At 73.3% G+C, this 50,300-nt stretch carries 34 protein-coding genes, 6 tRNA genes, 1 pseudogene and 1 riboswitch; of the genes and pseudogenes, 23 read left to right on the forward strand and 18 right to left on the reverse strand.

All coding sequences use genetic code 11. The annotated features are described in order from the left end of the window. Positions 1 to 97 precede the first annotated feature (97 nt). On the reverse strand, positions 98 to 415 hold the full coding sequence (locus ACI2LW_RS12445) for an Lsr2 family protein (RefSeq protein ID WP_404731139.1): 318 nt from the start codon (positions 413 to 415) through the stop codon (positions 98 to 100). A gap of 365 nt (positions 416 to 780) precedes the next feature. Between ACI2LW_RS12445 and purS the strand changes: the two genes are divergently transcribed. From purS to purM, 6 genes are all read left to right on the forward strand, one after another. Then, on the forward strand, positions 781 to 1,053 hold the full coding sequence (purS, locus tag ACI2LW_RS12450) for a phosphoribosylformylglycinamidine synthase subunit PurS (RefSeq protein ID WP_404731140.1): 273 nt from the start codon (positions 781 to 783) through the stop codon (positions 1,051 to 1,053). Then, positions 1,050 to 1,730, forward strand: coding sequence for a phosphoribosylformylglycinamidine synthase subunit PurQ (purQ, locus tag ACI2LW_RS12455; RefSeq protein WP_404731141.1), 681 nt, complete (start codon positions 1,050 to 1,052; stop codon positions 1,728 to 1,730). The genes purS and purQ overlap by 4 nt, the downstream gene beginning before the upstream one ends. Beyond that, positions 1,727 to 3,985 (forward strand): phosphoribosylformylglycinamidine synthase subunit PurL, encoded by a 2,259-nt coding sequence (gene purL, locus ACI2LW_RS12460; RefSeq protein WP_404731142.1) that lies wholly within the window; start codon positions 1,727 to 1,729, stop codon positions 3,983 to 3,985. Before purQ ends, purL begins: the two co-directional genes overlap by 4 nt. 266 nt (positions 3,986 to 4,251) lie before the next feature. Then, positions 4,252 to 5,049: a sterol carrier family protein gene (locus ACI2LW_RS12465; RefSeq protein ID WP_404731143.1), complete on the forward strand. Its 798-nt coding sequence runs from the start codon at positions 4,252 to 4,254 to the stop codon at positions 5,047 to 5,049. 242 nt (positions 5,050 to 5,291) lie between these two features. Then, complete coding sequence (purF, locus tag ACI2LW_RS12470) at positions 5,292 to 6,827, forward strand: amidophosphoribosyltransferase (RefSeq protein ID WP_404731144.1); 1,536 nt, start codon at positions 5,292 to 5,294, stop codon at positions 6,825 to 6,827. A gap of 41 nt (positions 6,828 to 6,868) precedes the next feature. Beyond that, complete coding sequence (gene purM / locus ACI2LW_RS12475) at positions 6,869 to 7,948, forward strand: phosphoribosylformylglycinamidine cyclo-ligase (RefSeq protein WP_404731145.1); 1,080 nt, start codon at positions 6,869 to 6,871, stop codon at positions 7,946 to 7,948. 107 nt (positions 7,949 to 8,055) lie between these two features. On the opposite strand, the gene ACI2LW_RS12480 is transcribed toward purM, so the two are convergent. Next, entirely contained in the window at positions 8,056 to 8,307 is a 252-nt protein-coding gene (locus ACI2LW_RS12480) for a DUF3073 domain-containing protein (RefSeq protein WP_404731146.1), read from the reverse strand. A 316-nt stretch (positions 8,308 to 8,623) separates the two neighbouring features. Next, positions 8,624 to 9,748 carry a Leu/Phe/Val dehydrogenase gene (locus ACI2LW_RS12485; RefSeq protein ID WP_404731147.1) on the reverse strand — a complete coding sequence of 375 codons (1,125 nt, stop codon included), beginning with the start codon at positions 9,746 to 9,748 and terminating at the stop codon, positions 8,624 to 8,626. Positions 9,749 to 9,979: 231 nt separating this feature from the next. Between ACI2LW_RS12485 and ACI2LW_RS12490 the strand changes: the two genes are divergently transcribed. Then, positions 9,980 to 10,852 (forward strand): hypothetical protein, encoded by an 873-nt coding sequence (locus ACI2LW_RS12490; RefSeq protein WP_404731148.1) that lies wholly within the window; start codon positions 9,980 to 9,982, stop codon positions 10,850 to 10,852. Positions 10,853 to 11,384: 532 nt separating this feature from the next. Continuing rightward, positions 11,385 to 11,591, forward strand: a complete 207-nt coding sequence (gene bldC, locus ACI2LW_RS12495; protein ID WP_003949541.1) for a developmental transcriptional regulator BldC — start codon at positions 11,385 to 11,387, stop codon at positions 11,589 to 11,591. Positions 11,592 to 12,108: 517 nt separating this feature from the next. On the opposite strand, the gene ACI2LW_RS12500 is transcribed toward bldC, so the two are convergent. The 7 genes from ACI2LW_RS12500 to ACI2LW_RS12530 form a co-directional block, all read right to left on the reverse strand. Further along, positions 12,109 to 12,402, reverse strand: a complete 294-nt coding sequence (locus ACI2LW_RS12500; RefSeq protein ID WP_404731149.1) for a DUF6274 family protein — start codon at positions 12,400 to 12,402, stop codon at positions 12,109 to 12,111. Positions 12,403 to 12,778: 376 nt separating this feature from the next. Then, positions 12,779 to 12,853 (reverse strand) — tRNA-Asp (locus ACI2LW_RS12505). A 94-nt stretch (positions 12,854 to 12,947) separates the two neighbouring features. Beyond that, on the reverse strand, positions 12,948 to 16,922 hold the full coding sequence (gene hrpA, locus ACI2LW_RS12510) for an ATP-dependent RNA helicase HrpA (protein WP_404731150.1): 3,975 nt from the start codon (positions 16,920 to 16,922) through the stop codon (positions 12,948 to 12,950). Positions 16,923 to 17,081: 159 nt separating this feature from the next. After that, positions 17,082 to 17,155: transfer RNA gene (locus ACI2LW_RS12515), tRNA-Phe, on the reverse strand. Between the two features lie 24 nt (positions 17,156 to 17,179). Next, positions 17,180 to 17,254, reverse strand: a tRNA-Asp gene (locus tag ACI2LW_RS12520). 52 nt (positions 17,255 to 17,306) lie between these two features. Continuing rightward, positions 17,307 to 17,379, reverse strand: a tRNA-Glu gene (locus tag ACI2LW_RS12525). Between the two features lie 80 nt (positions 17,380 to 17,459). After that, positions 17,460 to 19,097, reverse strand: coding sequence for a metallophosphoesterase (locus tag ACI2LW_RS12530; protein ID WP_404731151.1), 1,638 nt, complete (start codon positions 19,095 to 19,097; stop codon positions 17,460 to 17,462). 78 nt (positions 19,098 to 19,175) lie between these two features. Here ACI2LW_RS12530 and ACI2LW_RS12535 point away from each other — a divergent pair, with 78 nt between their 5' ends. The 5 genes from ACI2LW_RS12535 (at position 19,176) to ACI2LW_RS12555 (ending at position 24,862) form a co-directional block, all read left to right on the forward strand. Beyond that, positions 19,176 to 19,526 (forward strand): metallopeptidase family protein, encoded by a 351-nt coding sequence (locus ACI2LW_RS12535; protein WP_110629035.1) that lies wholly within the window; start codon positions 19,176 to 19,178, stop codon positions 19,524 to 19,526. A 415-nt stretch (positions 19,527 to 19,941) separates the two neighbouring features. Continuing rightward, positions 19,942 to 20,490: a hypothetical protein gene (locus ACI2LW_RS12540; protein ID WP_404731152.1), complete on the forward strand. Its 549-nt coding sequence runs from the start codon at positions 19,942 to 19,944 to the stop codon at positions 20,488 to 20,490. A gap of 207 nt (positions 20,491 to 20,697) precedes the next feature. Continuing rightward, the gene (locus tag ACI2LW_RS12545; RefSeq protein WP_404731153.1) at positions 20,698 to 22,908 is read left to right on the forward strand and encodes a DEAD/DEAH box helicase; all 2,211 of its coding nucleotides are present in this window, start codon (positions 20,698 to 20,700) and stop codon (positions 22,906 to 22,908) included. Positions 22,909 to 23,030: 122 nt separating this feature from the next. Beyond that, entirely contained in the window at positions 23,031 to 24,596 is a 1,566-nt protein-coding gene (locus tag ACI2LW_RS12550) for an amino acid permease (RefSeq protein ID WP_404731154.1), read from the forward strand. Positions 24,597 to 24,789: 193 nt separating this feature from the next. Next, positions 24,790 to 24,862, forward strand: a tRNA-Lys gene (locus tag ACI2LW_RS12555). A gap of 103 nt (positions 24,863 to 24,965) precedes the next feature. Here ACI2LW_RS12555 and ACI2LW_RS12560 read toward each other — a convergent pair. Then, positions 24,966 to 25,151: pseudogene (locus ACI2LW_RS12560) on the reverse strand (MarR family transcriptional regulator); the annotation flags it as partial. 73 nt (positions 25,152 to 25,224) lie between these two features. Between ACI2LW_RS12560 and ACI2LW_RS12565 the strand changes: the two are divergent. From ACI2LW_RS12565 to ACI2LW_RS12585, 5 genes are all read left to right on the forward strand, one after another. Next, positions 25,225 to 26,355: a dihydrofolate reductase family protein gene (locus ACI2LW_RS12565; RefSeq protein ID WP_404731155.1), complete on the forward strand. Its 1,131-nt coding sequence runs from the start codon at positions 25,225 to 25,227 to the stop codon at positions 26,353 to 26,355. Positions 26,356 to 26,467: 112 nt separating this feature from the next. Continuing rightward, positions 26,468 to 26,541 (forward strand) — tRNA-Met (locus tag ACI2LW_RS12570). A 577-nt stretch (positions 26,542 to 27,118) separates the two neighbouring features. Beyond that, on the forward strand, positions 27,119 to 28,300 hold the full coding sequence (locus ACI2LW_RS12575; protein ID WP_404731181.1) for a PP2C family protein-serine/threonine phosphatase: 1,182 nt from the start codon (positions 27,119 to 27,121) through the stop codon (positions 28,298 to 28,300). Positions 28,301 to 28,564: 264 nt separating this feature from the next. Further along, a riboswitch (cyclic di-AMP (ydaO/yuaA leader) is annotated at positions 28,565 to 28,722 on the forward strand. A gap of 11 nt (positions 28,723 to 28,733) precedes the next feature. After that, positions 28,734 to 29,768: a M23 family metallopeptidase gene (locus ACI2LW_RS12580; RefSeq protein WP_404731156.1), complete on the forward strand. Its 1,035-nt coding sequence runs from the start codon at positions 28,734 to 28,736 to the stop codon at positions 29,766 to 29,768. Positions 29,769 to 29,912: 144 nt separating this feature from the next. Next, the gene (locus ACI2LW_RS12585) at positions 29,913 to 30,857 is read left to right on the forward strand and encodes an aldo/keto reductase (protein ID WP_404731157.1); all 945 of its coding nucleotides are present in this window, start codon (positions 29,913 to 29,915) and stop codon (positions 30,855 to 30,857) included. A gap of 8 nt (positions 30,858 to 30,865) precedes the next feature. Here the strand turns inward: ACI2LW_RS12585 and ACI2LW_RS12590 are convergent, their stop codons facing one another. The 4 genes from ACI2LW_RS12590 to ACI2LW_RS12605 all read right to left on the reverse strand — a co-directional run bounded on the left by ACI2LW_RS12590 (position 30,866) and on the right by ACI2LW_RS12605 (position 36,364). Continuing rightward, entirely contained in the window at positions 30,866 to 32,368 is a 1,503-nt protein-coding gene (locus ACI2LW_RS12590; RefSeq protein WP_404731158.1) for a PrsW family intramembrane metalloprotease, read from the reverse strand. A gap of 76 nt (positions 32,369 to 32,444) precedes the next feature. Continuing rightward, the gene (gene trmB / locus ACI2LW_RS12595) at positions 32,445 to 33,323 is read right to left on the reverse strand and encodes a tRNA (guanosine(46)-N7)-methyltransferase TrmB (protein ID WP_404731159.1); all 879 of its coding nucleotides are present in this window, start codon (positions 33,321 to 33,323) and stop codon (positions 32,445 to 32,447) included. A 101-nt stretch (positions 33,324 to 33,424) separates the two neighbouring features. Then, positions 33,425 to 34,648: an L-2-hydroxyglutarate oxidase gene (gene lhgO, locus ACI2LW_RS12600; RefSeq protein WP_404731160.1), complete on the reverse strand. Its 1,224-nt coding sequence runs from the start codon at positions 34,646 to 34,648 to the stop codon at positions 33,425 to 33,427. Positions 34,649 to 34,939: 291 nt separating this feature from the next. Continuing rightward, positions 34,940 to 36,364: an MFS transporter gene (locus tag ACI2LW_RS12605; RefSeq protein ID WP_404731161.1), complete on the reverse strand. Its 1,425-nt coding sequence runs from the start codon at positions 36,362 to 36,364 to the stop codon at positions 34,940 to 34,942. 684 nt (positions 36,365 to 37,048) lie between these two features. Here ACI2LW_RS12605 and ACI2LW_RS12610 point away from each other — a divergent pair. Beyond that, positions 37,049 to 39,130, forward strand: a complete 2,082-nt coding sequence (locus ACI2LW_RS12610; RefSeq protein WP_404731162.1) for an asparagine synthase-related protein — start codon at positions 37,049 to 37,051, stop codon at positions 39,128 to 39,130. Between the two features lie 437 nt (positions 39,131 to 39,567). Here the strand turns inward: ACI2LW_RS12610 and ACI2LW_RS12615 are convergent, their stop codons facing one another. Both ACI2LW_RS12615 and ACI2LW_RS12620 read right to left on the reverse strand, forming a co-directional pair. Continuing rightward, positions 39,568 to 41,952, reverse strand: coding sequence for a sigma-70 family RNA polymerase sigma factor (locus tag ACI2LW_RS12615; RefSeq protein ID WP_404731163.1), 2,385 nt, complete (start codon positions 41,950 to 41,952; stop codon positions 39,568 to 39,570). Between the two features lie 152 nt (positions 41,953 to 42,104). Then, positions 42,105 to 42,887 (reverse strand): TetR/AcrR family transcriptional regulator, encoded by a 783-nt coding sequence (locus ACI2LW_RS12620; RefSeq protein ID WP_404731164.1) that lies wholly within the window; start codon positions 42,885 to 42,887, stop codon positions 42,105 to 42,107. Between the two features lie 397 nt (positions 42,888 to 43,284). Between ACI2LW_RS12620 and ACI2LW_RS12625 the strand changes: the two genes are divergently transcribed. From ACI2LW_RS12625 to ACI2LW_RS12635, 3 genes are all read left to right on the forward strand, one after another. Beyond that, complete coding sequence (locus tag ACI2LW_RS12625) at positions 43,285 to 44,661, forward strand: NAD(P)/FAD-dependent oxidoreductase (protein WP_404731165.1); 1,377 nt, start codon at positions 43,285 to 43,287, stop codon at positions 44,659 to 44,661. Between the two features lie 238 nt (positions 44,662 to 44,899). Further along, positions 44,900 to 46,711, forward strand: a complete 1,812-nt coding sequence (locus ACI2LW_RS12630) for a SpoIIE family protein phosphatase (RefSeq protein WP_404731166.1) — start codon at positions 44,900 to 44,902, stop codon at positions 46,709 to 46,711. A gap of 139 nt (positions 46,712 to 46,850) precedes the next feature. Further along, a complete protein-coding gene (locus ACI2LW_RS12635) occupies positions 46,851 to 47,666 on the forward strand; it encodes a class I SAM-dependent methyltransferase (protein ID WP_404731167.1) in 816 nt (271 codons plus the stop codon). A gap of 140 nt (positions 47,667 to 47,806) precedes the next feature. Here the strand turns inward: ACI2LW_RS12635 and ACI2LW_RS12640 are convergent, their stop codons facing one another. Continuing rightward, positions 47,807 to 49,078, reverse strand: coding sequence for an MFS transporter (locus tag ACI2LW_RS12640; RefSeq protein ID WP_404731182.1), 1,272 nt, complete (start codon positions 49,076 to 49,078; stop codon positions 47,807 to 47,809). Between the two features lie 134 nt (positions 49,079 to 49,212). Between ACI2LW_RS12640 and ACI2LW_RS12645 the strand changes: the two genes are divergently transcribed. Beyond that, positions 49,213 to 49,761, forward strand: coding sequence for a MarR family winged helix-turn-helix transcriptional regulator (locus ACI2LW_RS12645; RefSeq protein WP_404731168.1), 549 nt, complete (start codon positions 49,213 to 49,215; stop codon positions 49,759 to 49,761). Positions 49,762 to 50,300: the final 539 nt, after the last annotated feature.

The raw sequence follows: 50,300 nt of genomic DNA on the forward strand, positions 1-50,300 counted from the left end.
GGGGGGTCGCGCAAGTCGGTTCCGCCCGGGGCCCGCCGACGGGCCCCGGGACCGCTCACGGCTCCCCCGCGCGGCCGGGCGGCCGGACGGCCGCCGGTCACTGGGCCGCGCTGAACGCCTCGTAGACCCTCTTGGGGATACGGCCGCGGGCCGGCACCTCCATCCGGTTGGCCTGCGCCCAGGCGCGGACGGCCGCGGGGTCGGGGGCGACCTCGGTCTGCCGGTAGGCCTTGCCCGACCTGGACCGCTTGCGGCCCGCCTCCACGTAGGGCTCGAGCGCCTTACGCAGTTTCTTGGCATTGGCTTGGTTCAGGTCGATCTCGTAGAACTTGCCGTCGAGTCCGAAGGCGATCGTCTCCGCCGCTTCCGAGCCGTCGATGTCGTCAAAGAGAGTGACCACGACACGCTGCGCCACGAATATCGGTCCCTTCGTGCGACACCTCTGCGACCACCTGCTTCCCGCCATGACCTGCGGGGGGTGCGGAGATGTTCGGAGTTGTCGGCTGTTCGCCTGTTGTCGGAAAAAGTATCGGCTCTCGCCAATTCATTTGTACAGTGCCGGGCATTGCGAAGTGAAGCCCGGCTAAATCCCTCCGCGTGTCCCGGCGCAATACCGGATCCGCGGCGGAACACCGAACTTTCCCAGAACTTTTCGCCGAGTGGCCCCGCCGATGCCGGATCGTGATGACGGTCACGTGGTTTCCTACGACTCTACTCGCGTAGAAATTTCGTACGGGTAGTCTGAAGGGACCTGCTCAGCACCACACACCGGGAGTGCCAGTGGCACGCGTCGTAGTCGACGTCATGCTCAAGCCGGAGATCCTCGACCCCCAGGGCCAGGCGGTGCAGCGCGCACTGCCGCGCCTGGGTTTCGAAGGCATCTCCGACGTCCGTCAGGGAAAGCGATTCGAACTGGAAGTGGACGGACCGGTCGACGAGGCCGCGCTCGCCCGCATTCACGATCTTGCCGAATCCTTCCTCGCCAACACCGTCATCGAGGACTTCACCGTCAAGGTCGAGTCCGGCGACGCGGTCGCGGGGGCCGAGAAGTGACCGCTCGTATTGGCGTCGTCACTTTCCCGGGCAGTCTCGACGACCAGGACACCCGGCGCGCGATCCGTCTGGCCGGCGCCGAACCCGTGGCGCTGTGGCACAAGGACAAGGACCTCAAGCAGGTCGACGCGGTCGTCCTGTGCGGCGGTTTCTCCTACGGCGACTATCTGCGGGCCGGCGCCATCGCCCGCTTCTCGCCGGTGATGGAACCCCTCATCGAGCAGGCGAAGGCCGGGCTGCCCGTGCTGGGCATCTGCAACGGCTTCCAGATCCTCACCGAGGCCCACCTCCTCCCGGGCGCGATGCTCGGCAACGACCACCTCCACTTCATCTGCCGCGACCAGAAACTGCGGGTGGAGAACGCGGGGACGGCCTGGACCGGCGACTTCACCACCGGCCAGGAGATCAGCATCCCGCTGAAGAACATGGACGGGCGGTACGTCGCCGACACGTACACGCTGGACAAGCTGGAGGCCGAGGGCCGGGTCGCGTTCCGGTACCTCGACTTCAACCCGAACGGCTCTCTGCGGGACATCGCCGGCATCACCAACGAGGCCGGCAACGTCGTGGGCCTCATGCCGCACCCCGAGCACGCCGTCGAGCCGCTGATCGGTACCGGCCGTACCGACGGGCTGCCGTTCTTCACCTCGATCCTCAAGAAGCTGGTCACCGCATGAGCAGGACGCCTCTGGACACGGTCGAGCACGCGGCCGCGACCCCCGACGTCGAGCTGCCCTGGGCCGAACTCGGCCTGAAGAAGGACGAGTACGAGCGGATCGTGGAGATCCTGGGCCGCCGCCCCACGGGCGCCGAGCTCGCCATGTACTCCGTGATGTGGTCCGAGCACTGCTCGTACAAGTCCTCCAAGGTCCACCTCCGCCAGTTCGGCGAGAAGGCCCCCCGGTCCGACGCCCTGCTCGTCGGCATCGGCGAGAACGCCGGCGTCGTGGACGTCGGCCAGGGCTACGCCGTCACCTTCAAGGTGGAGTCCCACAACCACCCCTCCTACGTGGAGCCCTACCAGGGCGCCGCCACGGGCGTCGGCGGCATCGTGCGCGACATCATCGCGATGGGCGCCCGCCCGGTCGCGGTCGTCGACCCGCTGCGCTTCGGCGCCGCGGACCACCCCGACACCAAGCGCGTGCTGCCGGGCGTGGTCGCGGGCATCGGCGGCTACGGCAACTGCCTGGGCCTGCCCAACATCGGCGGCGAGGTCGTCTTCGACGCCTGCTACCAGGGCAACCCGCTGGTCAACGCCGGCGCCGTCGGCGTCATGCGGCACGAGGACATCCACCTCGCCAAGGCCTCCGGCGCGGGCAACAAGGTCATCCTCTACGGCGCCCGGACCGGCGGCGACGGCATCGGCGGCGCGTCCATCCTGGCGAGCGAGACCTTCGACGACGCCAAGCCGTCCAAGCGCCCCGCCGTCCAGGTCGGCGACCCCTTCCAGGAGAAGCTCCTCATCGAGTGCACCCTGGAGGCCTTCGCCGAGAAGCTGGTCGTCGGCATCCAGGACCTCGGCGCGGCCGGCCTGTCCTGCGCCACCAGCGAGCTGGCCTCCAACGGCTCCGGCGGCATGCGCGTCACCCTCGACGACGTACCGCTGCGCGACTCGACCCTGTCTCCCGAGGAAATCCTCATGAGCGAGTCGCAGGAGCGCATGTGCGCGGTCGTCGAGCCCGACAAGGTCGACCGCTTCCTGCGGATCTGCGAGAAGTGGGACGTCATCGCCACCGTCATCGGCGAGGTGACCGACGGCGACCGCCTGGAGATCTACTGGCACGGCGGCAAGATCGTCGACGTCGACCCGCGCACGGTCGCCCACGAGGGCCCGGTCTACGAGCGCCCGTACGCGCGCCCGGACTGGCAGGACGCCCTCCAGGCCGACGTCCCGGACCGGCTGCCCCGGCCGGAGTCGCCCGAGGAGCTGAAGGCGCAGATCCTGAAGCTGGTCGCGTCCCCGAACCAGGCCTCCAAGAAGTGGATCACCCAGCAGTACGACCACTTCGTGCAGGGCAACACCGTGCTGGCCATGCCGGAGGACTCCGGCATGATCCGCATCGACGAGGAGACCGGCCTCGGCGTCGCCCTCGCCACCGACGGCAACGGCCGCTACGCCAAGCTCGACCCGTACACGGGCGCGCAGCTGGCGCTGGCGGAGGCGTACCGCAACGTGGCCACCACGGGCGCCAAGCCGCTGGCGGTCTCCGACTGCCTGAACTTCGGCTCGCCCGAGGACCCGGCGGTCATGTGGCAGTTCGCGGAGGCCGTGCGCGGTCTGGCGGACGGCTGCCTGCAGCTCGGCACCCCGGTGACCGGCGGCAACGTCTCGCTGTACAACCAGACGGGCGAGGCCGCCATCCACCCGACGCCGGTCGTCGCCGTCCTCGGCGTGATCGACGACGTGGCCCGGCGCACCCCGGTCGCCTTCCAGGAGGACGGCCAGCTGCTGTACCTCCTCGGCGACACCCGTGACGAGTTCGGCGGCTCGGCCTGGTCCCAGGTGATCCACGACCACCTCGGCGGGCTGCCCCCGAAGGTCGACCTGGAGCGCGAGCGGCTGCTGGCCGAGATCCTGATCTCCGCCTCCCGCGACGGCATGATCGACTCCGCGCACGACCTGTCCGACGGCGGTCTGATCCAGGCGGTCGTGGAGTCGGCGCTGCAGGGCGGCAGGGGCGCGCGTCTGGTCGTACCGGACGGCCTGGACGCGTTCACCTTCCTGCTGTCGGAGTCGGCAGGCCGCGCCATCGTCGCGGTGCCGCGCTCGGAGGAGGTCCGCTTCAACGACATGTGCGGCGCGCGGGGCCTGCCCGCCACCCGCATCGGCGTCGTCGACGGCGACACGATCGAGGTGCAGGACCAGTTCGAGCTGACCCTGGCGGAACTGCGCGAGGCTCACGAGGGCACCATCCCGGCGCTCCTCGCCTGACCCCGGGACCGGCACACCGCGGCCCCCGGAGGCCCCACCCGCACCGACGGGCGGGGCCTCCGGCCGTCCGCCCGTCCGGCCGTCGGTGAAGTCGGCCGTCCGACCGGACGTGCGGACGGGCGGCGGTGCGGCCGGGCGGCGGCCCGGTGGCCCGCGGGGCGCACGGCCGGCCGGCCACGGCGGCCCGGCACGCCCACGCGCCGGCCGAGGACGGGCCGGCGAGGACGGGCTGAGCGGCTGTGCCGTCAGGGCTTAGGCTCACCGCCATGCCACCGGCCAAGAAGCGCACCCGGACCTACGACCCCGCCAGGATCCGCGCGGCGGTCCTCGCCCAGCTCGGCAACGTACGGCAGGCGGTGGACACCCTCACGCCCGGGCAGTTCGGCCTGCCCACGCGGCTGGAGGGCTGGACGGTGCGGGAGCTGGTCGCGCACATCGCGATGGCGGTCACGGCCGTCGGCCGGGCGCTCGCGCTGCCGGAGCCGGCGCGGCAGGACGCCGTGCTGCTCGACTGGCCGTTCGCGACCGCCGCCGACTCCGGGGCCATCGACGCGTTCACCCGCCGGCTCGTCCGGGAGCAGCCCGACGCCGGTGCCCTGCTCGCCGACGCCGCGCGGGACCTGGCCGCGCGGCTCGACGAGCACCCCGGCACACGGCTGCTGGCCACCAGCGCGGGGGCCGTGCCGCTGGCCGACTACCTCGTCACCCGCACCGTGGAACTCGTCGTCCACACCGACGACCTGAACGCGGCCGTGCCGGGCCTGGAGGTGCCCCAGGACCGCCAGGCGCTCGCCGCCTGCACCCGGCTCCTGGCCGACGCGCTGGCCGTGAAGGCGCCGGGCGGGTCCACCGAGGTGCGCGTCCCGCCCTACGCGGTCGTGCAGTGCGTCGAGGGACCCCGGCACACCCGTGGCACCCCGCCGAACGTCGTGGAGACCGATCCGCTGACCTTCGTCCGGCTGGCCACCGGGCGTCTCGCCTGGCGGGACGCGGTCCGGGACGCCGTGGTCCGGGCGAGCGGGGAACGGGCCGACCTGGGCGGCCTGCTGCCCCTGATGACCTGACGCCGCCGCGCGGCCCGTACGGCGTACGGGCCTGGAATGATGTGCGACACCTCACTCATGCCCGCCCGGCAAACGCCCCGAAGGGGCCGGGCGCGGCACCCGCATCCTCCGGACGGGCCGCTGTCCCACCCCTGTGAGCTGCGGAAACGCGGGGCGGGCGGCTCAGGCGCCGGGACGGTGATCGTTTGCCGCCGCGGATCCCCAATTCGGACCAGTGGTCGACCTCGCCTACACTCGATGGCGTGCCACGTGGTGACGGACGACTCAACCACGACCTGCTCCCCGGTGAGAAGGGCCCCCAGGACGCCTGCGGCGTCTTCGGTGTCTGGGCTCCGGGCGAAGAGGTCGCCAAGCTCACGTACTTCGGGCTCTACGCCCTCCAGCATCGGGGCCAGGAATCCGCGGGAATCGCGGTCAGCAACGGCTCCCAGATCCTCGTCTTCAAGGACATGGGCCTGGTCTCCCAGGTCTTCGACGAGACCTCGCTCGGTTCCCTCCAGGGTCACATCGCGGTCGGTCACGCCCGCTACTCGACCACCGGCGCCTCCGTGTGGGAGAACGCCCAGCCGACCTTCCGCGCCACCGGGCACGGCTCCATCGCGCTCGGCCACAACGGCAACCTGGTCAACACCGCCCAGCTCGCCCGGATGGTCGCCGAGCTGCCGAAGGAGGGCAACGGCAACGGCCGCTCGGGCCGTGTCGCCGCCACCAACGACACCGACCTGCTCACGGCCCTGCTGGCCGCCCAGGTCGACGAGGACGGCAAGCCGCTGACCGTGGAGGAGGCGGCCCACACCGTGCTCCCGCAGATCAAGGGCGCCTTCAGCCTGGTCTTCATGGACGAGCACACGCTGTACGCCGCCCGGGACCCGCAGGGCATCCGCCCGCTGGTCCTCGGCCGCCTCGAGCGCGGCTGGGTCGTCGCCTCGGAGACCGCCGCGCTCGACATCACCGGCGCCAGCTTCGTGCGCGAGATAGAGCCGGGCGAGTTCGTCGCCATCGACGAGAACGGCCTGCGCACCTCACGATTCGCGGAAGCGAAGCCCAAGGGCTGCGTCTTCGAGTACGTGTACCTGGCCCGCCCGGACACCGACATCGCCGGCCGCAACGTCTACCTCTCCCGTGTGGAGATGGGCCGCCGGCTGGCCAAGGAGGCCCCGGTCGAGGCCGACCTGGTGATAGCGACCCCGGAGTCCGGCACCCCCGCCGCCATCGGCTACGCGGAGGCCTCCGGCATCCCCTTCGGCAGCGGCCTGGTGAAGAACGCCTACGTCGGCCGCACCTTCATCCAGCCCTCGCAGACCATCCGCCAGCTCGGGATCAGGCTGAAGCTGAACCCGCTGAAGGAGGTCATCAAGGGCAAGCGCCTGGTCGTCGTGGACGACTCGATCGTCCGCGGCAACACCCAGCGCGCCCTGGTGCGCATGCTCCGCGAGGCCGGCGCCGCCGAGGTCCACATCCGGATCTCCTCCCCGCCGGTGAAGTGGCCCTGCTTCTTCGGCATCGACTTCGCCACCCGCGCCGAGCTCATCGCCAACGGCATGACCATCGAGGAGATCGGCACCTCGCTGGGCGCCGACTCGCTGGCGTACATCTCCATCGACGGCATGATCGAGGCGACCACCATCGCCAAGCCGAACCTGTGCCGCGCCTGCTTCGACGGCGAGTACCCGATGGAGCTGCCCGACCCGGAGCTCCTCGGCAAGCAGCTCCTGGAGACCGAGCTGGCCGCGGGTCCCGCGGCCACGGCCGCCACCGACGCCATCCGGCGCCCGTAGGCGCCGACAGCCCCGTACCGACCAACGAAAGATCCCAGGCAATGTCTGAGACAGCCACCGGTGCGTCCGGTGCCTCCTACGCGGCTGCCGGCGTCGACATCGAGGCGGGCGACCGCGCCGTCGAGCTGATGAAGGAATGGGTGCGCAAGACCCGGCGCCCCGAGGTCCTCGGCGGGCTCGGCGGCTTCGCCGGCCTCTTCGACGCCTCCGCCCTCAAGCGCTACGAGCGCCCCCTGCTGGCCTCCGCCACCGACGGCGTGGGCACCAAGGTCGACATCGCCCGGCAGCTGGGCGTGTACGACAGCATCGGCCACGACCTGGTCGCCATGGTCATGGACGACATCGTGGTGTGCGGCGCCGAGCCGCTGTTCATGACCGACTACATCTGCGTCGGCAAGGTGCACCCGGAGCGGGTCGCCGCCATCGTCAAGGGCATCGCCGAGGGCTGTGTGCTGGCCGGCTGCGCCCTGGTGGGCGGCGAGACGGCCGAGCACCCGGGCCTGCTCGGCGAGGACGACTTCGACGTCGCCGGGGCCGGCACGGGCGTCGTGGAGGCCGACCGGCTGCTCGGCGCCGAGCGTGTCCGCGAGGGCGACGCGGTGATCGCCATGGCGGCCTCCGGTCTTCACTCCAACGGGTACTCCCTCGTGAGGCACGTCCTGCTGGAGCGGGCCGGAATGTCGCTGGACGCGCACGTCGACGACTTCGGCCGCACCCTCGGCGAGGAACTGCTCGAGCCGACCAGGATCTACTCGCTGGACTGCCTGGCGCTGACCCGCACCACCGATGTGCACGCCTTCAGCCATGTCACCGGCGGCGGACTCGCCGCCAACCTGGCCCGGGTGATCCCCGACACCCTGCACGCCGTGGTCGACCGCGCCACCTGGACCCCGGCCCCGGTCTTCGACCTGGTCGGCCGCACCGGGGGCGTCGAGCGCCCGGAGCTGGAGAAGACCCTCAACATGGGCGTCGGCATGATCGCGATCGTGCCGCGGGAGTCGGCGGACATGGCCCTGGCCACCCTGGCCGACCGCGGGGTCGACGCGTGGGTGGCCGGCGAGATCACCGCTCGTGGCGAGCACACCACGGGCGCCGCGCTGGTGGGGGACTACGCCGTCTGAGGTGCGGCCGCGCGGGGAGCGCGGCCGGCACGATCACGGCCGACGGCGGTGACAGCACAGAACCCGGTCCGTGGGATCCCACGGACCGGGCGGTGGTCGAAGCAGGGTCAAGCGCCGCGGCGACGCTGGTGCGAGGAGTCCTCTTCCTCGTCCTCGTCGTCGTCCTCGTACAGGTCGGCGTACCGTGCGTACAGGTCGTCGTCGTGCTCATCGTCCTCGAAGCGGTCGCCGTTCGGCGACTGGTTCGACGTCGATGCGCCCAGCTCCTCGGCCAGGCGTGAGAGGTCCGTCCCACCGCTGTTGTACTTCAGCTGGCGGGCGACCTTCGTCTGCTTGGCCTTGGCCCGGCCGCGCCCCATGGCTCGACCCCCTCAACGACGGGGCTCGACGGCCCCAGAGTCTGACACGCGTTCATGATCCGGAACGGGCTCTCCGTGGAGAGACCGGTCCGTAGGGCTTCCACGGTACCTGAGCCCGCGCCCATACGGTACGTCGCCCGCAGGACGCGCGTGTGCGCAGGACCGTCGAGGCGCCCCGTCCTCGCTGGTCAGTGGCGATTTTAACCACTTATGGGCGGACGACCCGCCGGTGGAAGTGAGAGTTCTCTCCAACTGCCCACCGGCAGGTACCGGTCAAACCCGTCGCGCCCGGCGTGTCACCGGCGCGCCGGCCCCGTCACGCGGTCGTGGTCCACGCACTCGCTCCCGCGCGCCCGGCCCGGGCGTCCGCCATCCGCTGCTCGGCGATCCGGTCGGCCGCGGCGGCCGGCGGAATCCCGTCTTCCTTCGCACGTGCGAAGATCGCGAGCGTGGTGTCGAAGATCTTCGCCGCCTTGGCCTTGCACCGGTCGAAGTCGAAGCCGTGCAGCTCGTCGGCGACCTGGATGACACCGCCGGCGTTCACCACGTAGTCCGGCGCGTAGAGGATCCCGCGGTCGGCGAGGTCCTTCTCGACACCCGGGTGGGCGAGCTGGTTGTTGGCCGCGCCGCAGACCACCTTGGCGGTCAGCGCCGGCACGGTGTCGTCGTTCAGGGCGCCGCCCAGGGCGCAGGGGGCGTAGATGTCCAGCCCCTCCACCCGGATCAGGGCCTCGGTGTCGGCGACCCGGTCCACGGACGGGTGCGCGGCCACGACGCGCTCCACCGCCTCCGGCCGCACATCGGTGATCACGACCTCGGCGCCCTCGTCCAGCAGGTGCCGCACCAGGTGGTGCCCGACCTTGCCCACGCCCGCGACGCCCACCCGGCGGCCGCGCAGCGTGGGGTCGCCCCACAGGTGCTGGGCGCAGGCGCGCATGCCCTGGTAGACGCCGAAGGCGGTGAGCACGGAGGAGTCGCCCGCGCCGCCGTTCTCGGGGGAGCGGCCGGTCGTCCAGCGGCACTCGCGGGCCACCACGTCCATGTCGGCCACGTACGTGCCGACGTCGCACGCGGTGACGTAACGGCCGCCGAGCGAGGCCACCATGCGCCCGTAGGCGAGCAGCAGCTCCTCGGTCTTGTCCCGCTCCGGGTCCCCGATGATCACGGCCTTGCCGCCGCCGTGCTCGAGACCGGCCATGGCGTTCTTGTAGGACATGCCGCGGGCGAGGTTGAGCGCGTCGGCGACGGCCGCCTGCTCGTTCGCGTAGGGGTAGAAGCGGGTGCCGCCGAGCGCGGGGCCCAGGGCGGTGGAGTGGATGGCGATGACGGCCTTGAGGCCGCTGGCGCGGTCCTGGCAGAGCACGACTTGCTCATGGCCCCCCTGCTCCGAGTGGAACAGGGTGTGCAGTACATCAGCAGGTGCGCCGGTTACGTCGGTCACGGTGGTGACTCCCGGGTAAGTAGCGGCGAGTGGGACGGGCCCCCGTACGGGTGGCGGGGGCCGTGCCAGGAGATTAGACCCTGGCTCCTCCCGCCATGCTGCCAGTGTTCGGGATCACTCTCCCGGGGAGTGCGTTCCCACCCGGGCGTGGGACGATTTGCAGTGGTTTTCCGTCCGTCCGGGCGCGGGCCGGGCGGGTTTCGGGTCCGGTCCGGTGGGGAGGGAGCAGGCGTGCCCAAGGTGTCCTCCGTGGTCGTCCCGTACGCGGCCTATCTGCGCGTCTACGAGCCGCTGGCCGCCTTCCCGGAGCCGGAGCGCGGCCACTGGGAGCGTTACGCGCGCCGCCCGGACCGGCCCTCCTACCAGGACGAGCTGCGCCGCTCGCTGGCCGACCTGGTGCCCACCCCGCCCGTGCCGGTCCCGGTGCACGAGAGCCGGGACGCCTTCGTGCTCGACGTGGACGGCGTGGTCTGCGTCTGCCCGTGGCGCACCCGGCTGCGCGGCTGGCAGGCCCTGGGCGATCTCGCCGAAGAGCTCCCGGCGGTCGTGCTGGACGCGGTGCTCCCGCCGGTCGTACGGCGCCAGGCCGCCCAGGACTACGAGCGCTGGCTGGCCGACAACCCCGACGCCCGGCCCTGGATCCGCACGGCGACCTGGCAGGTGCCGCTGAACTGGTTCGTGCTGGTCGCCGACGAGGAGCGGGAGTACGCCAAGGGCACGGCGACCGGGTCCCGGGACCCCGGGGGCTTCGGGGACGAGGCGCCCGTGCTGCGCTACCGCACGCCCATGGTGCAGGCCCGGCGCCGGGTGGCGCGGGGGCTGCGCGCGCTCCGGGACGCCATCGACGAGGGGCCGCTGATCGACGGCCTGGTGGACGTCGGGCGCTGGCTGGAGGAGTTCCATCCGCGCTCCCTGGTGGAGCTGGACTACGGGGGGCTGGTGCACGTGCTGCCGGCCGGGGAGCTGGAGGGCGACCACTCGGCGGCGGACGTGGCCGAGGGGATCGAGGCCCTGCGCCTGGGCGACGGGGCGCGGGCGGGCGAGGCGTACGGCCGGCTCGTGGAGCGGTGGCGGGCGGTGCGCGACCGGCGGTCCGCGAACTGACGGTGCGACAGCAGTGACGCGCGTCACGGCCGTACGGCCCCGAACGTCGTACGGTCAGGGGCATTTCGCCGCACCTGACGGGACGTAGACCCCGATCCGGGCGTTTGCGCCAAGGGTGACGGACGGCACTTACCCGACCCTTGCGCCCCTTGCCCCTCCTCATGCCAAAATAGGACAAGGAGTCCGGGGAGGGCCCCGTCCGCCCAACTGTGCTCCACTGTGGGTGGAATCTCCGCATTGCACGCTTTGGGGGGTCTGATGCCTCCTGATCGCCCTGTGACTGATCGTCACAGTGGCGTGACTGTCCGCTATGGCATGGTCCATCGGCTTCCGTCGGTGATGAACACCTGGGAGGGCAATTCCATCGGTTTGGCCGACGCGGCTGGACAGATGGTGTAGTTGTAGTGCCGAGGACAAGCCGTTCGTCCTATAACCGACTCGACTCGCGTCCGCCATTTCGGGCAACGCGGGTCAAGGTGCAGAATTTAGAGGAAAGAACCGAGAAGGTTCGGTTCTCCCGAGGAGGCCGCTCATGACCGCTCGCACCCCTGATGCCGAGCCGCTGCTGACCCCGGCTGAGGTCGCCACCATGTTCCGCGTCGACCCGAAGACGGTCACGCGCTGGGCGAAGGCCGGCAAGCTCACGTCGATCCGCACGCTCGGCGGGCACCGCCGCTACCGCGAGGCCGAGGTCCGCGCACTGCTCGCGGGCATCCCGCAGCAGCGCAGCGAGGCCTGAACAACCGAATAACCGGGCGAACCGGTCGGTCCCCAAACCGGCCAGCAGTCCGGAACCACCTGCTCCAAGCGACGCGGGTCCTGCCCCAACAGGCCCCACGCCCAAGCCGTCAGAGCTACTCAGGCATGTGAAAAGGGTGCGTCGTCGATCGCGCTGGACTCCGCCGGGTCCAGCGCGATCTTTTTTGTGCGGATGCAGGGGCGGAGGCGTGGCCTCCTGGCGGGCTCTGTGAGCGGCCTTGTCGGAGGCTGGGGAGGGCTGTGGGATCGGCCGGGGCGGGAGCCGGGGCGGGCTGTCGGATCAGCCGGTGAGCGGCCCGGGGAGCGGTGCAATTGCACATATTAAATTGACCGCTTGTAGGCAGGGTGTAAATACCGCGGTTTCAGAAACTCATGCGGTGACACCCGTCACATGACACGACTCTTGTTGCGCGCCGTGCCCGTGCGCTAGTGGAAGCTCCGCTTCCACCAGCCCCTGGGCGCAAGGGAGTTCACGCCCGGCCGCTGCCCGGCCCCGCTCACGCGGGCGAAGGGCTCTCGTCCGCCGCGGCCTCCGCGGCTTCCACGACCTCGACGGCCGCCTCCACGGCCGCGACGGCGGCCTGCGCCGCGTCACGGGCCTCGGGGACGGCCCGGAGGGTCGTGACGTCCTGCGCGTCGGAGGCGGATCGCGGCGGACTGTCCATCGCCAGCCGCAGCAGATGCCGGCAGACGGGGCAGTGGCGGGTGAGATGGCGGTACGACGAGGCGGCCGCGAGGTGCGCACGGAGCAGCGCCCGTGTCTCGTGCCTGGCCGATGCCGATGCCGCCATACGCCACCTCCAGCGGACCGTACGGGAACGGGCCCTGCTCTCCTGGGTACCCAGGGAATGTGACGCCGTCAAGGGACCCCGGCCCCCCAGGGCACGGTCCAGGCCGCGCACGCGGCCCCTGTGCCGTGCGGGGTGGGCGAGGGCGGCACAGGGCCCGGGCCCGCGCCCGCCTCATCGCGGGGCACGGCCTCAGGCCTGGGCGGACGGGGGGCGATGCGGGCCGGTCCGCGGTGGGGCCGCGTGGCCCCGCACCGGGGACGCCTCCGCGCCCGACCGGCCCCGCGCCGGGGACGTCCCCGCACCCGAGGTGGCCCCGCGCCGGGATGCCCCCGGACATGGGAAAGGCCCGCAACCGGTGACGGTGCGGGCCTTGCTGCGGTCCTGACGGGATTTGAACCCGCGGCCTCCACCTTGACAGGGTGGCGAGCACTCCAAACTGCTCCACAGGACCAGGTTTCGCAGCGCTCGGATCTGCGGTGCGCTGCGAGATGAGACTGTACAGGAGGCGGGCCGCCTGGTCGAACTCACCCAGTGTGCGGGTGCCGTCACGGCGCCAGCGCGTCGATGGCCTTCACGATCCGCTTGTCCGAGACCGGGTACGCCGTGCCCAGCGCGTGGGCGAAGTAGCTCACCCGCAGCTCCTCGATCATCCAGCGGATCTCGCGCACCTGCTGCGGCACCGGACGGCCCTGCGGCATCTGCTCGAGCAGCCACGCGTACTCGTCCCGCATCTCCTGGACCTTCTCCATGCGCGTGGTGTCCCGCTGCACGTTCGTCGGCATCTGCTGGAGCCGGCGGTCGGCGGCCACCAGATAGCGCATCAGATCGGGCAGGCGCCGTATGCCGGCCTCGGTGACGAAACCGGGCTTCACCAGGCCGTCCAGCTGTGCCCGCACGTCCGCCAGGTTGGGCAGCAGCGCGGGGCTGCCGACGGCCTTCAGGCGCCGTTCGCAGGACTGCCAGGCCGCCAGCACCTGCCGCACCTGGTCCACCGTCCGCACGGTCACGTCCACGATCTCGGCGCGCACCTTGTCGTACAGCTTGCGGTAGGACTCCTCGTCCCACGCCGGCCCGCCGAAGTCCGCGATCAGCTTGTCCGCCGCCGCCATGGCGCAGTCGTCGAACAGGGCCTGGACCGATCCGTGCGGGTTGGCCGAGAGCGACAGCTTCTGCTGGTTCGTCAGCTTCTCGGACGCGAACTTCGCAGGATTGACCGGGATGTTGCGCAGGATCAGCCGCCGCGTGCCCTTCCACATGGCCTCCGCCTGCTCCGCCTCGGTGTCGAAGAGGCGTACGGAGACCGTGTCGCCGTCGTCGACGAGCGCGGGATAGGCCTTCACCGGGTGACCGGCCCGGCGGGTCTCGAAGACCCGGGTGAGCGTGCCGATCGTCCAGTCGGTCAGGCCCCGGCGCTCCAGCGACGGGCCGCCGGAGCGCTCGGCCGTGGCGGCCGCGGCCTGGGAGAGCGCCTTGCGGGTCTTCGGCCGCAGCCGCAGCTTCAGGGCCTGGAGGTCCTTGTCCTCGGCCAGCTTGCGACGGCGCTCGTCGACGATCCGGAACGTGATCTTCAGATGCTCGGGCACCTTCGACCAGTCGAAGTCGTCGGCCTCGAAGGGCACCCCGACCATGCGCTTGAGCTCGCGGGCCATGGTGGTGGTGAGCGGCTCCTGCAGCGGCACCGCTCGCGCCAGGAAGGCCTTGGCGTAGTTCGGCGCGGGCACGTAGTTGCGGCGGATCGGCTTGGGCAGGGAGCGGATCAGCTCGGTGACGAGCTCCTCGCGCAGCCCCGGGATCTGCCAGTCGAAGCCCTCGTCGGTGACCTGGTTGAGCACCTGGAGCGGGATGTGGACGGTCACGCCGTCCGCGTCCGCGCCCGGCTCGAACTGGTACGTCACCCGGAACTTCAGCCCGCCCTGCCGCCAGGAGTCCGGGTAGTCGGCCTTGGTGACCGCCTCCGCGGACTCGCGGATGAGCATCTCCCGCTCGAAGTCCAGGAAGTCCGGCTGCTCGTGCCGCTTGCGCTTCCACCAGGAGTCGAAGTGGGCGCCGGAGACGACGTGTTCGGGCACCCGGGCGTCGTAGAAGTCGAACAGCGTCTCGTCGTCGACGACGATGTCCCGGCGCCGGGCCCGGTGCTCCAGTTCCTCGACCTCGCTGAGCAGCCTGCGGTTGTCGGCGAAGAACTGGTGGTGCGTGCGCCAGTCGCCCTCCACCAGGGCGTTGCGGATGAACAGCTCACGGCTGAGCTCCGGGTCGATGCGCCCGTAGTTCACCTTGCGCTGGGCGACGATCGGCACGCCGTACAGCGTGACCTTCTCGTACGCCATCACCGCCGCCTGGTCCTTCTCCCAGTGCGGCTCGCTGTACGTCCGCTTCAGCAGATGGCCGGCGAGCGGTTCCACCCACTCGGGCTCGATCTTCGCGTTGACCCGCGCCCACAGGCGCGAGGTCTCCACCAGCTCGGCCGACATGATGAAGCGCGGCTGCTTCTTGAACAGGGCCGAGCCGGGGAAGATCGCGAACTTGGCGTTGCGGGCGCCGAGGTACTCGCCGCGTCCGCCGTCCTTGCGCCCGGGCGCCTGGCCGCCGGACTCCTTGACGTCCTTCATGCCGATGTGCGAGAGCAGACCGGCCAGCAGGGAGACGTGGATACGGTCGGCGTCGGCGTCCTGCTCGTTGGGGTGGATGCCCATCTGCTTGGCGACCGTGCGCAGCTGGGTGTAGATGTCCTGCCATTCGCGGATGCGCAGGAAGTTGAGGAACTCCTGCTTGCACATCCGGCGGAAGGAGGAGGAGCCGCGCTCCTTCTGCTGCTCGCGGATGTACCGCCAGAGGTTGAGATAGGCGAGGAAGTCGCTGGTCTCGTCCCGGAAGCGGGCGTGCTGCTGGTCGGCCTGGGTCTGCTTGTCGGCCGGGCGCTCGCGCGGGTCCTGGATGGACAGCGCGGCGGCGATCACCATGACCTCGCGGACACAGCCGTTGCGGTCCGCCTCCAGGACCATGCGGGCCAGCCGCGGGTCGACGGGCAGCTGGGCGAGCCGGCGGCCGGTCTCGGTGAGCCGCTTGCGCGGGTCCTTCTGCGCCGGGTCCAGCGCGCCGAGCTCCTGGAGCAGCTGGACGCCGTCGCGGATGTTGCGGTGGTCCGGCGGGTCGATGAAGGGGAACTTCTCGATGTCGCCGAGGCCGGCCGCGGTCATCTGGAGGATGACGGAGGCGAGGTTGGTGCGCAGGATCTCCGCGTCGGTGAACTCCGGCCGGGTGAGGAAGTCGTCCTCGGAGTAGAGCCGGATGCAGATGCCGTCGGAGGTACGGCCGCAGCGGCCCTTGCGCTGGTTGGCGCTGGCCTGGGAGATGGGCTCGATCGGCAGCCGCTGCACCTTGGTGCGGTGGCTGTAGCGGGAGATCCGGGCGAAGCCGGGGTCGATGACGTACTTGATGCCGGGGACGGTCAGGGAGGTCTCGGCGACGTTGGTCGCCAGGACGATCCTGCGGCCGGTGTGCTGCTGGAAGACCCGGTGCTGCTCGGCGTGCGAGAGCCGCGCGTACAGCGGCAGCACCTCCGTGGAGCGGTACCGCTTCTTGTTGAGCGCGTCGGCGGTGTCGCGGATCTCCCGCTCGCCGGAGAGGAAGACCAGGATGTCCCCCGGCCCCTCGGCCATCAGCTCCTCGACGGCGTCGGTGATCGCGGTGATCTGGTCCCGGTCGGCGTCCTCGGAGTCCTCCTCCAGCAGCGGCCGGTAGCGCACCTCGACGGGGTAGGTCCGCCCGCTGACCTCGATGATCGGGGCGTCGCCGAAGTGCCGGGAGAACCGCTCGGGGTCGATGGTCGCCGAGGTGATGACCACCTTCAGGTCCGGCCGCCGCGGCAGCAGCTGCGCCAGGTACCCGAGCAGGAAGTCGATGTTGAGGGACCGCTCGTGGGCCTCGTCGATGATGATCGTGTCGTAGGCGCGCAGCTCGCGGTCGGTCTGGATCTCGGCGAGCAGGATGCCGTCCGTCATCAGCTTGACGAAGGTGGCCTCCGGGTCGACCTGGTCGGTGAACCGCACCTTCCAGCCGATGGCCGCGCCCAGGGGCGTGTCCAGCTCCTCGGCGATCCGCTCGGCGACGGTACGCGCGGCGATACGGCGGGGCTGGGTGTGCCCGATCATCCCGCGCACGCCACGCCCGAGCTCCAGACAGATCTTCGGGATCTGCGTGGTCTTGCCGGAACCGGTCTCACCGGCCACGATGACCACCTGGTGATCGCGGATGGCGTCGGCGATCTCGTCCTTCTTCTGGCTGACCGGAAGCTGCTCGGGGTAGCCGACGGCGGGCACACGGGCACGCCGGGCGGCCATGCGCTCCTCGGCCCGGGCCGTCTCGCTCTCGATCTCGGCGAGGACGGCGGCACGCGCCTCCGGCTTGCGGATCCTGCGCGCGCCTTCGAGCCTGCGCCCGAGCCGGTGCGCATCGCGCAGCGACAGCTCGGCCAGGCGGGGGGCGAGGGCGCCCGGTGTGGGGGCGGGGTGCGTAGACATACGCCCTCCAGGATCTCACCTCGGGGAAATCACACGCGAACCATTTGCCGGGCCCTGCCGCCACGACGAGGAGGGTCCCGCGACCAGGAGGAAGGTCCGACCACGAAGAAGGTCCGACCACGAAGAAGGCCCCGTCCTGGGGACGGGGCCTTCTGCCGGTGGCTGGGGCCGGGGTCGAACCGGCGACCTTCCGCTTTTCAGGCGGACGCTCGTACCAACTGAGCTACCCAGCCACGAGGTTTCACGTGAAACCTCAGCGGTCCTGACGGGATTTGAACCCGCGGCCTCCACCTTGACAGGGTGGCGAGCACTCCAAACTGCTCCACAGGACCATGTGGTGTCGTATGCGCACCGATGAACGTAAGTGTCGCACACTGTACTGCGTGCCCCCAACGGGATTCGAACCCGTGCTACCGCCTTGAAAGGGCGGCGTCCTAGGCCGCTAGACGATGAGGGCTATCGGCCCGCCTGGGCGCTTCTCAGCGCGTCGGGGACGTGAGAAGCATATGGGATGGCGCGGGGTATCGCCAAAACCGTTTACGGGCGTGAGCGCGGCGCCGGCGACGAGGGCGACGAGGGGGCCGCGGACGCCGGTGGGGACGAGGGCGCGGGCGGGGACGGGGTGGGTGAGGCGCCCGGCTGGTTGTCCTCGGGCAGGTGACGGCTGACCTCGGCCGTCGTCCGGCCCAGACCGCCCAGCTCGATCTCGTCCCAGGCCTGCAGCCGCCGGCTGTCCCGGTCGATGTAGAGGATCGAGGCCTCGATCGGGGCCGGGTGGCCGCGTTCCACCGCACGCAGGCCGCTGCCGCCGGTCGAGCCCTCCATGCGCAGACGGGTGCCGTACTTCAGGATCTGCGTGTCCTCGTGGTGCAGGTGGCCGCAGAGCGCCAGCGGCACGGTGCCGTCCGTCTCGCGGGCCGCCGCCGGCTCGTGGGCGACGGCGATGTCGGCCGGGGTGCCCCGGGCCTGCTGGTCGCGCAGCGCGGAGGCCAGCCGGGCCCCTGCCAGCCGCTCGGCCGCGTCACCGCCGGGCGCCGTGGAGCGGTCGGGGGTGAACTGGGGGTCCCCGGTGCCGGCGAAGCGCAGGCCGGCGATCGTCTCGGCCCGCCCGCCGTCCAGCACGTGCACGTTCCTCATGCGCTCCAGATAGCGCTGGGTGGCCATCGAGTCGTGGTTGCCGCGCACCCAGACGTAGGGGACGCCGAGGTCCTTCACCGGGTCGAGGAAGCCGTTCTCCGCCGCCGTCCCGTGGTCCATCGTGTCCCCGGAGTCGACGATGACGTCCACCTTGTACTGCTCGACCAGCGAGGCGATGATCTTCCAGCTGGCCGGGTTGAGGTGGATGTCGGACACGTGCAGGACCCGGATGGTGGTGGGGTCGGGCTGGTAGGCGGGGAGCGTGGAGGTGACGTCGTACAGCTTGGTCACGTTCGTCACCAGCCGCGCCAGTTCCTTCTGGTACACGTCGAACTCGGTGACGATGCTGCGCGCGTTGCCGACGAGGGAGGGCGCCGAGGACAGCAGGCCCGAGAACCTCGGCTCCAGCACCGACTTGGGGTTCCAGGTGGCGTACGCCGTCCCCCCGCACGCGGCGAGCAGGGCCAGGGCCAGCCCGCCGGCCGCCAGGGCGCGGCGCGGGCGGCGGTAGACGGCCAGGCCCAGCGCGGTCGCGCCGGAGACCACGGCCACGCAGGACCGCACGGCCAGGTCGAGGGTGCCGTGCTCGACGTCGCGCACCACCTCGTCCTGCAGGCCGGAGAGCCGTTCCGGGTGGTCGACCAGGGCCTGGGCGCGCTCGGGGTCGAGCTGGTCGACGTTCACGTCCAGCCGGACCGGGGCGACATGGCTGTCCAGCTCCAGGGCGCCCAGCGGGGAGACATTGATCTTCGTGCCGCCGCTGAGGGACGGGCGCAGGGTCATCGTGGTGTTCATGGGGCCGACCGGGACCCGCACGTCGCCCACGATCAGCAGGCCGAGCCAGGCGCCGGCCACCACCACGGTCACCAGGCCGAGGGCGCGCAGCCACGGACGGGGTCCGGGCGCCGGGGCAAGGCCGGGGCGCGGACGGGGCGGGCGGCGGAGGAGGGCGCGTACGGCCCGGCGGACGGCGGAGGCGCCGGACGCACCGGGCTTGTCGGAGGGGCGGTTCAGGTCTGCGACGGGGACGCGGGCCATTGGTCGCGTATGCCCGTCCGCGGCGCCGGATATGCCCGGGCACGCGCCCGCCGGGGGGCCTTACCGGACAATGGCCGTGTGCTGGAGATGACGCGCGAGGAGTTCGAGGAACTGGTCGCCGAGGCCCTGGACCGGATTCCGCCGGAACTGACACGGCTGATGGACAACGTCGCGGTGTTCGTCGAGGACGAACCGCCCGCGGACGACCCCGAGCTGCTCGGGCTGTACGAGGGCACCCCGCTGACGGAGCGCGGCGAGTGGTACGCGGGCGTGCTGCCGGACCGGATCACGATCTACCGCGGGCCGACGCTGCGGATGTGCGAGACCCGCGAGGACGTCGTCGCGGAGACCGAGGTCACGGTGGTGCACGAGATCGCCCACCACTTCGGCATCGACGACGCGCGGCTGCACGCGCTGGGGTACGGCTGACGGGTGCGGCCGCACGCGGTCCGATCGGCCGGCCGGCGGGCGGGCGCGGTGCGCGGGTACGGCGTCCGGGGCAGGCCGGCGGCCGGTCCGGCGTAGGGGCGCGGGTCCGGGGTCTGCCGGGTGTCCGGGGCGCGGGTCCGGGGAGGGTCGGCCGGGTGTCGGCGGCCGGTCCGGTGTCGGGGCGCGGGTCCGGGGTCTGCCGGGTGTCCGGGGCCGGTCCGGCGTGGGGGCGCGGGTCCGGGGAGGGTCGGCCGGGTGTCGGCGGCCGGTCCGGTGTCGGGGCGCGGGCCCGGGGTCTGCCGGGTGTCGGGGGCCCGGTCCGGTGTTCGGGTGCGGTCCGCGGCGCGCGCCGCGTGTCCTCGCGCGGGTGGGGAGAGTTGGGCACGGAGACTTCTTCTCCCGGAGGTGGCTGCCCGTGCGCCGCTCGTACGTATTCGTCCGCCCTGCCGCCGTGGTCGCCGTCCTCGCCGCTGCCGCCGGCTGCGTCAGCGTGGGGGAGGACTCCGGCGGCGGGGCCAGGCCCTCGCACTCCGCGGGGCGGCACGGTGGCGCGGCGCCCGGCGACGGGCCGGCGCTGTCCGGGGGCGGCCCGGGCCGCGCGGGCGGCGCGGGCGACGGCAAGCACGGTCACGGCGGCAAAGCGCGCAAGGGCGAGTCGCCGTCGGCGTCGGCCTCGCCCTCCGCCGGGGCCGGAGCGACCGCCGCCTCGCCCGGCAAGCGCGGGGTGCCGCCCGAGGCGGGCGGCCCGACGCCGACCCAGGCGGTGCCGCCGCCCCCGCAGACGTCCGCCGCGCCGGAGCCGCCGCCGGCCTCCTCGCCCACGGCCCCGCCCTCACCGACGCCGACGGTGGCCGAACCGTCCTCCTCGGCGCACGAGGGACCGGCGCCGCAGCTGGAGCGGCACGAGCGGCACCGGTCCGCGCCGGAGCCGGGGGCGCGCCGCCCGGCCGACGCACCGCACTGACCTGCGGTTACGGCCTCGGTTTGCCTTCAGGGCCGGAGAGTGCGTATGGTGGCAGATCGTTTGATCCCATTTGCCCGGCGCCCAGCAGAGCGCGCCGTGTGGCGCGTACTCTCCCTTGCCGTGGCGGACCGCATCGAGGCGGTCGTGGTGCGAAACACGGAGTTGACGGGCGCGTGCCGACGAGACTCCGGAAGGTTTCGCATTCGCATGTCCATTGTCAGTACTGATCACGCCGTCGTGCCCGAGAACGGCGACGCGCAGGAGACCACGAGCCCCGAGGCTCCCCAGGTCACCTTCGCCGACCTCGGCCTCCCCGAAGGCGTCGTGCGCAAGCTCGCGCAGAACGGCGTGACGGTCCCCTTCCCCATCCAGGCCGCGACCATCCCGGACGCCCTGGCCGGGAAGGACATCCTCGGCCGTGGCCGCACCGGCTCCGGCAAGACCCTCTCCTTCGGCCTGCCCACCCTGGCCACGCTGGCCGGCGGCCGCACCGAGAAGCACCGGCCGCGCGCCGTCATCCTCACGCCCACCCGTGAGCTGGCCATGCAGGTCGCCGACGCGCTCCAGCCGTACGGCGACGTCCTCGGCCTGAAGATGAAGGTCGTCTGCGGCGGCACCTCGATGGGCAACCAGATCTACGCCCTGGAAAGGGGCGTCGACGTCCTCGTCGCCACGCCCGGCCGGCTGCGCGACATCATCAACCGCGGCGCCTGCTCCCTGGAGGACGTGCGGATCGCCGTCCTGGACGAGGCCGACCAGATGTCCGACCTGGGCTTCATGCCCGAGGTCACCGAGCTGCTGGACCAGGTCCCGGCGGGCGGCCAGCGGATGCTGTTCTCCGCGACCATGGAGAACGAGATCAAGACCCTCGTCGACCGCTACCTCACCGACCCCGTCTCGCACGAGGTCGACGCGGCGCAGGGCGCGGTGACGACCATGTCGCACCACATCCTGATCGTGAAGCCCAAGGACAAGGCGCCGGTCACCGCGGCCATCGCCTCCCGCAAGGGCCGCACCATCATCTTCGTCCGCACCCAGCTCGGCGCCGACCGCGTCGCCGAGCAGCTGCGCGACGCCGGCGTGAAGGCCGACGCGCTGCACGGCGGCATGACCCAGGGCGCCCGCACCCGCACCCTGGCCGACTTCAAGGACGGCTACGTCAACGTCCTGGTCGCCACGGACGTGGCGGCACGCGGCATCCACGTCGACGGGATCGACCTGGTGCTGAACGTCGACCCGGCCGGCGACCACAAGGACTACCTGCACCGGGCGGGCCGCACGGCGCGCGCCGGGCGCACCGGAACCGTGGTCTCGCTGTCCCTGCCCCACCAGCGGCGGCAGATCTTCCGGCTCATGGAGGACGCCGGCGTCGACGCCTCGCGCCACATCATCCAGGGCGGCGCGGCCTTCGACCCCGAGGTCGCCGAGATCACCGGCGCCCGGTCGATGACCGAGGTCCAGGCCGAGTCCGCGGAGAACGCCGCGCAGCAGGCCGAGCGCGAGGTCGCGCACCTCACCAAGCAGCTGGAGCGGGCGCAGCGGCGCGCGGCCGAGCTGCGCGAGGACGCCGACCGGCTGATCGCCCGGGCCGCCCGCGAGCGCGGCGAGACCGTTCCGGTCGAGGACTCCGAGGCGGTGGACGGGACCGGGACGCCGGCCGCACGGGCCGCCGAGGTCTCGGTGCCCGAGCAGCCGGCGGCCCAGGACGTGGACCGCGCCGAGCGGGCCGAGCGTGAGGAGCGTACGGCGGCCTCGTCGTCGTACGACCGCCGGGAGCGGCGGGACGAGCGGGGCGGGCGTTCCTTCGACCGCGACCGTGGCTTCGACCGCGACCGCTCGTTCGACCGGGACCGCTCGTTCGACCGCGACCGTGACCGTGGCGGCCGTTCCTTCGACCGGCGCGACGACCGCGGCGGCTTCAACCGCGACCGGGACCGCGACCGTTCCTTCGACCGGGGCGACCGCGGAGACCGGGGCGGCTTCCGCCGTGACGACCGCGGTGACCGTGGTGACCGTGGCGGCCGTTCCTTCGACCGGCGCGACGACCGGGGCGGCTTCCGCCGTGACGACCGGGGCGAGCGCGGTGACCGTGGCGGCCGTTCCTTCGACCGGCGCGACGACCGCGGCGGCTTCAACCGCGACCGCGACCGGGACCGGGACCGGGACCGTGCTCCCCGTTCCTTCGACCGCCGGGACGAGCGCGGCGGCTTCCGCCGTGACGACCGCCCCGCGCGGCGCGACGAGCGCGGCGGGCACCGCGGCAGCGACCGCCCGTTCAACCGGGACCGCCAGGGCGACCGCCCCGGCGCCCGCTTCAGCGGCCACGAGCGCCCGTACGGCCGTCGCGACGACCACCGCGGCACCGGCGGCTCCTTCGGCCGCCGCGAGGACAAGCCGCGCTGGAAGCGCAACGGCTGACGCCGGGTGACGCGGTTCTGAAAGGGCCCCGCACGACAGCTGTCGTGCGGGGCCCTTCGCGTCCTCCCACCCGTTCGTGAAGTGACGCATGTCACCCTCTCGGTGAGGGAAATGCTGGGGGCATGACAAAAGAAGACGACGCCGGGGAGTACACGCCCGGAGAACGTGCGAGCGGTGCACCCTCGGACGAGGAACGGCTGGCCCAGCTCGGCTACACCCAGGTCCTCGCCCGCCGCATGTCCGCCTTCGCCAACTACGCGGTCTCCTTCACGATCATCTCCGTCCTGTCCGGCTGCCTGACCCTCTACCTCTTCGGGATGAACACCGGCGGCCCCGCCGTCATCACCTGGGGCTGGGTGGGCGTCGGCCTGATGACGCTGCTCGTCGGGCTGTCCATGGCCGAGATCTGCTCGGCCTACCCGACCTCCGCGGGCCTGTACTTCTGGGCCCACCGGCTGGCCCCGCCGCGCTCGGCCGCCGCCTGGGCCTGGTTCACGGGCTGGTTCAACGTGCTGGGCCAGGTGGCGGTGACCGCCGGCATCGACTTCGGCGCCGCCTCCTTCCTCGGGGCCTACCTGAACCTCCAGTTCGGCTTCCAGGTCACCCCGGGCCGCACGATCCTGCTGTTCTCGGCGATCCTGCTGCTGCACGGCCTGCTGAACACCTTCGGCGTGCGCATCGTCGCCTTCCTCAACAGCGTCAGCGTGTGGTGGCACGTCCTGGGCGTCGCGGTGATCGTCGGCGCGCTGGCCCTCGTGCCCGACCACCACCAGCCGGTGTCCTTCGTGTTCACGAAGTTCGTCGACAACACCGGCTGGGGCAACGGGGTCTACGTCGTCCTGCTCGGCCTGCTGATGGCCCAATACACCTTCACCGGCTACGACGCCTCGGCCCATATGACCGAGGAGACCCACGACGCGGCCACGGCCGGCCCCAGGGGGATCGTCCGCTCCATCTGGACGTCCTGGATCGCCGGCTTCGTGCTGCTGCTCGGCTTCACCTTCGCCATCCAGTCCTACGACCGGGCGCTCACCTCCCCGACCGGCGCGCCGCCCGCCCAGATCCTCCTGGACGCCCTCGGCGCCAGTGCGGGCAAACTGCTGCTGCTCGTGGTGATCGGCGCCCAGCTGTTCTGCGGCATGGCCTCGGTCACGGCCAACAGCCGCATGATCTACGCCTTCTCCCGCGACGGCGCGCTGCCCTTCTCGGACGTCTGGCAGCGGGTCAGCCCCCGTACCCGTACGCCCGTTGCCGCGGTGTGGCTGGCCGCCCTGGGCGCCCTGGCGCTCGGCCTGCCCTACCTGATCAACGTGACCGCGTACGCGGCCGTGACGTCGATCGCGGTGATCGGCCTGTACATCGCCTACGTCATCCCGACCCTGCTGCGCGTGCGCCGGGGCGACGACTTCGAACGCGGTCCCTGGCACCTCGGCCGCTGGTCGCGGACGGTCGGCGTGCTGGCGGTGGGCTGGGTGGGCGCGATCACCATCCTGTTCATGCTGCCCCAGGTCTCGCCGGTCACCCCGGAGACCTTCAACTACGCCCCGGCCGCCGTCCTGGTCGTCCTCGGCTTCGCCGCCACCTGGTGGTTCGCCTCGGCCCGCCACTGGTTCCTCGACCCGTCCCACGAACGCACCCGCGCCCGCGCGGCCGCCCGCGCCGGCACCCCCGAACCGGCCGATCCCTGACCCGCGGGCACCCGCGCCCCTGCCCCCCCCTGCACCTCGACGGCACCCGCCCGCACGGCCCCGCACCGGGCCACCCGCACGCCCGTGCATCCCTCCGACCACCCCTCCGACGGCACGACTTCCGGCCCGGCACCCCGATACCCGATCTACGACGCGGTCTCCTTTGGCTATGCTCGGGGAGGCAACATCGCCTGGGCCCTTAGCTCAATTGGCAGAGCAGTGGACTTTTAATCCATTGGTTGTGGGTTCGAGTCCCACAGGGCCTACCGGACCCGTCGGGGTCGGGACCCCCGCCGACCTGGTCGGACGGGGGTTCTGTCATATCCGGGTCGCTTCCGGGCCGTTTCCGGGCCGGCTCGCGCGGCAGGGCGTGAGGAACGCGATGCTGCCCCACCGGTCGGACGGGCAGCCCTCGCGCCGGAGCAGGCCGTCCTTCTCCAGCCGGGTCACCGCGTACGTGAGCCGGCTGCGCGTGATCTTCAGCCGCTCGGCCGGGCCGGTCATGCGCAGGCTGCGCCTCTCGGTCTCGGAGAGAACCGACAGGATGGAGTAGTACGTGAACCAAGTTGCCCGGTCCGTTCCGGCGACAGAATCCAGCGACAGACTTCCAGTGACAGAAAGCGCGCCGATGCCCCGTCCGTACGTCCTGCTGTCCGCCGCCGTCTCCCTCGACGGCTACCTGGACGACACCGGCCCCGAGCGCCTGCTGCTCTCCGGTCCCGCCGACTTCGACCGGGTCGACGAGGTGCGGGCCTCGGTCGACGCGATCCTGGTCGGCGCCGGCACCGTCCGGGCCGACAATCCCCGGCTGCTGGTCAACTCCGCCGAGCGCCGCGCCGCCCGGACCGCCGCCGGACGGCCCGAGTACCCGCTGAAGGTCACGGTCAGCGCCTCCGGGGAGCTGGACCCGCGGGCTCACTTCTGGCACACGGGCGGCGACAAGGCCGTGTACACGACCGACCGGGGCGCGCGGCGGCTGCGCGAGGCCGGTGTCGCCGCCGACATCGTGCCGCTGGGCCCCGCGCTCGACTGGCCGCGCCTGCTGGAGCACCTGCACGACGTGCGCGGGGTGCGGCGGCTGATGGTCGAGGGCGGCGGCACCGTGCACACCCAGCTGCTCCAGCAGGAGCTCGCCGACGAGGTGCAGCTCGTGCTCGCCCCGCTGCTCGTCGGGGACCCGAAGGCGCCCCGGCTGTTCGGGCCCGGCGCCTATCAGGGCGGCCGGCTGCGGCTGGTGGAGAGCCGGGCCATCGAGGACGTCGTCCTGATGCGCTACGAACCGACGGCTCCCGGCCACGGGGACCTCGCCGTCCCCGCGGACCGGCACTGGCTGCGCATCGCCTGCGAGCTGGCCGAGCGGTGCCCGCCCTCGCGCACCGCCTTCAGCGTCGGCGCGGTGGTCGTCGCCGCCGACGGCACCGAACTGGCGCGCGGCTACTCGCGGGAGGCCGGCGACCCGGCCGTGCACGCCGAGGAGGCGGCGCTGGCGAAGATCGACCCCGCCGATCCGCGGCTGGCGGACGCCACGGTGTACAGCAGCCTCGAACCGTGCGCCCGACGCGCCTCCCGGCCGCACCCGTGCGCCCGGCTGATTCTCGACGCGGGGGTACGCCGTGTGGTCATGGCCTGGCGGGAACCGGACACGTTCGTCGAGGGGGCCGACGGCAGCGGGGTGCTGACGGCCGAGGGCGCGCGGGTCGTCGTACTGCCCGGTTTCGCGGAGCGGGCGAAGGCGCCGAACCGGCACCTGCTCGGGTGAGCGGAGGCGTCCCGGGCGGCGCCCGGACGGGGCCGTGACGGGTCCGTTGCGGGTCGGGCGATCATGAACGTGCATTCCGTCCCGCTCATGGCGTACACTGAAGACACAACGACGCGGGGTGGAGCAGCTCGGTAGCTCGCTGGGCTCATAACCCAGAGGTCGCAGGTTCAAATCCTGTCCCCGCTACTGAAGGCTCAGGGCCGGAATCCATCGAGGATTCCGGCCCTGAGTGCTTTTCCGGTGGCCGTCGGCCCGTACGGCGCCGTTCCGGGCCGCGGATCAGCGTGCTGGGACGTGTTCCTCGTCACACCGTGTCATCCCAACGGCCCACACCGGCTCGCTCCCCGCACCCGCTCCGGGAAACCTGGACCGCGGAAAGCGACATGAACATGTGTGGGACATGTGTGGCGGGAGACAAGCGGTGCGGCCTGCAGAGGTGATGGGCGAGGAGCCGTACGACCTCACAGGACAGGAGCAGCCCTACGGCCTCGGAACCCTCGACGACCCGCCCGTCCCCTGCCCGGAGACGGCCGGCGGCCCCTGCCCGCCCGGGGAGCTCGCCCCCACGGGCCCACCGCCGCTCGCCCGGCCCGGCGGACGACCTGCTTCCGGGCCCGGCGAACGACCCGCTTCCGCGTCCGGCGGCCGGGCCGCCTCCGCGCCCGCCGTCGCGCCGGCTCCTGTCCCGGCCGTGGCGGACGCCGCGGCCCAGGCAGGTGCCTCGTCCCTGGCGGATGCCGAGGCCCAGGCGGGCGCTCCGGCCCTGGCGGACGCCGCGGCACGGGCCGGCGGTCCTGCCCCGGCTACCGCCCCGGCCCTGGCGGGCGCTCCGCCCCCGGCTACCGCCCCGGCCCGGTCCGGTGGTCGCCGGGTGCGGTGGACGTCCCGCGCTCGCGCCTGCCTGCGCGCGCTCCCCGCGCTCCTGCTGCTCGCCGCCCTGTGCTGCGACCGCCTCACCCCGGCCCATCTCACCGCGGCCCCCCTGTTCACGGCGGCGCCCCTGGTCGCCGCGCCCCTGCTGTCCCGGCGGGGCACCGTGCTCACCGGAGCCGCGGCCGTGGCCGGGGCGCTCGTTCCGCAGGTGCGGCCCGGAGCCGGATGGCGCCTGGAGGCGGTCACCGAACCGGCCACGGTCGCGACGGTCGCCGTCCTCGCCGTGCTGATCAATCTGCTGGTGCGGCGCAGGGACGCCCGGCTCGCCTCGGCCCGGGAGATCGCCGAGGCGGCACAGCGCGCGGTGCTGCCCGAGCCCGCGGGGCGGATCGGCGGGCTGGACGTCGCGGCCCGCTACGAGGCGGCGCAGGCGGACGCGTTCATCGGCGGGGATCTGTACGCGGTGCAGGAGACCCCCTACGGCGTCCGGCTCGTCGTCGGGGACGTGCGCGGCAAGGGGATGGAGGCGGTGGCCACCGTCGCCGTGCTCATCGGGGCGTTCCGGGAGGCCGCCGAGCAGGAGACCACGCTGGAGGCGGTGGCGCAGCGGCTGGAGCGCGCGCTGGCCCGCGAGGGGGCCCGGCGCGAGGAGGCCGACGCCGTCGAGGGGTTCACCACCGCGGTCCTCGCCGAGATCCCGCGCGAGGGGCAGACGGTGCGGATCGTCAACCGCGGGCATCCACCGCCGCTGCTGCTGCACGCCGACGGCGCCCTGCGCACCCTGCTCGCGGCCGACCCCGCGCTGCCGCTCGGCATGGGCGACCTGGGCGCCTGGCCCGACCGCGCCGAGGAGACGGGTTTCCCCGCCGGGGCCACGCTGCTCCTGCACACCGACGGCGTGTCCGAGGCCCGGGACGCGCGCGGCCGCTTCTACGACCCCGAGCGGCGCCTGGCCGGACGGACCCTCCGCGACCCCCACGCCCTCGTCGCCGCGGTCGCGACGGAAGTGCGCCGGCACTCCGGCGGCGGCATGACCGACGACATGGCGCTGCTCGCCGTACGACGGCCGTGATCACCGTCACGATGAGTGACCGGACGGTCTCGCTCCGCATAACAACTGACACACCGTCATGTCCTGAGCCGCCCCGGCGGGGCCGCGGACGGCCTCGGACACTGTTGAATTCCTGTCAACTCGCCCGGTTTTCGCCGCTCGCGGCCCCTAAGTCCTGGCCAAAAAGGTTTAATGATCAAGGCGAACGGCTTGGAATCGGCACCCCGGGTCTATTAACGTTCGATAACGCAGCGCGGTCGTCCCAGCCGTCACAAGAGGCGGCTCCGTGCGCACGCGTCGAATCCCGCAAGGGAGCCGGGGAACCACCGAATTGGGGTGAATCGGGCGTCATCCGCCGTGACGGCACGGCAGGTTGACGCGCGTAGGAGACCTTCCTGCTCCGAACCCGTCAGCTAACCCGGTAGGCGAAACGGAAGGAAAGGAGCACGCCCGCGTGGCGTCCAACCGGCCTGCCCCAGAAGCCCCGTTCGTGCCGAGTCAGCGCACCGAGACCTTCGGCTACGGCGCCCGGCGCGCCGACGAGGGGCCCTGGGAGGAGTGGAACCCCACCGAGGACTCCCTCCGCCCGGCGCGCGGCCGGCACCGCGTCAGCAAGCAGCGCGGCGGCGGGCTCGCCCGCAGCTCCACCGTCCTCGGTGTCGGCGTCATAGCCGCCGTCGGCGCGGGCGGCATGGCCAGCGCCAACACGGGCAAGCCGCCGGTGTCCATTTCGATGCCGGACCTGCCCTCCGTCGGCACCCTCTTCGACGACTCCCACGACGCCGAGACGCAGGGGTCCGCGACGGCGCTCAGCAGCGTCGGCGTGACCACCGCCGACACCGCCCAGGGCACCTCCGACGCGGGCGAGGCGCTGCGCGACCGCATCATGGCCCAGGCCGCGCAGCAGCAGGTGCAGAGCGACGCCAAGGCCGAGGCGGCCGCCGAGGCCGCCGCCGCCAAGCGGGCCGAGGAGGCCGCCGCCAAGGCGCAGAAGGAGGCCGAGGCCAAGGCCGCCGCCGCGAAGAAGAAGGCGGAGGAGGAGGCCAGGCGGAAGCAGGAGGCCGCCCGGCTGGCCGAGCTCGCCAAGCAGTACACGCTGCCGACCTCCTCGTACACCCTCACCTCCACCTTCGGCGAGGCCGGCTCCATGTGGTCCTCCGGCTACCACACCGGCCTGGACTTCGCCGCGCCCACCGGCACCCTCATCAAGGCGATCCACAGCGGCACCATCACCGAGGCCGGCTGGGCCGGCTCCTACGGCTACCGCACGATCCTCACCCTCGACGACGGCACCGAGCTGTGGTTCTGCCACCAGTCCTCGATCAGCGTCAGCGTCGGCCAGAAGGTGACCACGGGCGAGGTCATCGGCCGTGTGGGTGCCACCGGCAACGTCACCGGCCCGCACCTGCACCTGGAGGTCCACCCGGGCGGCCAGGCCACCGGCGTCGACCCCATGGCGTGGCTGCGCGGCAAGGGCCTCACCCCCTGAGGCCCACCCGGCCCACCCCGCCTCCCCGTCCTCCTCGTCCTCCCCGTCCTCCTCGTCCCCGGGTGGCCGGCTTTTGCGCAGTCTTTGCGGCCGGACGCGCCCCGACCGGAATGGGCCCCTCCGGCGGGTGTGTTGACCTTGAACATGACCTCACTACGCAAGCTGGGCGCATCCGACCTCGAGGTGTTCCCGCTCGCCCTCGGCGGCAACGTCTTCGGCTGGACCGCCGACCGGGAGCAGTCCTTCGCCGTCCTGGACGCCTATACCGCGGCCGGAGGCAACTTCGTCGACACCGCCGACTCCTACTCGGCGTGGGCCGAGGGCAACAAGGGCGGCGAGTCCGAGACGATCATCGGTGAGTGGATGAGGGCGCGCGGCAACCGCTCCGACGTCGTCATCGCCACCAAGGTCAGCCAGCACCCCGACTACCAGGGGCTGACCGCCGCCAACATCAGGGCCGCCGCGGACGCCTCCCTCAGGCGCCTGGGCACCGACCACATCGATCTGTACTACACCCACTTCGACAAGCCCGAAGTGCCGGTCGAGGAGATCATCGGCGCCCTCGACGAACTGGTGCGGGCCGGCAAGGTGCGGCACGTCGCCGCCTCCAACATCTCCGCCGAGCGCCTCCGGGCGTCACTGGACTTCTCCGAGCGCGAGGGCCTCGCCCGGTACGTGGCGCTCCAGCCGCACTACAACCTCGTCTCCCGCGACACCTACGAGGGCCCGCTGCGGAACCTCGCCGAGCGGGCCGGGCTCGCCGCCGTCCCGTACTACGCGCTCGCCTCCGGCTTCCTCACCGGCAAGTACCGGCCCGGCGCCACGGTGGACAGCGCCCGCGCCCAGGGGGCCGCCAAGCACCTCGAAACCGAGCGCGGCCGGAAGGTCCTCGCCGCCCTCGACGAGGTCGCCCGGGCGCACGACGCCGAGGTCGCCACCGTGGCGCTGGCCTGGCTCGCGGCCCGGCCGACGGTGGTTGCCCCGATCGCCTCGGCGCGCACGGTGGACCAGCTCCCGGCGCTGCTCGCGCTCGCCGACCTGCGGCTCACCGAGGAGGAACTCGAGCTGCTGACCCGGGCGTCCGCCTGAGGCGGGCCTCAGCGGTACGGGTTGTACAGGGGGCCGTACGGGGGGTCCTGCCACGCGCCCCCGGGGTGGGGGTCCCGCGGCCGGGGCGGCGGCCCGGGCCGTGGGACCGGCGGCTGCTGCGGGCGCGGGGGAGGGCCCGGCTGCTGCTGGTAGGGGCCGTACGGGGGCCGCGGCGCGGGGGCGGTCCCGTACAGGGGCTGCGGCGCCCCGGGGTAGCCGTAGGCCGGCTGCGGCGCTCCGGGGATGCCGTACGGGCCGTGCGCCGGCCACGGCGGCGGGACCATCCGCACCGGCGGGGCCGTCAGCCGCGCCGCGTGCTCCAGCGCGGGCCGGGCGGTCTCCCGTCTGCGCCACAGCTCGTTCAGCAGCTCCTGCTCCCGTACGACGAAGTCGGCGCCGGCCCGCCCGCGGCGACCGCGGTGCCGCAGGAACGCGAGCGAGGTGGCGTACGCCTCGTACTGGGCGACGGTGCGCGCCGCCGGCCTGCCCAGGTGCCGTCCGGCGTGCTCCCGGGCCAGCCTGCGGGCCCGCATGGAGCCCAGGGCGAACGGTTCGGCCGGTGTCAGCCAGCCGGCCGCCGCGTAGGCGGGCAGCTCCTCGCGCACGGTCCGCAGCTCGCGCTGCCGGGTCCAGATCGCCAGCCAGGTCAGCAGCCCGAAGGCGGGCACCATGAACGCGCCGTAGACCGCGAAGAAGCCGAACTCGCCGAAGGCCGACGAGCCGTTCCACAGGGCGTGCATGCCCATGGCGAGCAGCAGCCCGGCCGGCGGCAGCAGCACCCGCCGCAGACGCTGGCGCTCCGCGGACAGCGCGGCCGCGCCGAAGCCGAGGCCGGTCAGGACGGTGAACAGGGGGTGGGCGAACGGCGACATGATCACGCGCACGAAGAAGGTCGCCGCGGTCACCGAGGCGATGCCGCTGCCCCCGCTGAGCTGGTCGGTGCCGAAGGCGGTCCCGAGATAGAGGATGTTCTCGGTGAACGCGAAGCCGGTGGCGGTGACCCCGGCGACGACGACCCCGTCGACGATGCCGGTGAAGTCGCGTCTGCGGAAGAGGAAGATCAGCAGGACGGCGGCGGCCTTCGCGGACTCCTCCACGACCGGGGCTATCACGGTCGCGCCCAGGGTGTCCGCGCCGGACGGGTCGGCGGTCGCCGTGGCTATCCAGTGGGTGGCGAAACTGTTGGCGACGATCGCTATCAGCGCCGCCGCGCAGGCGCCCCAGGCGAACGCGAACAGCAGGTTCCGCCAGGGGCTCGGCTCGACCCGGTCCAGCCAGCGGAACGCCGCCGTCAGCAGCGGCACGGGCAGCACGGCCAGGCCCAGCCCCACCAGGAAGCCCTCGGTGCCGGTCTGCCGGCGCACCAGGGCCAGGATGACCAGCCCGGACAGCCCCAGCAGGGTGACGAGGGCGCCGTAGCGCACCCATCGCCGCTGCCACCAGTGCGGATGCCGTCCCCGGCCGCCGGTGGAACCGCTGGGATGCGTCGGGTACGGGGGACAGGTGGCCACGGCATTGACCCTAACGAGGGAGGGCGCCGCCCGCGACGGGGCCCGCACCACGGGCGGAACTCGGGATGAGGACCCGTCAGCCGCGGTCGGGGCGCTCGGTGGGGGGCTGGTCTGTCGGTTGCTGGGGGTGCTGCTCCTCGTGCTGTACGCGACGGAAGAGCAGATCGTTCACCACATGTCCCTTGTCCAGTCCCTGGCCCTCGAAACGGGTCAGCGGCCGGAAGGCGGGACGCGGCGCGAAACCGCCGTGGGGCAGGGTGTTCTCGAAGTCCGGGTGCGCGGTCAGCACTTCGAGCATCTGTTCGGCGTACGGCTCCCAGTCCGTGGCGCAGTGCACGATCGCGCCCGGACGCAGACGGGTGGCGGCCAGCGTCAGGAACTCCGGCTGGATCAGCCGCCGCTTGTGGTGGCGCTTCTTGGGCCAGGGGTCGGGGAAGTAGACGCGCAGCCCGTCGAGGGAGTCGGGCGCCAGCATCTCGCGGAGCAGGATGATGGCGTCGCCGTTGCCGACCCGGACGTTGTGCAGGCCGTCGCGGTCGGCGAGGTTCAGCAGATTGCCCTGGCCGGGGGTGTGCACGTCGACGGCGAGGATGTTGGTGTCCGGGTCCGCGCCGGCCATCTGCGCGGTGGCCTCGCCCATGCCGAAGCCGATCTCCAGCACGACGGGGTTGGTGTTCCCGAACAGCTCGGCGAGGTCGATCACCCGCTGCCCGTCGATGTCCAGCCCCCACTTGGGCCACAGCCGCCGCAGCGCCTCCGCCTGCCCGGCGGTGACCCGGCTGCGGCGCGGCTGGAAGCTCCGGATCCGCCGCTCGAAGTGCGACCCGGCGGGATCGGCCTTCGGCCCGTCGGGGAACATCGGCTCCCCCTTGTCCCTCGGCTGCCGCAAGGACACGCCGGGGGCGGGGGTGCGCAGGGAGCGGGGAGCGTCGGGGGTGTTCACGGAGTCAGCCACAGTGGTGTCGATTTTACGGCGCCCGCGGCACGGCCGGCCGGGACGCCGGGGCGGCCGCCGCCGTACGGCCGCCGTCGGACGGGCCTCGTCGGCCTCGTCCGTCACCCTGCCGACGACAGGGCCGTCAGCGCCCGGCGTGCCACCTCCCGTCCGATGGGCAGGGAGGCCGTCGCCGCCGGGGACGGCGCGTTCAGCACGTGCACGGTCCGGGCCCCCTCCCGGATCAGGAAGTCGTCCACCAGGGTCCCGTCCCGCAGCACGGCCTGTGCCCGTACACCCGCCGCCGCCGGCACCAGGTCCCGCTCCTCCACCGCGGGCAGCAGCCTGCGCACGGCCTCCGTGAACGCCGTCCTGGACAGCGACCGCCGCAGCTCCCCCGCCCCGTACCGCCAGTGCCGCCGGGCCATCCGCCACGACCCCGGCCAGCCGAGTGTCCCCGCCAGCTCCCGGGGTCTCACCACCCCCCAGCCGTACCCCTCGCGGGCCAGGGCGGGCACCGCGTTGGGGCCGACGTGCACCTCTTGGTCGATCCCCCGGGTGAGATGCACACCGAGGAACGGGAACGCCGGGTCCGGCACCGGATACACCAGCCCCCGCACCAGCTCCGGCCGGGCCAGCTCGTAGTACTCCCCCCGGAAGGGCAGGATCCGCATGCCGGGGTCGTCCCCGGTCAGCCGCGCCACCTCGTCGCAGTGCAGCCCCGCGCAGTTCACCAGCACGCGTGCGCGGACGACGTCGCCGCGCGCCGTGCGGACGGCCACCCCCCGCTCCGGCCGCCGGTCCACCCGGACGACCCGCGCCCCGTACCGGATCTCGGCGCCCGAGGCGTCCGCGAGGTGCCGGGCGACGCCCGCGAAGTCGCACACGCCCGTCGTCCCCACGTGGATCGCGGCCAGTCCGCGCACCTCCGGCTCGTACTCCGCGATCTGGGCGGCGCACAGCTCCCGCACCGGGATGCCGTTCTCCCGGCCGCGCTGCACCAGGGCGTGCAGCCGGGGCAGCTCCGCGCGGCCGGTGGCGACGATCAGCTTGCCGGTGACGGCGTGCGCGATGCCGGACTCGGCGCAGAACTTGACCATCTCGGCGGCGCCCCGCACCGCGTACCGAGCCTTGAGGGAGCCGGGCCGGTAGTAGATCCCGCTGTGGATGACACCGCTGTTGCGGCCGGTCTGGTGCCGGGCCGGGCCCGGTTCCTTCTCCAGGACGGTCACGCGTGTGCCCGGCGCGGCGCGCGTGATCGCGTAGGCCGTCGCCAGACCGACGATCCCGCCTCCGATCACCAGCACGTCACAGTCGTGAGCGAATCCTGGCCGCACCTGCCCCACCTCCCGCTTCGATAGTGCACCGCACCACTGACAATGCCTTCGAACCGGGGGCCGTACGGGAGCGGGGTCCGCCGCGGCCGGGCACGGACCAGGGACCCGGGCCGCCAGGGACCCGGGCCAGGGACCCCGGCCATGGGGCCGCGACCACGGGGCCGCGACCAGGGACCCGACCCGTGGGCCGGGCGGGGCCGGGGCGATCACGGATCAACGATCAGGATCAACGATCAGGATCAACGATCAGGATCAACGATCAGGATCAACGATCAGGGATCAGGGATCAGGCATCGGCGGTCACGCCGGCGCCACGAGCAGGGGCCGGGCCCGCTCGCGCAGCTCGGCCACGCGCGGCTCGTCGCCGTAGGGCTCCAGCCGGTGCAGCAGGTCCTTGACGTACTCCGTGGTACGCGCCGACGAGATGCGGCCGGCCACCTCCACCGCCCGTACGCCCTGCTCGCAGGCCGCGTCCAGGTTGCCCGACTCCAGCTCGGCGACCGCCGAGACCACCAGCCTGAGCCCGTGCGAGCGCACGAACTCCTCCGTGGGCCGGGACAGCGCCTGCTCGGTGAAGCGGCGGACCTGGCGCGGCGCCTTCAGGTCGCGGTAGCACTCGGCGGCGTCCGCGGCGAACCGGTCGTAGCCGTAGAAGCCCAGCCACGTCGGGTCGTTGTCGCCCTCCCGGGACCGCTCCAGCCAGCCCTCGGCCGCCTTCAGGGCCGCGCCGGCCGCCTGGGCGTCCCCGGCGCGCGCGTGCGCGCGTGCCTCGACCAGGCGGAAGAAGCTCATGGTGCGGGCCGTGGCCAGGCCGCGGTTGCGCTCCAGGGCGGCCTGCGCGAGGTCGACGCCCTCGTCGCCGAAGCCACGGTACGTCGCCTGGAGGGACATCGAGGCGAGGACGTATCCCCCGAGGGGCACGTCCGCCGCCGCGCGGGCCAGCCGCAGGGCCTGGATGTAGTACCGCTGGGCCGCCTCCTGCTGGCCGGTGTCGAAGGCCATCCACCCGGCGAGGCGGGTCAGTTCGGCGCTGGCGCCGAACAGGGCCCGGCCCACCTCGTCGGAGTACGACCCGAGCAGCAGCGGGGCGGCCTCGACCCGCAGGCACTCCGGCACCATCGACGAACGCCAGTCGCCGCCCCCGTACTTGGAGTCCCAGCGCCTGGCGTCCTCGGCGGCCTCGCGCAGCTTGCGCACGTCGCTGTGGCCGACTTTGATCGGTGCGCCCGAGCCCTCGCCGCCCGCCGCCTCGCGCGCCACCGAACTGTCGGCCGGGGTTATCAGCCAGCGGGAGGCGGGCGTTGCGTATGCGGTCACTGCGAACGATCCGGCGAGCGACTGCCAGATGCCGCCGGAACCGGCCCGGCGGCCGGCGAGGTCGAGCCGGTACAGCTCCGTGGCCGACCTGACCGCCTGGCCGACATCCCTGGGGAAGGCGAGGCCCACCTCGGGTGCGGGATCCGCGTCCGCCAGGCCGATCTCGTGGAGCGGCACCGGGCGGCCGAGCTTCTGCCCGATGGCGGCGGCGATGAGGTGCGGCGCCGCGCCCTGCGGCACCATTCCCTTCGACACCCAGCGCGCCACCGAGGTCTTGTCGTAGCGAAGCGTCAACCCGCGCTGGGCGCCGAGGTCGTTGACGCGACGCGCGAGTCCCGCGTTGCTGATTCCCGCGAGGGCGAGAACGGCGCCGAGCTTTTCGTTCGGCCCGCGTTGCTCCCTGGACATGCGCCACCCCTCGACACAGACGGCTGCCGCGCTGGCATAACCACGCGGCATTCGTAAACCCAGCGTAGTTCGCCGCATCCCAAGCGTTAAGGGGCATTCTTCCGGATGGCGGGATTGTGGTACGCACGGGAGTACGGGGCCCTGCACGCAGGGTTGCGGCGCGCTCCCGCCGTGTGGCCGTGCGCCCGTCCGTGCGCTCTTCTCCGGCCACGGGGGGAGCGGTTCCATGGTGATGCGTGGGTCGGCCCGCTGTACTGGATCCAGTGGGCTGGGGGACACCGCCGCCTCCATCCCCGCGGGCGGCGGACCGGTCCGGGAGGCGAACCGCGCCTCCCGGACTGTGCGTTGCCGGCGTGCGGCGCGGACCATGTACGGAGAGTGCGCCACGCCTGTCCCCGCGGCCGTGATTTGGCCGAAAATCATCCCTGCCTCTGATCTCTAATTCCCCTTCCCACCACGGGACTTGACGGCGCGAAGGGCGGCCGGGGGAGCGCATCAGGGGGCGCATTCAGGTCGCACCGGCCTTGCCCTGCAAGGGCGTTCGCCACTGAGGGAGCGGGCGCACAAGGGCGCGCGCGGCGGGCCGAAGGCGGCTCCGCCTCCGCTCCGGCGCGCCTCCTTCGTGGCAGCATGGTGACCCGGTTCGTACGGTGCACTGGTTGTCCACAGTCCGTGGAGGCGTCCATGCGGTGGTTGGTGGGATGGAGCAGCACCGCCACGGGGGCAGCCGGGACCGGCTCCGCGGGCGCCACCGGACACGACGGGGAGACCCTGCACCCGGTGGGCTCCCAACTGCTGTGGGGCGACCCCGACCCGCTGTGGGCGGTCGGCGACTGGCGCCCCGACGAGGTCCGCCTGGTGAGGGCCGACGCCCAGACCCAGATCGCCGTCCTCGGCGTCTGCGGCGCCTCCGACGACCAGCTGCGGGTGGGACTGCTCGCCGCGCGCGGCGGCGCACTGCGGCATCTGACCGCCTGGCCGGGCAGCTACACCGCCGTCGTCCGCGTGGGCCGGCGCATCACCGTGTGCGGCGACCTCGCGGGCGCCCGCCCGGTGTTCCACACCCCCTGGGCCGGCGGCACCGCGTACGCCACGGCCGCGCTGCCGCTGGCCGACCTCATCGAGGCCAATCTCGACTTCGGGCACCTCGCGGCGCTGCTCGCCGCCCCGGACGTGCCCGCCGCCGTCGAGGACTCCACCCCGTACGACGGTGTGCGGCGCGTCCCGCCGGGACACGCGCTGATCCTGCGCGCCGGGGCGCGCGAGGTCGCCGGGTACGAGCCGGTCGCCTCGCTCGCGGTGGCGGCTCCCGCGGCCGACCCGGACCGCGCGGTCGACGCGGTGCGCGACGCCCTGGTCGAAGCGGTGCGCGCGCGTCTGTCCGCCCCGCGCCACGTGCCCGACATCGATCCCGGCCCGGTGCCGGGCATGGGTCCCGCCGAGCGGCGCGCGGCGCGCGGGATGCCGGTGCCGGGCATCGGCGCGGACCTGTCCGGAGGGCCGGCCTCGGGAACGCTCGCGCTGCTGGCGGCGGGCCTGCCGGGCAGGCCCGGCACGCTGCTCGGACACGGCACCGGCGCCGGTGAGCGCCTGCTGGCCGTCACCTTCAACGACCTCGCCGTCGGCGGACGGGAGGCCGAGCTCGAGCGCGCCGGAGCACTGGCGGCCAACCCGCGGCTGCACCACGTGGTGGTGGCGGGCGGCGAGGACGTGCTGCCGTTCGCCGACCTGGACGGGCCGCTGACGGACGAACCGGGGCCGTCGCTGGTGTGGGCCGCCCGGCACCGCGCACGCCTGGCCTCGGGCAGCGCGGACCACTTCACCGGGTACGGGGCACGGCAGGTGCTGGACGCCCACCCGGCCCGGCTCGCCGACCTCCTGATGGACCGCAAGCGGCGCCACCTGGTCAGACCCGTCGCCGCGCTCACCCGGGCCGACGGGTCGGTGATGGTCCCCGCGCGCGTGTACGGCGCGGCGCGGCGGCTGGCGCGGACGCCGTACCGCACGGGCCTCGAGGCGCTGGCCGAGCGGCTGCTGCAGCGCCGCTTCGACGAGCCCGGGGGCGCGGTGGGGGCGTCGCTGGCCGCGCTCACCTGGGCGGGACACGGCCCCGCGGCGCGATGGCTGACCGGCGAGGCACTGGCTGAAGTATCGGTTCGCCTCCAGCGGGCGACGAGCCGTGCGGCGGTCGTCGGTCCCGGGCAGCGGCCCGGGGACTACCGCGCGCGTGCCGCCCTGGCACGGCAGGCCGCCGACGTGCGGGTGCTGGAGCAGGCCGCGGAGATCCGCTCGCAGCGGCTGCACACGCCGTTCCTCGACAACCAGGTCGTGCGGGCGTGCCGGGAGCTGCCGGAGGCACTGCGGGTGCGGCCGGGGGCGCGGGGGGAGATCCTGCGCGCGGTACTGGAGGGCGCGGGCGTCGGGGAGTTGCCGCCCGGGTGGGGCGCTCCCTCGCACGCCCCGGCGGCGGCCGCCGCCCGGACGGGGCTGCGGGTGGCCGTGGACGGCCTGATGGACCTGTTCGCCACCCCGCTGCTCGCCGAGGCGGGGCTGGTGGAGGCCCGGGTGGTGCGCAAGGCGTTGCGGGGTGCCGCGGAGGGCGAGGCGCTGCCGCTGGAGGGGCTGGCCGACCTGGTGTCGCTGGAGGTGTGGCTGCGGCGGCTGCTGGCGCGGCGGGGGACGTGCTGGACGGGCACGCCGGCCCGTGCCCGGGCGGTACCGGCGGGAATCGCACCGCAGCGCGGGGCGCTGGCCTCGGGCGCGTGAGCGGGGGCCGGTGAGCCGGGTCCGGCAGTCGGGGCCGGCGCGTGGAGGCTGGTGCGTGGGCCGGTGCGCGGGGTCGTTCGGGCGGGCGGGCGTTCCGGCCGCGTCGTGCTGGGCGTGGGGGCGGTGAGCGGGGCCCGGGAGCGGTGGGTGTCCCGGCCGTCGTGCTGGGCGCCGGAGCGCTGGATCGCGAATGTCCTCGAGCGCGGGCGCGCCGGAATCCGGGAGCGCGGGAGCGCGGGAGCGTGTGACCGGGTGGGCGGTGTGCGTGGTGTGACGGGGACGGGGAGGAGTCGGCGCGAGCGCTGTGCGCGGCGGGCTGCTGCCGTGGCACCGAGCGGCGGGCTGCCGAGGCAGCACCCACCCGGCCCCGTGCGCTCTCGGCGCGAAGGCCCGCCGCCCGCGGGCACGCGTGTCACCAACGTCCCGGTACAGCGCACCTAGTGGCAGGTGAAACCGGCCTGTGCCCAGTCGGCCAGTGCGGCCGTGCCGAAGGCGCCGCGCGGCTCGACGGCCAGGCGTACCGTGCGGTGGCCGGCGAGGTCCACGTGCACGGGTACGGGGGCGTCACCGGCCCGCACCGGCTCGGACTTCCACAGGCGGACTCCGTCGGCGTACACCGAGAAGGACACCCTGCCCAGCCCGGCCGTCAGGTCGTCGACGCCGGCCAGGGCGTCGAAGGCGGTGCACGCGCGGTTGAGGTCCACGGTCACGGACGACCGGCCGTGGACGGCCGTCCCGTCGGTGTACCGCTTGCCGGCGATCGACATGCCGTACCGCTGCCACACCCAACTGCTCGCTCCCAGGCGCATCTCGGGCCGGGTGCCGTCGCCGGTGAGGTCGTAGTCCAGTGCGCTCCAGCGGTGGACGGACGAAGCCGGCGGGGGTGGCGGGGCCGGGGCAGGCGGTGCCGAGCCGTCCGTCGCGGAGGGTTCCGGCGGGGGCGGCGGGGAGGCCGGGGGCGGTGACGTGGGGGCCGGCGCGGGAGCGGGCGCGCGCACGGGCGTGGGGCGCGGTGACGGTGCGGGGGCGGAGGGCCGGGGCGACGTGGCCGGGTGCACCGGCGGGGCCGGGGCGGGCTTCGGGGGGACCTTCGGGGGGACGGGCTCGGGTGGTCCGGGCGCGGGCGGCTCGGGTTCGACGTCCGGGGCGGAGACGGGCGGCGGGGCGGAGGCCGCCTCGCGGTCCGGTGTCTCGTGGCCGGCCAGGGCGAGCGCGACCGCCGTGGCGGCCAGGGCGGCGACACCCGCCGCGATGCCCGCCTTCACCGGTACGCCCAGCCCCTCGGAGACGGCCGCGCCGGCCCCGCCGGAGGAACCGCCCGCGGGCGCCGTGGCGGCCCCCACGGCCCCCGAGGCACCTGCGGCACCCGCCACGCCTGCCGTGCCCGCCCCGCCGACGATCAGGCCGAGCGCCTTGCCGTAGCCCGCGGCGCCGAACCAGCCGATGACGGCGACCGGCACCACGGCGGGGAGGCCGCCGGCGACCTCTTCGATCTGACTGGCCGCCAGCCGGCACCGCGCACACTCCTCCAGGTGCTTGCGCAGGCCCCGTTCGGCGCGGGCGCGCAGCTTGCCGCGGGCGTACCCGCCGAGCCGGCCGGCGTAGCGGGCGCACTCCCCGTCGGCGGTCAGGGCCGCGCTGACGTGGGCCTGGAGATAGGCCTGGCGCAGCCCCTCGCGGGCCCGGCCGGCCAGGACGCGCGTGCCGTTGGCGTCCAGCCCGAACAGGGTGGCGACCTCGCTGGGCGACTCGTCCTCCACCTCGGTGTGCCACAGCACGGCCTGCCAGCGCTCGGGCAGCGAGCGGAAGGCCCGCACGGCCAGGGACCGCTCGGCCTCGTGCAGGGCGCGCACCTCCGCGCCCACGTCGTGGGCGGCGTCCTCGGCGACCTCGTGGTCGCGCACGGCGCGGGCGGCGAAGACCGCGAAGTCGTCGACGAGCCGCTCACGCCCGGCCGTCCTGGTCCAGCGCGCGGCGACGTGCCGGACGGTGGTGAGCAGATAGGCGCGTACGGCGTGCTCGGGCCCGGAGCCGCCGCGCACCGCCTGGAGCACGCGGGCGAACACCTCGGCGGTGAGGTCGTCGGCGGTGTGCGCGTCACGGCAGCAGGTGCGGGCGTACCGGCGTACGGCGTCGGCGTGGCGCCGGTACAGCTCCCCGTACGCCGCGTCGTCGCCCGCCCGCACCCGCCCGATCAGCTCGGCGTCGGACGGCGGACGCCGCACCGGGACGGGCACCGCCGCGCCGACGTCCCGCTCCCGCCACTCACGCTGCGCCGGAACCCCCTGCGCCGGGACGTCACCTTGCCCCGGCACCGAACCTTGCCCCGGCACCGAACCTTGCCCCGGCACCGAACCCTGGCCCGGGACCGCGCCCGGCACCGGCGCACCACCCTGTGGCGGGATGCCGCCCGGCGGCTGTGCACCGGCCTCCGGAACGCCGCCATGCGGCAGGCCGGAACGCGGTGGGTCGGTGGCCGACGAGTCGGCGTGCGGCGAGTCGGCGTGCGGCGAGTCGGCGTCCAGCCCGTCGGTGCGCGCCGCGTCGGTGCGCGGAAGGTCGGCGTGCGGCACGTCGGTGTCCGGCAGGCCGGCGTGCGGAGCTCCGCACGGCCGTCCCTGGGGCGGTACATGCGAGGAGTACGGCCCCTGCCCGGGAGGCTCGCGGAACTCCTCCCGCAGTTCCTCCCGGAACTCCTCCCGGGACCGCTCCCGCGATTCCTCCCGGGACCGCTCCCGAGGCCGTTCCAGCGGACGTTCCCGCGGCTCCCGCGCACCCGTCTCGTCGTCCCCGGGTGACGCGTCGCGCCCGTCAACGCCCATCGCGGATAGCCCCTGCCGCCTGCCCAGCCGTCCCGATCACCGGGTCAGAGTGCCACAGCGGCCCCGGGCCAGGGCCGGTCCGCGCAGGTCATCCACTCATCCGTGGGGACTTGCCGCGGTCCGGTCCGGACATTCACCCGTACGGGGCACGCTCACGCCGGCCGAGACCGCAGGCCCTCCAGCAGGATGTCCAGCAGCCGTGCCGAGGCGGCCGCCTGCTGGGCGGCGTCCGGAAGGGAGGGTGCCGCGGTGGCGATGACCAGCAACACGTCCGACACCGATACGTCGGGGCGCAGTTCGCCCGCCGCGCGCGCCCGCTCCACGAGCCGGCCCACCACCTCGAGCAGCGCCGCCGCCCCCGTGTCGTCGTCCGCGTCCGCCGGCCGGGCCGCCGAACCGTCGGCCACGAGCCGCAGCTCCCCGGCGCCCGGCTGGACCCGCTGCTGCGGTACCCGCGGATCGGCCGCGACGGCCGCGCCGGTGCGCTCCTCGGCCACGCCGACCCGCAGCACCTGCGGCGGCAGCAGCCGCCCGGCGCCGGAGGCGACCGAGGTGCGCAGGAAGCGCGAGAGCGCCGACCACGGCTCGTCCTCCTGGCCGAGCGCCGCCCGCGCCTGGTCGGTCAGCCGGGCCGTCTCCTCCTCGGCTATCCGCCGCACCAGGACGTCCTTGCTGGGAAAGCGCCGGTACACCGTGCCGACACCGACCCGGGCGCGCCGCGCCACGTCCTCCATCGGCGCGCCGTAGCCCAGCTCGCCGAAGACCTCGCGTGCCGCGCGCAGCACGTGTTCGAGGTTGCGCTGCGCGTCCACCCGCAGCGGGGTGGTCCGCGCGGACCGGGCCTCGTCCCCGCGCCCGCCCGTCGTCGCGCCGATCGTCCCGCCACCGGCTGCGACGGCGGATGCGGTAGACCATCGAGTGTCCTGAATGTGCATGAATGTTCCCCCGGTCATGACGTCTCCCCCCGGAGACTCTCTCCCCGTCACCGAATCCGGGATGCCCGGAACCGGGATCGTGCACGACCGAGCCCGCCCCGAGGTCCGGTGGGACCTCGCCGACCCGTTCGACAACCTCCCCTACACCCCGTCGACACACGAACATAGTTGAGAGGGGGTCAATTCAGAAGGGGCAGGTTCCGCACGGAGCGCCCCCCGATCGGAGTACGGGTCGCATACGTCCCGATTGCACCCCCGCCCGGATCCCCGTTCACCCGCGCTGACCTGCGTGCTTCCTCCTCGCTCGGGTGATTCGGCCAACCCCGCGCGCCCGCGGCCGACGGTCACACAAGTCGCCGGGGCTGTGGACAAACGGCAGCGTCGGGTGCGTCATGGGATGGTGAAGGAACGTGCGCGCATTCTCGTTGTCGGCGGCGGCTACGTCGGGATGTACACGGCCCTGCGCCTGCAGCAGCGGATGAAACAGGAACTCAGGCGGGGCGAGATCGAGATCACGGTCGTCACACCCGACCCCTATATGACGTATCAGCCGTTCCTTCCGGAGGCGGCGGCCGGCGCGATCTCCCCGCGCCATGTCGTGGTGCCGCTGCGGCGCGTCCTCGACCAGTGCCGCATCGTCGTCGGCGAGGCGACGTCCATCGACCACGCGCACCGCACCGCGACCGTCACCACCCTCGCCACCGAGGAGACCGGCGGCACCGAGCAGCTGACGTACGACGAACTCGTCCTCGCGCCCGGCTCCGTCGCGCGCACCCTGCCCATCCCCGGACTCGTCGACTACGGCATCGGTTTCAAGACCGTCGAGGAGGCCATCGGCCTGCGCAACCACGTCCTCGAACAGCTGGACATCGCCTCCTCCACCCGTGACCCGGCGATCCGCGACGCCGCCCTGACCTTCGTCTTCGTCGGCGGCGGCTACGCGGGCGTGGAGGCCCTGGGGGAGCTCGAGGACATGGCCCGCTACGCAACCCGCTACTACCACAACGTCAAACCCGGGGACATGAAGTGGATCCTCGTGGAGGCCGCGGACCGCATCCTGCCCGAGGTCGGCGAGGAGATGGGCCGCTACACGGTCTCCGAGCTCCGCCGCCGCAACATCCAGGTGCTCCTCGGCACCCGGCTGGAGTCGTGCGCCGACCGTGTCGCCGTACTCAGCGACGGCCAGCGCTTCCCGACCCGCACGATCGTGTGGACCGCGGGCGTCCGGCCGCATCCGGTCCTGGCCGCCACCGACCTGCCGCTGAACGACCGCGGACGCCTGAAGTGCACCGCCCGGCTGACCGTCGAGGGAGTCGAGCACGCCTGGGCCGCGGGGGACGCCGCCGCCGTCCCCGACGTCACCGCGGACGAACCCGGCGCGCTGACCCCGCCCAATGCCCAGCACGCCGTGCGCCAGGCCAAGCTCCTGGGCGACAACATCGCCCACGCGCTGCGCGGCGAGCCCCTGGAGACCTACGCGCACCGGTACGCCGGTTCGGTCGCCTCCCTCGGCCTGCACAAGGGCGTGGCCCAGGTCTACGGGCGCAAACTCAAGGGCTGGCCCGCCTGGTTCATGCACCGCACCTACCACCTCAGCCGGGTCCCCACCTTCAACCGCAAGGCCCGCGTGATGGCGGAGTGGACCCTGGCGGGACTGTTCAAACGGGAGATCGTCTCCCTCGGCTCGCTGGAACATCCCCGCGCGGAGTTCGAACTCGCGGCCGGTGGAAAGCATCCTCTCGACCCGAACATCAACCCGAAAGGGTCGTCCTGACCGAACCGGGGAACTCCGCCGCACCTCCCCGGCGTCCAACGGACGCGTGCGCGGCCGGCCGCACTGCCAGACTGGTCCCCGACCGGAGGCGGAAGGCCGCCCGCACCCGTCACCGATGGCGCGTTCCCGCTGTGCCGCACCTGCTGGGGCAGTAAGAATGTGCGGTCACCGCGGCGCGGCCCCAGACACCCGGCCGGGCCCGGAGCCGGCCTGAGACCACGACACGAGGCAAGGATTCGTGAACTTCACGCGCTGGAGCGCCCGGCTCCCCGGCATCCCCGGAACGCAGCGCCGCGCCGCAGCGCGGACCGATCTCGCGACGGCACCGGAGCGGCGGGCCGACGGCTCCGTCCCCGCCGCCCGCGTCGAGCAACCCACCGGCCGGGCGGCGTCCGTGCCCGCCGTGGACGAACTGCCCGCGCGCGAGGTCCTCGACCGCGTCCCGGCCCTCGTGGCGCTCGTCCACGGCCCCGACCACCGCGTCGCCTACGTCAACGACGCCTACGCGACGGCCTTCGGCACCCGGCCGCTCGGCGCCCCCGCCCGCGAGGCGCTGCCCGAACTGCGCGACCTCGGCCTGCTGCCGCTGCTCGACCAGGTGCTGCGCAGCGGCAGGTCCCGCACCCTGAAGTCGCGCAAGGCGCCCGACGGCCGCTCGTACACCTTCACCTGCACCCCCGTCACCGACGCCCGCACCCCGGTCACCGACGCCCGCGCCGAGGCAGGTACCGCCGCCGCCACCGACGGGCGTACCGCCGCCGCCACCGACGGGCGTACCGGGACCGGCACCGAGGCCCGTACCGCCGCCGGCGCCCGTACCGTCGCCCGGGGCGCGAACCCGGGCGTCCTGGTGTTCGCCACCGACGTCACCGACCACGCCGAGGCCGCCGAACGCCTGCGCGCCAGCGAACGCCGCCAGCGCGAGACGGCGGTCACCCTCCAGCGCTCCCTCCTCCCCCAGGTGCTCGAAGAGCCCGACGACCTGCGCATCGCCGCCACCTACCAGCCCGGCGGCACGGAGGCCGCGGTCGGCGGCGACTGGTACGACGTGATCACCCTCGGCGGCGGCCGCACCGCCCTCGTCATCGGCGACGTGATGGGCCGAGGGGTGCGGGCCGCCGCCGTCATGGGCCAGCTCCGCACCGCCGTGCGCGCCTACGCCCGCCTGGACCTGCCCCCGCACGAGGTCCTCCAGCTGCTCGACGGTCTCGCCGCGGAGATCGACGCCAACCAGATCGCGACCTGCGTGTACGCCGTCCACGACCCCAACGAGGGCCGGCTGGTGTACGCGTCGGCCGGCCATCTGCCCATCCTGGTCCGCGACGAGAGCGGCGCGGTCCTGCGCGCCGACGAACCCACCGGCCCGCCGCTGGGCACCGGCGGCTGGATGCACGCCTCCGGCTCGGTCCCGCTGGGCCCCGGCTCCACGGCGGTGCTCTACACCGACGGCCTGGTCGAACGCCGGGACGAGGACCTCGACGAGGGCATCGCCGCCCTGGAGCGCGCCCTGGCCGGCGCCACCGGCACACCCCAGGTGGTCTGCGACCGCCTGGTCCGCTCGGCCGGAGTGCAGGCGGACCACGACGACGACGTGGCCGTCCTCGTCCTCCAGCAGCCCGCGCGCACCGGCCCGGACAGCGAGCTGTTCCGCAACGCGGCCCTGGAACTCCTGGGCGGCGTCGAGGCGGCGCCGCGCGCCCGGGCCTTCGCCTCCGGCGTCCTGACCAGCTGGCGGTTCCCGCCCGACCTGCACGACCAGGGTGTCCTCGCCGCCAGCGAACTCGTCGCCAACTCCCTCCAGCACGGCACCCCGCCCATGCGGCTGCGCCTGCGCCGCACCGACCGCCGGCTGATCGTCGAGGTCACCGACGGCGACGACCATCTGCCCCGGCGCCGCCGCGCCGGGCCGGGCGACGAGTCCGGCCGGGGCATCGCCATCGTCGCCACCATCGCCTCCAGCTGGGGCGCGCGGCGCACACCGGGCGGCGGAAAGGCGGTGTGGTGCGAGTTCGCCTTCGCCCGCGGCACGGACGGAACGAGCGCGCGCTGAGGGAGACGAGCGCGCGCTGAGGGAGACGAGCGCGCGCTGAGGGGGACGAGCGCGCGCTGAGGGGAACGTCACCGCCCGGTCCGGCGGGCGGACCGCGCGGCGGCTGGGCGAAGCGGCCGCGCGGTGCTACTAGCTGACCATGGCAGACACACCCGGATTCCACCTCAAGGGCACCGCCCCCGAGCGCTACGAGCGGTACGCCGCGCCGCTCATGGCGCCCTTCGTCACCGCGCTCCTGGACGCCGCCGACCTCTACCCCGGCGCCACGGTCCTCGACCTCGCCTGCGGCACCGGCTTCGTCGCCCGGGGCGCCGCCGCCCGGGTCGGCCCGGCCGGCCGGGTCCACGGCGCCGACCTCAACGAGGGCATGGTCAAGGTCGCCCGGGTCCACCACCCCCGGATGTACCCCGACATCGAGTTCACCGCGGCGTCCGCCGACCGCCTCCCCTACCCGGACGCCACCTTCGACGTGGTCGTCTGCCAGCAGGGCGCCCAGTTCTTCCCCGACCTCGACGCGGCCCTGGCCGAGGTCGCCCGCGTCACGCGCCCCGGCGGCCGTTTCGCGGCCACCGTCTGGGCGGACCGCTCGCTGTCGCCGTACTTCGCGGCGCAGTACGAGGTCGTCGCCGAGTACGGCGGCGCCCGAGTCGCCGAGAGCTGCGCCGCCGCCCTGGCCTGCACCGCCGACCGCCTCACCACCGGCCTGGAGACCGCCGGCTTCCACGACGCGACCGCCCACCAGGTCACCTTCGGCATCACCCTGCCGCCGCTGGACACCTACGCCCGCGACCAGCTCTCCGCCACCCCCTGGGGCCAGGAACTCCTCGACACCCGGGGCGAGGAGGCCCTGACCGAGGCCGGCCGCGCCATGGCCGCCCGCCTGGCCGACCGTACGGCGGCCGACGGCACGGCCACCCTGCCCTTCACCGCGACCCTCGCCACGGCCGTCCGCTGACCACCGGCCCGCACCGCTGACCACCCGTCCGCACCGTGGGCACCACCCCGCACCGAGGGCACCGCCCCGCACCGCGGGCCCACGACACGCAGAAGGCGGCCGTCACCCGAAGGTGACGGCCGCCCCGGCCGGCCGGCGACTCACGCCTCCGCGGCCACCGTCCCGGGAACCGGTCCACCCCGGGCGACCACCCGGCTGCGCGCGGCCCACGGATGATCCTGGGCCACGGTCAGCCGCCGCCCCAGCCGCAGCGCGAGCACGCTGATCCCCACCGAGAACACCAGGAACGTCGCCACGTACGGTCCCGCCAGCGAGGCCGCCAGCGGCCCGCCCACCGCGGGACCCACCGCCAGCGCGAGCTGCTTCACCAGGGCGAAGGCGGAGTTGTACTGCCCCGCCAGCCCGGCCGGAGCCAGATCGGCGACCAGCGGAGCGACCGTCGGCGACAGCATCGCCTCACCGAGCCCGAACAGCGCGTACGTCGACACGAACGCGGCCGTGGCCATCGCCCGGCTGCCGTGCCCCAGCCCCGCGTACGCGGCGACGCTCCAGGCCAGCGCCCAGATCAGCCCCACCGCGGCGATCACCCGGGTGCGCCGCTGCCGCTCCACGAACCTCAGGACGGCGAACTGCGCGACCACGATCACCAGGGTGTTCGCGGCCAGCGCGGTACCCAGCGTCGACGTGGAGATCCCGGCCGCCTCCACACCGTAGGCGCTCAGGCCGGACTCGAACTGCCCGTAGCAGGCGAAGAACAGCACGAAGCCCAGAACGCACAGCTGCACCATGGCCCGGTTGCCGAGCAGCTGCCGCCAGCTGCCCCTCGCCGGCTGCCCGGCCCGCGCGGGCGCGTCCCCGATGTGCGGCGCGTACGGCGTCCGCACGGTCGACATCAGCACCACCAGGACCAGGAACACCGCCGCCTCGATGGCGAAGAGCAGCGTGAACGAGGAGATCCGCGTGGTGTCCACGAGGTGACCGCCGATGAGGCCGCCCACGCCGAGCCCCAGGTTCTGCAGGAAGAACTGCGTGGCGAAGGCGCGCGACCGCGTCTCGGCGGTCGAGCAGTCCACGATCATCGTCGCGAGCGCCGGCTGCATCACGGCCTGACCGGCGCCCAGCACCGCGGCCCACAGCAATACGGTCGCCGCGCCGCTCGCGAGCCCGAGCCCCAGTGCCCCCAGCGCCGCCATGAGCAGGGCGGCGAGCAGCACCGGCAGCGGGCCGCGCCGCACGATCGCCCGGCCGGCGAACGGCAGCACGATCAGCGCGGCCACGGCGAAGACGGCGAGGACCGACCCCGCCGTCATGGCACCCAGAGCCCGCACCTGCGCCACGTAGACGTACAGATAGGGGACGGTGAAGCCGAGCCCGAACGCGCTGAGTGCGTTGCCCACGTGGATCCGGCGCATCGCTGCGCCCATCGCCCTGGTCACGCTCACCTCTCTCACTAGTTAAACGTGAAGACTTAGAAGCTAAAGTTCGAAGCTAAAGAGTACACAGTGAAGGACTTCGAGGCAAAGTCGACGCGTGCCATACTGCGGCCATGGGCGACACCCCCGGCCTCACCGAGCCGACCCTCGACGAGCAGATCGCCGCGTACCAGCGCGAGTTCCAGGACCTCGACCCCCAGGTCGAGAAGATCGTCAGCGCGCTGTCCCGGCTGAACCGCCGGATGAACGTCGCCTACGGCCGCCAGACCGCCGAGCTCGGCATCAGCAATGCCGACTGGGAGGTCCTCAAGGCCCTCGTCCTGTCGGGCGCGCCCTACCGCATGGGCCCCAGCGAACTCGCCAAGCGCCTCGGTCTCACGCCGGCCGCCATGACCCACCGGATCGACCGCATGGTCGCCGAGGGACTGGTCACCCGGGAGCGCGACGAGACCAACCGGGTGCGGGTGATCGTGGAGCTGACCTCCGCCGGCCGGGAGAAGTGGCTGGAGGCGATGCGTCTGGCCACGGTCTTCGAGGAGGACCTCCTCCAGGACCTGTCCCCGCAGGAGCGCGCCGCCCTCGGCGACGTCCTCATCCGCCTGCTGCGCAGGGTGGAGCACGCCCAGCCGGACGCCGGCGGACGTCTGACCGACCTGGACTGAAGCTCCTGGGCGGGGGCACTTGACACGGCCCCTCGGCGTCCGTAAGGTTCTTCGGGTTGTCACGGGACCGGAACGGTTCTGCGGCAGCGACTTCCGCCGCACACGCGGCACACCACACCTCAGTACGGCCTCCCAGTGGGAAAGATTTCGGCGTGCCCGAATTCAATTCCGCGCCCGAATCGACCTCGATTTGGGAAACACGGAGAGAGTCCGCTAAGGTTTGAAACGTCGGAACGGCCCAACGGCCGGGAGGACGAACCCCGCTGACTGGGGATCAGGTCGGAAAAAGATCTGATAGAGTCGGAAACACCGAAGGGAAGCGCCCGGAGGAAAGCCCGAGAGGGTGAGTACGAAGGAAGCGTCCGTTCCTTGAGAACTCAACAGCGTGCCAAAAGTCAACGCCAGATATGTTGATACCCCGTCTCCGGCCGGCATCGGCCGGGACGTGGTTCCTTTGAAAAAAACACAGCGAGGACGCTGTGAACCACTGGACTATTCCTCCGGTGGTTCCGCTCTCGTGATGTGTTCGCCCCGATCAC

Source organism: Streptomyces sp. NPDC004065, assembly GCF_044903565.1.
In the GTDB taxonomy this organism is placed as follows: Bacteria; Actinomycetota; Actinomycetes; order Streptomycetales; family Streptomycetaceae; genus Streptomyces.

Excerpts from the sequence above, each read along its gene's own strand:
- ACI2LW_RS12620 (WP_404731164.1), bottom strand. The coding sequence starts at position 42,887 with ATGCACATTCAGGACACTCGATGGTCTACCGCATCCGCCGTCGCAGCC.
- ACI2LW_RS12605 (WP_404731161.1), bottom strand. The coding sequence starts at position 36,364 with ATGTCCAGGGAGCAACGCGGGCCGAACGAAAAGCTCGGCGCCGTTCTC.
- ACI2LW_RS12500 (WP_404731149.1), bottom strand. The coding sequence starts at position 12,402 with ATGGCGGCATCGGCATCGGCCAGGCACGAGACACGGGCGCTGCTCCGT.
- ACI2LW_RS12480 (WP_404731146.1), bottom strand. The coding sequence starts at position 8,307 with ATGGGGCGCGGCCGGGCCAAGGCCAAGCAGACGAAGGTCGCCCGCCAG.
- bldC (WP_003949541.1), top strand. The coding sequence starts at position 11,385 with ATGACCGCTCGCACCCCTGATGCCGAGCCGCTGCTGACCCCGGCTGAG.
- ACI2LW_RS12550 (WP_404731154.1), top strand. The coding sequence starts at position 23,031 with ATGACAAAAGAAGACGACGCCGGGGAGTACACGCCCGGAGAACGTGCG.
- ACI2LW_RS12640 (WP_404731182.1), bottom strand. The coding sequence starts at position 49,078 with ATGCGCCGGATCCACGTGGGCAACGCACTCAGCGCGTTCGGGCTCGGC.
- ACI2LW_RS12530 (WP_404731151.1), bottom strand. The coding sequence starts at position 19,097 with ATGGCCCGCGTCCCCGTCGCAGACCTGAACCGCCCCTCCGACAAGCCC.
- ACI2LW_RS12545 (WP_404731153.1), top strand. The coding sequence starts at position 20,698 with ATGTCCATTGTCAGTACTGATCACGCCGTCGTGCCCGAGAACGGCGAC.
- ACI2LW_RS12615 (WP_404731163.1), bottom strand. The coding sequence starts at position 41,952 with ATGGGCGTTGACGGGCGCGACGCGTCACCCGGGGACGACGAGACGGGT.
- ACI2LW_RS12585 (WP_404731157.1), top strand. The coding sequence starts at position 29,913 with ATGACCTCACTACGCAAGCTGGGCGCATCCGACCTCGAGGTGTTCCCG.
- ACI2LW_RS12625 (WP_404731165.1), top strand. The coding sequence starts at position 43,285 with ATGGTGAAGGAACGTGCGCGCATTCTCGTTGTCGGCGGCGGCTACGTC.
- ACI2LW_RS12565 (WP_404731155.1), top strand. The coding sequence starts at position 25,225 with ATGCCCCGTCCGTACGTCCTGCTGTCCGCCGCCGTCTCCCTCGACGGC.
- ACI2LW_RS12635 (WP_404731167.1), top strand. The coding sequence starts at position 46,851 with ATGGCAGACACACCCGGATTCCACCTCAAGGGCACCGCCCCCGAGCGC.
- hrpA (WP_404731150.1), bottom strand. The coding sequence starts at position 16,922 with ATGTCTACGCACCCCGCCCCCACACCGGGCGCCCTCGCCCCCCGCCTG.
- ACI2LW_RS12610 (WP_404731162.1), top strand. The coding sequence starts at position 37,049 with ATGCGGTGGTTGGTGGGATGGAGCAGCACCGCCACGGGGGCAGCCGGG.
- ACI2LW_RS12465 (WP_404731143.1), top strand. The coding sequence starts at position 4,252 with ATGCCACCGGCCAAGAAGCGCACCCGGACCTACGACCCCGCCAGGATC.
- purM (WP_404731145.1), top strand. The coding sequence starts at position 6,869 with ATGTCTGAGACAGCCACCGGTGCGTCCGGTGCCTCCTACGCGGCTGCC.
- ACI2LW_RS12645 (WP_404731168.1), top strand. The coding sequence starts at position 49,213 with ATGGGCGACACCCCCGGCCTCACCGAGCCGACCCTCGACGAGCAGATC.
- purL (WP_404731142.1), top strand. The coding sequence starts at position 1,727 with ATGAGCAGGACGCCTCTGGACACGGTCGAGCACGCGGCCGCGACCCCC.